The organism is Streptomyces sp. NPDC012474 (assembly GCF_042955185.1).
Classification (GTDB): domain Bacteria; phylum Actinomycetota; class Actinomycetes; order Streptomycetales; family Streptomycetaceae; genus Streptomyces; species Streptomyces cahuitamycinicus.
Window position 1 is genome coordinate 510,888 of record NZ_JBIBEP010000003.1, and the last position, 54,597, is coordinate 565,484.

General features: G+C 71.2%; 47 protein-coding genes. 24 read left to right on the top strand and 23 right to left on the bottom strand.

Annotated elements, in window-relative coordinates:
• Nucleotides 1-167 precede the first annotated feature (167 nt).
• Nucleotides 168-1,940, bottom strand: a complete 1,773-nt coding sequence (locus tag ACFY9S_RS10540) for a biotin carboxylase N-terminal domain-containing protein (RefSeq protein WP_391125376.1) — start codon at nt 1,938-1,940, stop codon at nt 168-170.
• Between the two features lie 337 nt (nt 1,941-2,277).
• Here ACFY9S_RS10540 and ACFY9S_RS10545 point away from each other — a divergent pair, with 337 nt between their 5' ends.
• Nucleotides 2,278-2,754: a hypothetical protein gene (locus tag ACFY9S_RS10545; protein ID WP_391125379.1), complete on the top strand. Its 477-nt coding sequence runs from the start codon at nt 2,278-2,280 to the stop codon at nt 2,752-2,754.
• Here the strand turns inward: ACFY9S_RS10545 and ACFY9S_RS10550 are convergent.
• The 4 genes from ACFY9S_RS10550 to ACFY9S_RS10565 all read right to left on the bottom strand — a co-directional run bounded on the left by ACFY9S_RS10550 (nt 2,723) and on the right by ACFY9S_RS10565 (nt 5,416).
• Entirely contained in the window at nt 2,723-3,343 is a 621-nt protein-coding gene (locus ACFY9S_RS10550; RefSeq protein ID WP_391125382.1) for a Maf family nucleotide pyrophosphatase, read from the bottom strand. The two genes, ACFY9S_RS10545 and ACFY9S_RS10550, sit on opposite strands and share 32 nt — an antisense overlap.
• 32 nt (nt 3,344-3,375) lie before the next feature.
• Nucleotides 3,376-3,504 (bottom strand): morphogenic membrane protein MmpB, encoded by a 129-nt coding sequence (mmpB, locus tag ACFY9S_RS10555; protein WP_281262782.1) that lies wholly within the window; start codon nt 3,502-3,504, stop codon nt 3,376-3,378.
• Nucleotides 3,505-3,579: 75 nt separating this feature from the next.
• The gene (locus ACFY9S_RS10560) at nt 3,580-3,789 is read right to left on the bottom strand and encodes an acyl-CoA carboxylase epsilon subunit (protein ID WP_102912725.1); all 210 of its coding nucleotides are present in this window, start codon (nt 3,787-3,789) and stop codon (nt 3,580-3,582) included.
• Between the two features lie 22 nt (nt 3,790-3,811).
• Nucleotides 3,812-5,416 (bottom strand): carboxyl transferase domain-containing protein, encoded by a 1,605-nt coding sequence (locus ACFY9S_RS10565; RefSeq protein ID WP_391125386.1) that lies wholly within the window; start codon nt 5,414-5,416, stop codon nt 3,812-3,814.
• A 110-nt stretch (nt 5,417-5,526) separates the two neighbouring features.
• Between ACFY9S_RS10565 and ACFY9S_RS10570 the strand changes: the two genes are divergently transcribed.
• Together ACFY9S_RS10570 and ACFY9S_RS10575 are read left to right on the top strand one after the other, a co-directional pair.
• Nucleotides 5,527-6,393: a biotin--[acetyl-CoA-carboxylase] ligase gene (locus ACFY9S_RS10570; RefSeq protein ID WP_391125389.1), complete on the top strand. Its 867-nt coding sequence runs from the start codon at nt 5,527-5,529 to the stop codon at nt 6,391-6,393.
• 735 nt (nt 6,394-7,128) lie between these two features.
• Nucleotides 7,129-8,235, top strand: coding sequence for an adenylate/guanylate cyclase domain-containing protein (locus ACFY9S_RS10575; protein WP_391125392.1), 1,107 nt, complete (start codon nt 7,129-7,131; stop codon nt 8,233-8,235).
• A 271-nt stretch (nt 8,236-8,506) separates the two neighbouring features.
• Here ACFY9S_RS10575 and ACFY9S_RS10580 read toward each other — a convergent pair whose 3' ends face one another.
• Nucleotides 8,507-9,250 (bottom strand): hypothetical protein, encoded by a 744-nt coding sequence (locus ACFY9S_RS10580; protein WP_391125395.1) that lies wholly within the window; start codon nt 9,248-9,250, stop codon nt 8,507-8,509.
• Between the two features lie 214 nt (nt 9,251-9,464).
• Between ACFY9S_RS10580 and ACFY9S_RS10585 the strand changes: the two genes are divergently transcribed.
• The 3 genes from ACFY9S_RS10585 to hutH all read left to right on the top strand — a co-directional run bounded on the left by ACFY9S_RS10585 (nt 9,465) and on the right by hutH (nt 13,204).
• Nucleotides 9,465-10,265 carry an enoyl-CoA hydratase-related protein gene (locus tag ACFY9S_RS10585; RefSeq protein ID WP_391125398.1) on the top strand — a complete coding sequence of 267 codons (801 nt, stop codon included), beginning with the start codon at nt 9,465-9,467 and terminating at the stop codon, nt 10,263-10,265.
• Between the two features lie 124 nt (nt 10,266-10,389).
• Nucleotides 10,390-11,541: a diguanylate cyclase domain-containing protein gene (locus ACFY9S_RS10590; protein WP_391125401.1), complete on the top strand. Its 1,152-nt coding sequence runs from the start codon at nt 10,390-10,392 to the stop codon at nt 11,539-11,541.
• A gap of 124 nt (nt 11,542-11,665) precedes the next feature.
• A complete protein-coding gene (hutH, locus tag ACFY9S_RS10595; protein ID WP_391125527.1) occupies nt 11,666-13,204 on the top strand; it encodes a histidine ammonia-lyase in 1,539 nt (512 codons plus the stop codon).
• 47 nt (nt 13,205-13,251) lie between these two features.
• On the opposite strand, the gene ACFY9S_RS10600 is transcribed toward hutH, so the two are convergent.
• Nucleotides 13,252-13,566, bottom strand: a complete 315-nt coding sequence (locus ACFY9S_RS10600) for a hypothetical protein (protein ID WP_180989382.1) — start codon at nt 13,564-13,566, stop codon at nt 13,252-13,254.
• Nucleotides 13,567-13,675: 109 nt separating this feature from the next.
• Between ACFY9S_RS10600 and ACFY9S_RS10605 the strand changes: the two genes are divergently transcribed.
• The 3 genes from ACFY9S_RS10605 (at nt 13,676) to ACFY9S_RS10615 (ending at nt 19,141) form a co-directional block, all read left to right on the top strand.
• Entirely contained in the window at nt 13,676-14,005 is a 330-nt protein-coding gene (locus ACFY9S_RS10605; protein ID WP_391125404.1) for a hypothetical protein, read from the top strand.
• Nucleotides 14,006-14,253: 248 nt separating this feature from the next.
• On the top strand, nt 14,254-15,519 hold the full coding sequence (locus ACFY9S_RS10610) for an Ig-like domain-containing protein (RefSeq protein ID WP_391125407.1): 1,266 nt from the start codon (nt 14,254-14,256) through the stop codon (nt 15,517-15,519).
• A 367-nt stretch (nt 15,520-15,886) separates the two neighbouring features.
• Nucleotides 15,887-19,141 (top strand): S8 family serine peptidase, encoded by a 3,255-nt coding sequence (locus ACFY9S_RS10615; protein ID WP_391125530.1) that lies wholly within the window; start codon nt 15,887-15,889, stop codon nt 19,139-19,141.
• Nucleotides 19,142-19,377: 236 nt separating this feature from the next.
• Here the strand turns inward: ACFY9S_RS10615 and ACFY9S_RS10620 are convergent, their stop codons facing one another.
• The gene (locus ACFY9S_RS10620; RefSeq protein ID WP_391125410.1) at nt 19,378-20,292 is read right to left on the bottom strand and encodes a helix-turn-helix domain-containing protein; all 915 of its coding nucleotides are present in this window, start codon (nt 20,290-20,292) and stop codon (nt 19,378-19,380) included.
• Nucleotides 20,293-20,472: 180 nt separating this feature from the next.
• Between ACFY9S_RS10620 and ACFY9S_RS10625 the strand changes: the two genes are divergently transcribed.
• From ACFY9S_RS10625 to ACFY9S_RS10635, 3 genes are all read left to right on the top strand, one after another.
• On the top strand, nt 20,473-21,513 hold the full coding sequence (locus ACFY9S_RS10625; RefSeq protein ID WP_391125413.1) for an alcohol dehydrogenase catalytic domain-containing protein: 1,041 nt from the start codon (nt 20,473-20,475) through the stop codon (nt 21,511-21,513).
• Between the two features lie 286 nt (nt 21,514-21,799).
• Nucleotides 21,800-22,183 carry a VOC family protein gene (locus tag ACFY9S_RS10630; protein WP_391125416.1) on the top strand — a complete coding sequence of 128 codons (384 nt, stop codon included), beginning with the start codon at nt 21,800-21,802 and terminating at the stop codon, nt 22,181-22,183.
• Between the two features lie 89 nt (nt 22,184-22,272).
• Nucleotides 22,273-23,034, top strand: a complete 762-nt coding sequence (locus ACFY9S_RS10635; protein WP_391125419.1) for an NAD(P)H-binding protein — start codon at nt 22,273-22,275, stop codon at nt 23,032-23,034.
• Here ACFY9S_RS10635 and ACFY9S_RS10640 read toward each other — a convergent pair.
• The 4 genes from ACFY9S_RS10640 to ACFY9S_RS10655 all read right to left on the bottom strand — a co-directional run bounded on the left by ACFY9S_RS10640 (nt 23,031) and on the right by ACFY9S_RS10655 (nt 27,155).
• Nucleotides 23,031-23,972, bottom strand: coding sequence for a DUF5829 family protein (locus ACFY9S_RS10640; RefSeq protein WP_391125533.1), 942 nt, complete (start codon nt 23,970-23,972; stop codon nt 23,031-23,033). The genes ACFY9S_RS10635 and ACFY9S_RS10640 overlap by 4 nt on opposite strands.
• An 83-nt stretch (nt 23,973-24,055) precedes the next feature.
• Nucleotides 24,056-24,769: a DUF4389 domain-containing protein gene (locus tag ACFY9S_RS10645; RefSeq protein ID WP_391125422.1), complete on the bottom strand. Its 714-nt coding sequence runs from the start codon at nt 24,767-24,769 to the stop codon at nt 24,056-24,058.
• A gap of 276 nt (nt 24,770-25,045) precedes the next feature.
• Nucleotides 25,046-26,161 (bottom strand): AI-2E family transporter, encoded by a 1,116-nt coding sequence (locus ACFY9S_RS10650; protein WP_391125425.1) that lies wholly within the window; start codon nt 26,159-26,161, stop codon nt 25,046-25,048.
• Nucleotides 26,162-26,525: 364 nt separating this feature from the next.
• On the bottom strand, nt 26,526-27,155 hold the full coding sequence (locus ACFY9S_RS10655; RefSeq protein ID WP_391125428.1) for a TetR family transcriptional regulator: 630 nt from the start codon (nt 27,153-27,155) through the stop codon (nt 26,526-26,528).
• A gap of 122 nt (nt 27,156-27,277) precedes the next feature.
• Here ACFY9S_RS10655 and ACFY9S_RS10660 point away from each other — a divergent pair, with 122 nt between their 5' ends.
• Nucleotides 27,278-28,270, top strand: coding sequence for an aldo/keto reductase (locus ACFY9S_RS10660; protein WP_391125431.1), 993 nt, complete (start codon nt 27,278-27,280; stop codon nt 28,268-28,270).
• Nucleotides 28,271-28,605: 335 nt separating this feature from the next.
• On the opposite strand, the gene msrA is transcribed toward ACFY9S_RS10660, so the two are convergent.
• On the bottom strand, nt 28,606-29,274 hold the full coding sequence (gene msrA, locus ACFY9S_RS10665; RefSeq protein ID WP_391125434.1) for a peptide-methionine (S)-S-oxide reductase MsrA: 669 nt from the start codon (nt 29,272-29,274) through the stop codon (nt 28,606-28,608).
• A gap of 82 nt (nt 29,275-29,356) precedes the next feature.
• Nucleotides 29,357-30,475 carry a hypothetical protein gene (locus tag ACFY9S_RS10670; protein WP_102910518.1) on the bottom strand — a complete coding sequence of 373 codons (1,119 nt, stop codon included), beginning with the start codon at nt 30,473-30,475 and terminating at the stop codon, nt 29,357-29,359.
• Nucleotides 30,476-30,593: 118 nt separating this feature from the next.
• On the opposite strand from ACFY9S_RS10670, the gene ACFY9S_RS10675 reads away from it, so the two are divergent.
• Nucleotides 30,594-31,748, top strand: a complete 1,155-nt coding sequence (locus tag ACFY9S_RS10675; RefSeq protein ID WP_391125437.1) for a cystathionine gamma-synthase — start codon at nt 30,594-30,596, stop codon at nt 31,746-31,748.
• A gap of 17 nt (nt 31,749-31,765) precedes the next feature.
• Here ACFY9S_RS10675 and ACFY9S_RS10680 read toward each other — a convergent pair whose 3' ends face one another.
• The 3 genes from ACFY9S_RS10680 to ACFY9S_RS10690 form a co-directional block, all read right to left on the bottom strand.
• A complete protein-coding gene (locus ACFY9S_RS10680) occupies nt 31,766-32,014 on the bottom strand; it encodes a hypothetical protein (RefSeq protein ID WP_391125440.1) in 249 nt (82 codons plus the stop codon).
• A 105-nt stretch (nt 32,015-32,119) separates the two neighbouring features.
• Nucleotides 32,120-32,623: a sigma factor-like helix-turn-helix DNA-binding protein gene (locus ACFY9S_RS10685; RefSeq protein ID WP_391125443.1), complete on the bottom strand. Its 504-nt coding sequence runs from the start codon at nt 32,621-32,623 to the stop codon at nt 32,120-32,122.
• A gap of 238 nt (nt 32,624-32,861) precedes the next feature.
• Complete coding sequence (locus tag ACFY9S_RS10690; RefSeq protein ID WP_391125536.1) at nt 32,862-33,368, bottom strand: MarR family transcriptional regulator; 507 nt, start codon at nt 33,366-33,368, stop codon at nt 32,862-32,864.
• A 163-nt stretch (nt 33,369-33,531) separates the two neighbouring features.
• Here ACFY9S_RS10690 and ilvA point away from each other — a divergent pair, with 163 nt between their 5' ends.
• From ilvA to ACFY9S_RS10705, 3 genes are all read left to right on the top strand, one after another.
• Nucleotides 33,532-34,761, top strand: a complete 1,230-nt coding sequence (ilvA, locus tag ACFY9S_RS10695; RefSeq protein ID WP_102910522.1) for a threonine ammonia-lyase — start codon at nt 33,532-33,534, stop codon at nt 34,759-34,761.
• Nucleotides 34,762-34,969: 208 nt separating this feature from the next.
• Nucleotides 34,970-35,947, top strand: a complete 978-nt coding sequence (locus ACFY9S_RS10700) for an ATP-binding cassette domain-containing protein (protein ID WP_391125447.1) — start codon at nt 34,970-34,972, stop codon at nt 35,945-35,947.
• Nucleotides 35,944-36,801: an ABC transporter permease gene (locus ACFY9S_RS10705; RefSeq protein ID WP_033311302.1), complete on the top strand. Its 858-nt coding sequence runs from the start codon at nt 35,944-35,946 to the stop codon at nt 36,799-36,801. The genes ACFY9S_RS10700 and ACFY9S_RS10705 overlap by 4 nt, the downstream gene beginning before the upstream one ends.
• A gap of 58 nt (nt 36,802-36,859) precedes the next feature.
• On the opposite strand, the gene greA is transcribed toward ACFY9S_RS10705, so the two are convergent.
• Nucleotides 36,860-37,357, bottom strand: coding sequence for a transcription elongation factor GreA (gene greA / locus ACFY9S_RS10710; protein ID WP_102908136.1), 498 nt, complete (start codon nt 37,355-37,357; stop codon nt 36,860-36,862).
• A gap of 178 nt (nt 37,358-37,535) precedes the next feature.
• Nucleotides 37,536-37,934, bottom strand: a complete 399-nt coding sequence (locus tag ACFY9S_RS10715; RefSeq protein WP_391125450.1) for a DUF4307 domain-containing protein — start codon at nt 37,932-37,934, stop codon at nt 37,536-37,538.
• A 147-nt stretch (nt 37,935-38,081) separates the two neighbouring features.
• Between ACFY9S_RS10715 and mca the strand changes: the two genes are divergently transcribed.
• Together mca and ACFY9S_RS10725 are read left to right on the top strand one after the other, a co-directional pair.
• Nucleotides 38,082-38,963, top strand: a complete 882-nt coding sequence (mca, locus tag ACFY9S_RS10720; protein WP_102908134.1) for a mycothiol conjugate amidase Mca — start codon at nt 38,082-38,084, stop codon at nt 38,961-38,963.
• Nucleotides 38,956-39,261, top strand: a complete 306-nt coding sequence (locus ACFY9S_RS10725) for a hypothetical protein (RefSeq protein ID WP_391125453.1) — start codon at nt 38,956-38,958, stop codon at nt 39,259-39,261. The genes mca and ACFY9S_RS10725 overlap by 8 nt, the downstream gene beginning before the upstream one ends.
• 97 nt (nt 39,262-39,358) lie before the next feature.
• Here ACFY9S_RS10725 and ACFY9S_RS10730 read toward each other — a convergent pair whose 3' ends face one another.
• On the bottom strand, nt 39,359-42,556 hold the full coding sequence (locus tag ACFY9S_RS10730; RefSeq protein WP_391125456.1) for a tetratricopeptide repeat protein: 3,198 nt from the start codon (nt 42,554-42,556) through the stop codon (nt 39,359-39,361).
• Nucleotides 42,557-42,726: 170 nt separating this feature from the next.
• Between ACFY9S_RS10730 and ACFY9S_RS10735 the strand changes: the two genes are divergently transcribed.
• The 5 genes from ACFY9S_RS10735 (at nt 42,727) to ACFY9S_RS10755 (ending at nt 51,431) form a co-directional block, all read left to right on the top strand.
• On the top strand, nt 42,727-44,760 hold the full coding sequence (locus tag ACFY9S_RS10735) for a DUF255 domain-containing protein (RefSeq protein WP_391125459.1): 2,034 nt from the start codon (nt 42,727-42,729) through the stop codon (nt 44,758-44,760).
• A 146-nt stretch (nt 44,761-44,906) separates the two neighbouring features.
• Complete coding sequence (locus ACFY9S_RS10740; protein ID WP_391125462.1) at nt 44,907-46,193, top strand: glycosyltransferase; 1,287 nt, start codon at nt 44,907-44,909, stop codon at nt 46,191-46,193.
• Nucleotides 46,190-47,839, top strand: coding sequence for a phospholipid carrier-dependent glycosyltransferase (locus ACFY9S_RS10745; RefSeq protein WP_391125465.1), 1,650 nt, complete (start codon nt 46,190-46,192; stop codon nt 47,837-47,839). Before ACFY9S_RS10740 ends, ACFY9S_RS10745 begins: the two co-directional genes overlap by 4 nt.
• Nucleotides 47,836-49,029 carry a glycosyltransferase gene (locus ACFY9S_RS10750; protein ID WP_391125468.1) on the top strand — a complete coding sequence of 398 codons (1,194 nt, stop codon included), beginning with the start codon at nt 47,836-47,838 and terminating at the stop codon, nt 49,027-49,029. The genes ACFY9S_RS10745 and ACFY9S_RS10750 overlap by 4 nt, the downstream gene beginning before the upstream one ends.
• Nucleotides 49,026-51,431, top strand: a complete 2,406-nt coding sequence (locus ACFY9S_RS10755; RefSeq protein ID WP_391125471.1) for a galactose oxidase-like domain-containing protein — start codon at nt 49,026-49,028, stop codon at nt 51,429-51,431. Before ACFY9S_RS10750 ends, ACFY9S_RS10755 begins: the two co-directional genes overlap by 4 nt.
• Nucleotides 51,432-51,464: 33 nt before the next feature.
• Here the strand turns inward: ACFY9S_RS10755 and ACFY9S_RS10760 are convergent, their stop codons facing one another.
• Genes ACFY9S_RS10760 through ACFY9S_RS10770 form a run of 3 tightly spaced genes read right to left on the bottom strand, consistent with a single transcriptional unit; the run spans nt 51,465 to nt 54,412 of the window.
• Nucleotides 51,465-52,196 carry a Mut7-C RNAse domain-containing protein gene (locus tag ACFY9S_RS10760; RefSeq protein ID WP_391125473.1) on the bottom strand — a complete coding sequence of 244 codons (732 nt, stop codon included), beginning with the start codon at nt 52,194-52,196 and terminating at the stop codon, nt 51,465-51,467.
• A 33-nt stretch (nt 52,197-52,229) separates the two neighbouring features.
• A complete protein-coding gene (locus tag ACFY9S_RS10765) occupies nt 52,230-52,865 on the bottom strand; it encodes a TetR family transcriptional regulator (RefSeq protein ID WP_391125476.1) in 636 nt (211 codons plus the stop codon).
• A complete protein-coding gene (locus ACFY9S_RS10770; RefSeq protein WP_391125479.1) occupies nt 52,862-54,412 on the bottom strand; it encodes a DHA2 family efflux MFS transporter permease subunit in 1,551 nt (516 codons plus the stop codon). The genes ACFY9S_RS10765 and ACFY9S_RS10770 overlap by 4 nt, the downstream gene beginning before the upstream one ends.
• Between the last annotated feature and the right edge of the window lie 185 nt (nt 54,413-54,597).

Here is a 54,597-nt window from a genome sequence, read left to right on the forward strand (position 1 = left end):
CCCGCCCGGGGCCCCCCCCCCCCCCGGGCGCCCCCCCGCCCCCCCGCCCCGGGGGGCGCCCCCCCGGGGGGGCCCCCCCCCGGGCCCCACGCCGGGGGCACTCGCTCACCTCGCCCGGCGCGGTCCCGACTCGGGGCCGCGCCGTAGGAGTTCGTTCGTCGTGCGGTTCAGTCCTTGATCTCGCAGATCGCCGCGCCCGACGTCACCGACGCGCCGATCTCGGCCGACAGGCCCTTGATCGTGCCCGACCGGTGGGCGTTCAGCGGCTGCTCCATCTTCATGGCCTCAAGGACGACGACCAGGTCGCCCTCCTTGACCTCCTGGCCCTCCTCGACGGCGACCTTGACGATGGTGCCCTGCATGGGGGAGGCGAGGGTGTCGCCGGAGGCCATCGGGCCCGACTTCTTCGCCGCGCGGCGCTTCGGCTTGGCGCCCGCCGCGAGACCCGTACGGGCCAGGGACATGCCCAGCGACACCGGCAGGGAGACCTCAAGGCGCTTGCCGCCGACCTCGACGACGACCGTCTCGCGGCCCGGCTCCTCGTCGGCGTCCGCATCGGCCGGCGCGGCGAAGGGCTTGATCTCGTTGACGAACTCCGTCTCGATCCAGCGGGTGTGGACGGTGAACGGGTCGGACGAGCCGGTCAGCTCCGGCGCGAAGGCCGGGTCCTTCACCACCGCGCGGTGGAACGGGATCGCCGTCGCCATGCCCTCGACCTGGAACTCCGCCAGCGCGCGGGCGGCCCGCTGCAGGGCCTCCTTGCGGGTGCGGCCGGTGACGATCAGCTTGGCCAGCAGGGAGTCCCACGCCGGGCCGATGACCGAGCCGGACTCCACGCCCGCGTCCAGACGCACACCCGGGCCGGACGGCGCGGCGAACGTCGTGACCGTGCCCGGGGCGGGCAGGAAGTTGCGGCCCGGGTCCTCGCCGTTGATGCGGAACTCGAAGGAGTGGCCGCGCAGCTCCGGGTCGCCGTAGCCGAGCTCCTCGCCGTCGGCGATGCGGAACATCTCGCGCACGAGGTCGATGCCGGCGACCTCCTCGGTGACCGGGTGCTCGACCTGGAGACGGGTGTTGACCTCCAGGAAGGAGATCGTGCCGTCCATGCCGACGAGGAACTCGACCGTGCCGGCGCCGACGTAGCCGGCCTCCTTCAGGATCGCCTTGGAGGCCGAGTACAGCTCCTGCACCTGCGCCTCGGACAGGAAGGGCGCCGGGGCCTCCTCCACCAGCTTCTGGTGGCGGCGCTGCAGCGAGCAGTCACGGGTGGAGACGACGACCACGTTGCCGTGGGTGTCGGCCAGGCACTGGGTCTCCACATGGCGCGGCTTGTCCAGGTACCGCTCGACGAAGCACTCGCCCCGGCCGAACGCGGCGACGGCCTCACGGACCGCCGAGTCGTACAGCTCCGGCACCTCTTCCAGGGTGCGGGCGACCTTCAGGCCACGGCCGCCGCCACCGAAGGCGGCCTTGATCGCGATCGGCAGGCCGTGCTCCTCGGCGAACGCGACGACCTCGTCGGCACCGGAGACCGGGTCGGGCGTGCCGGCCACCAGCGGGGCACCGGCGCGCTGCGCGATGTGCCGGGCGGCGACCTTGTCACCCAGGTCGCGGATGGCCTGCGGCGGCGGGCCGATCCAGATCAGGCCCGCGTCCAGGACCGCCTGCGCGAACTCGGCGTTCTCGGAGAGGAAGCCGTAGCCGGGGTGGATCGCGTCCGCGCCCGACTCGCGGGCGGCGTTGAGCACCTTCTCGATGTCGAGGTAGCTGGTGCCCGGCGTGTCACCGCCCAGGGCGAACGCCTCATCCGCGGCGCGGACATGCAGAGCGTCCCGATCCGGGTCGGCGTAGACGGCCACGCTCGCGATACCGGCATCCCGGCAGGCCCGGGCCACGCGGACAGCGATTTCGCCACGGTTGGCGATGAGCACCTTGCGCACGATTGAGGCTCCCTCCTTGAAACAAGCCGAGTTTAGGGACTGCCGACACGACACTTCGACCCGTCCCCAGTGGTGAGCTTGCCCACACGGAGCGTGATGCGAGGCTCGCTCGACCCGCGAAATCCCTTGTCGCACCGCGGTACGCAGTACTCCTCCGGGAAACCCTAGCCCGCTCCTGTGGCCAAGGTCTCTGTCATCACGTGCTGCGGGCCACTCGGTTTCTTTGTGGAGTCCCTACGAATGGCCCAATGATTCTTTGCCCGCGGCCGAACCCTTGTCCCGGGGTTTACCGGTTAGTAGCGTTCGCGGTGTCTCGAAGGGGAAGAGGGTGGGTCCGGTGATACGCAGGCCGGTGGCGTGGGTCGTTGCGGTGGTGCTGTTCGCCGAGGCGTTCGGAGTCGCCGCGCTCAACTGGTTCCTGGGCGTCGTCGTCGACCGGCAGGACATGTCTCTGGCCGGGCTGGACCCGCACATGATGTCGGTGTCGTCGAAGGCCGGCGGGATCGCCTTCGGCCTCTACTTCGCGCTGTGCGGCCTGGTCGCCCTGCTCGTGGCGCTGCGGGACCGGCCCCCGGCCGGCTTCGGACGCGTACTGCTGATCAGCGCGGCGGTCGTGCACGCGGTTCTGGGCGCGCTCACCTGGGGTCTCGTCGGCTGGACCGCGTTCCTGTTCATGGTGCTGGTCCTCGCCCTGATCGTGCTGCTGCTGATGACGTACGACCGTCCGGCCCAGCCCGCCGACGCCGTGCCCGGAGGCGGGAGGAGCGGCGACGGGTCCCCGGTCACCTCTCCGCCGGCGCCCACAACTCCGTGATGACAACGCCCAGTTCGGCCAGCAGTCGCCTCAGCAGGGGCAGGCTGATGCCGATGACGTTGCCGTGGTCGCCGTCGATGCCGTCGATGAACGGGGCCGAGCGGCCGTCCAGGGTGAACGCCCCGGCGACGTAGAGGGGTTCGCCCGACGCGACGTAGGCGGCGATCTCCTCGTCGGTGGGGTCGCCGAAGTGGACGACCGTGGACGCGGTGGCGGAGACGTAGCGGCCGGTGAGCGTGTCGTAGACGCAGTGGCCGGTCTGGAGGGTGCCGGCGCGGCCACGCATCGACTTCCAGCGGGCGGTGGCCTCTTCGGCGTCCGCGGGCTTGCCGAGGGCCTGGCCGTCCAGGTCGAGCACCGAGTCGCAGCCGATCACGAGCGCGCCCTTGACCTCCGGCCGGGCCGCCACGACGGACGCCTTCGCCTCGGCCAGGGCGAGCGCCAGCTCGGCGGGGGTGGGGGCGGTGACGGCGTCCTCGTCGACGCCGCTCACGATCACCTCGGGGGCGAGACCGGCTTGGCGGAGCAGTCCGAGCCGGGCGGGGGACTGGGAGGCCAGGACGAGTCGGCGGCGCGGCTGATCTGTCATGCGTTCAGCGTATCGGCGTCACCCGGCGCGTCTCACCTCACGCCGATCACGATCATCGCCAGCACCATGGCCAGGGCCAGGAGAACACTCAGCCGCCGCAGCATGACCTGCATGTCACGCAGTTCCTCGGGCGGCTCGTTCTCGGGGTCGGACCACAGCATGCCTTCCATGGTCGGACGGGGGGTGGGCCGGCGCCTGAGTACGCGTACTCAACTTGCCGGCCCCACCCTCGTGGGTCAGCCCGGCCAGTAGGTGCGGCCCCACGCGGCCGGCCCCGGCTGGGGCAGGCGGTGGGACGCGATGCGGGACGGGTCGGACCAGGAATCGCGGGACGTCGGCGCGCCGGGCGGGGCGGCTGCCGCCGCCGCGGCGCGGGCCCTGACCACCGCGAGGGCGGCGGCCAGCTCCTCCGGGGTCGGGTTGCCCCGTACGACCTTGATCGTCATGTGGGCCTCCTGGATCGCAGGACTAGAGGGGGATGTTGCCGTGCTTCTTCGGGGGCAGGGATTCGCGCTTGGTACGCAGTTGACGCAGGCCGCGTACGACGTGGCGGCGGGTCTCGGAGGGCATGATCACGGCGTCGATGTAGCCGCGTTCGGCCGCGACGTAGGGGTTGAGGAGGGCGTCCTCGTACTCCTGGATCAGCCGGGCGCGGACCGCCTCCAGGTCCTCCCCGCCCGTCTCGGCCTCGGCGATGGTGCGGCGGTGCAGGATGTTGACCGCGCCCTGGGCGCCCATGACGGCGATCTGGGCGGTTGGCCAGGCGAGGTTGAGGTCGGCGCCCAGGTGCTTGGAGCCCATCACGTCGTAGGCGCCGCCGAAGGCCTTGCGCGTGATGATCGTGATCAGCGGGACGGTCGCCTCGGCGTAGGCGAAGATCAGCTTGGCGCCGCGGCGGATGATGCCGTCGTGCTCCTGGCCGACACCGGGCAGGAAGCCCGGCACGTCGACGAAGGTGATGACGGGGACGTTGAAGGCGTCGCAGGTGCGCACGAAGCGGGCGGCCTTCTCGCTGGCCTTGATGTCCAGACACCCGGCGAGCTGCGTGGGCTGGTTGGCGATGATGCCGACCGGGTGGCCCTCGACGCGGCCGAAGCCGGTGACGATGTTCGGCGCGTACAGCGGCTGCGTCTCGAAGAACTCGGCGTCGTCCAGGACGTGCTCGATGACCGCGTGCATGTCGTAGGGCTGGTTGGCGCTGTCGGGGACGATCACGTCCAGCTCGCGGTCCTCGTCGCCGACCTCCAGGTCGGCTTCCTCGGGGAAGACCGGAGGCTCGGAGAGGTTGTTGGACGGCAGGTAGGACAGCAGCTGCTTGATGTACTCGATGGCGTCCTTCTCGTCGCCCGCCATGTGGTGGGCGACCCCGGAGGTCGCGTTGTGGGTGCGGGCACCGCCCAGCTCCTCCATGCCGACGTCCTCGCCGGTGACGGTCTTGATGACGTCGGGGCCGGTGATGAACATGTGCGAGGTCTGGTCGACCATGACCGTGAAGTCGGTGATGGCCGGGGAGTAGACCGCGCCGCCCGCGCAGGGCCCGACGACCAGGCTGATCTGCGGGATGACGCCGGAGGCGTGGGTGTTGCGGCGGAAGATCTCACCGTAGGCGCCCAGCGAGGCCACGCCCTCCTGGATGCGGGCCCCGCCGGAGTCGTTGATCCCGATGACCGGGCAGCCCGTCTTCAGGGCGAAGTCCATCACCTTGACGATCTTCTGCCCGTAGACCTCGCCCAGGGCCCCGCCGAAGACGGTGAAGTCCTGCGAGAACACCGCCACCGGACGGCCGTCGACGGTGCCGTACCCGGTGACGACACCATCGCCGTAGGGGCGGTTCTTCTCCAGCCCGAAGTTGGTGGAACGGTGCCGGGCGAACTCGTCCAGCTCGACGAAGGAACCCTCGTCGAGCAGGAGCCCGATCCGCTCACGGGCCGTCAACTTGCCCTTCGCGTGCTGCTTCTCCACGGCACGAGCGGAGCCGGCGTGCGTCGCTTCCTCGATGCGTCGCTGCAGATCCGCGAGCTTGCCCGCGGTCGTGTGAATGTCGGGCTGCTGCTGCTCTTCCGGCTCGGACATCGGGATGCTGCTCCCTGCCTGCTCAAAAGGGGGGACGGTTACTCATCCGTAGAGTAGTGGGGGGCCTCCACATCGGCAGTGCGGCGTTTACCACACCTAGGGTGGCTTGCATGACGCCGAGAGATGCATCAGAGCCGAACGGAAGCCGTTGGTCCGACCTGGACCGTCCGCCCCTCAACATCACCGCTCTGCGGCGGGGTCTGGTACGGCAGGGGGGACTGTGGTCGGAGGTGGACGTGGTGCAGCGCACCGGCTCCACGAACTCCGATCTGGTGGCCCGGGCGGCGAAGGGCGAGGTCACCGAGGGCGCGGTGCTGGTCGCCGAGGAGCAGACCGCGGGCCGCGGCCGCCTCGACCGCCAGTGGACGGCGCCGCCCCGCTCCGGCCTCTTCTTCTCCGTGCTGCTCACGCCGGGCGAGGTGCCGGTCGCGCGATGGGGGTGGCTGCCGCTGCTCACGGGGGTCGCGGTGGCGACGGGGCTGTCACGCGCGGCGGGCGTGGACACCGCCCTGAAGTGGCCGAACGACCTGCTGGTCACGGTGGGGGGAGCGGAACGCAAGGCCGGCGGGATCCTGGCCGAGCGGGCGGGCGACCTCGGGGTCGTCATCGGCGTCGGTATCAATGTCTCCCTCAAGGACGACGAGCTGCCCGTACCGACGGCGGGTTCGCTGGCGCTGGCCGGGGCGGTGAGCACGGACCGGGATCCGCTGCTGAGGGGGGTGCTGCGCTCGCTGGAGGACTGGTACGGCAAGTGGCGCGCCGCCGGAGGCGACCCGGGCCCCTGCGGGTTGCACGAGGCATATGCGGCGGGGTGCGCGACGCTGGGGCGGGTCGTGCGGGCGGAGCTGCCGGGGGACCGGGCGGTTGTCGGAGAGGCCGTTGCGGTGGATGGCGACGGGCGATTGGTGCTCGCGACGGAGGAGGGGGTGCAGGAGCCGGTCGGGGCCGGGGACATCGTGCACCTGAGGCCGGCGTGAGCCGAGGTGGGACGGGACCGCAACCCGGCGGGACGGGGCCCCGCTCTCCTTGGGCCGGGTGCCGCCCTGGGGGGTGCACCTCCCAGGCCCATGAGGCACTGGGGGAGGCACCACTGCCCGCAGCTGAGCGGGACAGCGGCCCGGCGCTGGGCGTCGGCCAGGTGTTCTCAGCCCGTCCGGCGATCGAGGACGAGGCCGTTCAGGCCGATCGCGGGCCCAGGGGCGGAGCCCCTTGGGAGCAGCGGCAGAGACACCGGGCCCCTGGACAACGCCGGGGACCTCACCGTTCCTGTGGACTGAGCGGAGTGAGTTCGTTCAGCCGCGCGCCCCGGACGGTTTTGGGCGAGCCGGTCCCCGGCGTACTCGACCCCGGGTGGCGACACGCATCCTGTGCGTGGTCCGGCCCGGGAGGCCAGTTCCCTTGCGACCTGGCCGGTTGGGTACGGCCGGAGGCGACGGGGAGGCCCTGAACCATCCTCTGGTGGAGCAGGGGCCCCGCACGCTGGCGCCGTACCCGGTGTCCCAGGTCGCACGATCACGTCAGCCCGATCAGCTCAGGGCACCGCAAGCCCGCAAGTGGACGAACACACGATCGAGCTAACTCGGCGTTGTGTGCACTCCTTGGTGAGCAGTTCCAACCCCTCGGCTGAACGTAACGGAGTGAGCTGGCGCACACCTGCCGTAGAGTTGAGGCCGGTCGATACATGACCGTGACAGATCGGAAGGGCAACACGCGTGACCGTCGACGACTCGGGTTCCGGCGAGGACGCGCAGGGCGCCGACTCCGGCGAGGATCCGCTCGCCCTGCGCCTCGAAGGGCTCATCCTGGGCGCCGAGCGCCGCTACACCCCGTTCCAGGCGGCCCGCAGCGCCGGTGTCTCCATGGAACTGGCCTCCCGCTTCTGGCGGGCCATGGGCTTCGCCGACATCGGCCAGGCCAAGGCCCTCACGGAGGCCGATGTGCTCGCCCTGCGGCGCCTCGCCGGTCTCGTCGAGGCGGGGCTGCTGAGCGAGGCGATGGCCGTACAGGTGGCCCGGTCGACCGGGCAGACCACCGCACGGCTCGCCGAGTGGCAGATCGACTCCTTCCTTGAGGGGCTGACCGAGCCGCCCGAGCCGGGCATGACGCGCACCGAGGTCACGTACCCGATCGTCGAGCTGCTCCTGCCCGAGCTGGAGGAGTTCCTGGTCTACGTCTGGCGCCGGCAGCTCGCGGCCTCGGCCGGACGGGTCGTGCAGGCGGCCGACGACGAGGAGATGGTCGACCGGCGCCTCGCTGTCGGCTTCGCCGACCTGGTCGGGTTCACGCGGCTCACCCGCCGCATGGAGGAGGAGGAGCTCGGCGAGCTGGTCGAGGCCTTCGAGACCACGGCCGCGGACCTGGTGGCCGCGAACGGCGGGCGGCTGATCAAGACCCTCGGCGACGAGGTGCTCTACGCCGCCGACGACGCGGGCACGGCCGCCGAGATCGCTCTGCGGCTGATCGAGACCATGGCGCACGACGAGACGATGCCGGAGCTGCGCGTCGGTATGGCGTTCGGCACGGTGACCACCCGTATGGGTGACGTGTTCGGTACGACCGTGAATCTGGCCTCCCGGCTCACCTCGATAGCTCCGAAGGACGCCGTCCTCGTCGACACGGCCTTCGCCGAGGAGCTGATCCGTACACAGGACGCCCCGGCCTCGGAAGCGGAGGCCGCCGAGGAGGCGGCGACGGCGGAGAAGGAGGGCGAGGAGCCCCCGGCGTACCGGTTCGGGCTGCAGCCGATGTGGCAGCGGCCGGTGCGTGGCCTGGGCGTCGTGGAGCCGTGGCTGCTCACGCGCCGGGACGGCCCGCCGTAGCCGGGAGTGTCGGCGAGGGGTGAGCAGCGGCGAGGGGTGTGCTGCTGCCGGTCGTCGGCGTCGGTGGGAGCGGGACGCCGTGGCCGGGGGGTTGGCGAGGGGCGTGCACCCGGTTGTCGGTGGGGCGGCACGTCGTAGCCGGGGCGTCGGCGAGAGACGTGCCGCTGCCGGTCGTCGGTGGGGCGGCGTGCCCTGATCGGTCCTCGGCGGGACAGTGCGCCGTAGCCGGGCGTCGGGGAGACGGGGTGCCATGACGGCTGTCGGAGAGGCGTCAGCGGCGGTCGATCGGCGAGTCCACGCACAGGCCGATGACCGGCACGCACAGGCCCGGGTCGTGCTGCTTCCTCGGTTCCTCGGGCTTGGGCGGCGGGGTCGTTGTTGTCCGGATCGGCGGTGCGGGCGGGGCCGGTGCCGGGTGCGTGGCGTCGCCGCCCGGGGGCGTCTGGGCGGGGGCCTTCGGCGCGTTCGGTGTGTCGGGGATGGCCGTGGGCGCCGGGGCGGAGGCCGCCGGGGTGCCGGTCGTGGCGGACGGGGACGGCCGCGCGCCCTTCGTGGCCGGCGACGGGGTGAGACCGCCCAGGGCCGTGGGCGACGAGGGGCTTGCGTCGGGGGCCGCCGGGAAGGTCGCGGCGGTGCCGGGACCGTCGTCCGTGGCGGTGCCGGCGGCGTCGTCCGTGGCGGTGGTGACCGGGTCCGGGCGGGGCCCGGCCTCGACGGCGCGGGCGTCGGGGCCCGGGCCGGAGGTCAGGCGCAGGAGGCTCAGGGCGCCCGCGGCGAGGGCCAGGCCGCCGGCGGCGAGCAGGACCTTGCGGGGGCGGGGCTTGCGGTGACGGCCCCGGGTGCGGGAGGTTTCGGCCGCAGCCGGCTCGCCCCACGAACCGCCGGTGGTCCGTGTCGTGGACCGGGGGCTGCTTCCGGCCGCGGCCGGCTCCCGGGGCGCGGGCGGCTCCCGTCGGCGGGGTGCCGTGCCGGCCCCGGTGGCCTGGTGCGGCTTCGTCGGCGTGTTCGTCGTCATCACGGTCCCTCCCCGATGCACCTGCGCCCCCTGTGCGCCGTGGGGGACGCACGCTATGCGCTCCCATGGGCGTTTGGGCCGGAGTTGCGGCGACGTCACTCGAACGGGTTGCCGGGGATGGTGAGGGCCGGAGGTGTCCGCCCTTTCGCGGGTGGGGTGCGGCTGCGATGATCGATGCGTCGACCTTGTTAACCCGCGTTAACCGGAGGGTGTCATGAGTGAGGAACGGTTCGGGGAGTTCGTGCTGGTGCGGCGGCATGAGCAGGGGCACGTCGCGGAGCTCGTCCTCGACCGGCCCAAGGCCATGAACGCGGTGTCGACGGAGATGGCGCGCTCCATCGCCGGGGCGTGTACGGCGCTCGGTGAGGACCGCGAGGTACGGGCCGTCGTCCTGACCTCGACGCACGAGCGGGCGTTCTGCGTCGGGGCCGATCTGAAGGAGCGGAACTCGTTCAGCGACGCGGATCTGCTGCGGCAGCGGCCGGTGACGCGGGGGGCGTACACCGGGGTGCTGGAGTTGCCGGTGCCGACGGTGGCGGCGGTGCACGGGTTCGCACTCGGAGGCGGGTTCGAGCTGGCGCTGGCGTGTGACGTGATCGTCGCGGACCGGACGGCGGTGGTGGGGCTGCCGGAGGTGTCGGTCGGGGTGATCCCCGGGGGCGGGGGGACGCAGTTGCTGCCGCGGCGGGTCGGAGCGGCCCGGGCGGCCGAGCTGATCTTCTCCGCGCGGCGGGTGGAGGCCGCGGAGGCGGGAGAGTGGGGGCTGGTCGATCACCTGGTGGAGGAGGGGCGGGACCGGGAGGCGGCGCTTGCGCTGGCGGCCCGGATCGCCGGGAACTCGCCGGTGGGGTTGCGGGCGGCCAAGCGGGCGTTGCGGCTCGGGCAGGGGCTGGATCTGCGGGCTGGGCTGGAGGTCGAGGACGCGGCGTGGCGGGCCACGGCGTTCTCGGGGGACCGGGCGGAGGGCGTCGCGGCGTTCAACGAGCGGCGCAAGCCGCAATGGCCGGGAGAGTGAAACGGGCGGCGCAAGCCGCAAGTGCCGGGAGAGCAAGGGGCCGGAGCACCGCCGGGTGATAACGGTCGTCCCCGTTCGCGTCGTAAACAGGTCAGTCTGGCTGGAAACTCCCTAGCCTGGAGTGATGGGTGAGGACAGACGGCTGGCGGCCGTCGTCGCGTTGGCTCAGGGGATGGCGGCCGCGCACGGGTCGCGGGAGGCGTGGCGTGCCGCGGCCGCCGGGGCGTGCCGGGCACTGGGCGGGAGTTTCGCCGCGCTGTCGGTGTGGGAGCGGGAGCTCGGGCGGCTGCGGGTCCTCGTGAACGTCGGCGAGCTGGCCGAGGGCGAGGAGGAGTTCCCGGAGGACGAGGCCTACCCGGTGCACCAGTTCGCGGAGATCACCGAGTTCCTGCACGAGCAGTGGGCCGGCGGCGGGGAGCCCGACGCCTGGGTGGAGACCGCCGAGGGGCCGGCCGCCGGACGGCGGTCCGGGTACTGCCATCAGCGGGTCGCCGCCCTGCGCCGCCGGGGCCGCGGCTGCTGCGTGGTCGCGCCCATCGTGCTGCACGGCCGGGCCTGGGGCGAACTGTATGTGGCCCGCCCGGCCGGTGAAGCCGTCTTCGGGCGGGGCGACGCCGACTTCGCCACGGTCCTCGCCTCCGTCGTGGCCGCCGGCATCGCCCAGACCGAGCGGCTGGAGGAGGCCCGGCGGCTGGCCTTCACCGACTCCCTCACCGGACTCGCCAACCGCCGTGCCGTGGACGTACGCCTGGAGCGGGCGATCGAGCGGCACCGCAGGGACGGGGCCGTCGTCAGTCTCGTCGTCTGCGATCTGAACGGGCTCAAGCGGGTCAACGACACCCATGGGCACGCCGCCGGCGACCGGCTCCTGGAGCGGTTCGGCTCGGTGCTGTCGCTGTGCGGGGCCATGCTGCCGGGGGCGCTGGCCGCACGGCTGGGCGGGGACGAGTTCTGTCTGCTCGCGGTCGGGCCGCCCGCGGACCAGGTCGTCAAGGCCGCCGGGGAACTGTGCCGCAGGGCCGCCGAGTTGGAACTCGGGGACGGGGTGGCCTGCGGGGTCGCCTCCACGGAGGACCCGATCGGGCCCGTGCGCTCGGCCCGGCGGCTCTTCCGGCTCGCCGACGCCGCCCAGTACCGGGCCAAGGCCGAGCGGGCGAGCCGGCCGGTCGTGGCAGGGCGGGCCGGGCCGGACGATCCCGTCGTGCGGCTCGCGGACGAGCCGTCCCAGGAGTCCGGCGGTGAGCGCCGGCGGTTCCGGGGCCGGCACGCGCCCTGACCCGGCCGGGGTGGTCGGCACGCGCCCTGACCCGGCCGGGCGGTGTGACGTATTCGGTAAGGGGTGAACGCCGCCCCCAGTGGTGACATCATCGAATTCACTGCGTACGCTCCTGAATATGGATATGCACACTGTGGTGGTGGGGACGTCCGGGGTGACCGCGTCCCACGTGCTCGCCGTGGCGCGCGGCGGCGCCCGCGTCGAGCTCTCCGAGGAGGCCGTGGCCGCTCTCGCCGCGGCCCGCGAGATCGTGGACGCGCTGGCGGCCAAGCCGGACCCCGTGTACGGCGTGAGCACCGGCTTCGGCGCCCTGGCGACCCGGCACATCAGCCCGGAGCTGCGCGCACAGCTCCAGCGCAACATCGTCCGCTCGCACGCCGCCGGCATGGGACCGGCCGTCGAGCGGGAAGTCGTGCGCGCCCTGATGTTCCTGCGGCTGAAGACCGTCTGCTCCGGACACACCGGTGTACGCCCCGAGGTCGCGCAGACCATGGCCGACCTCCTCAACGCCGGAATCACCCCGGTCGTGCACGAGTACGGCTCCCTCGGCTGCTCCGGCGACCTCGCGCCGCTGTCCCACTGCGCCCTCGCGCTCATGGGCGAGGGCGACGCCGAGGGCCCCGACGGTGTCGTACGCCCGGCCGCCGAACTCCTCGCCGCGCACGGCATCCAGCCGGTCGAACTGCGGGAGAAGGAAGGCCTCGCCCTCCTCAACGGCACCGACGGCATGCTCGGCATGCTGGTGATGGCCCTGGCCGACCTGGAGACGCTCTACCGGTCCGCCGACGTCACCGCCGCCCTGTCGCTGGAGGGCCTGCTCGGCACCGACAAGGTCCTCGCGCCCGAACTGCACGCCATCCGGCCGCACCCGGGGCAGGCCGCCAGCGCCGCCAACATGCTCGCCGTGCTGAAGGGTTCGGGGCTGACCGGGCACCACCAGGACGACGCGCCGCGCGTCCAGGACGCCTACTCGGTGCGCTGCGCCCCGCAGGTCGCCGGTGCCGGGCGGGACACCATGGCGCACGCCCGGCTGGTCGCCGACCGCGAGCTGGCCTCCGCGGTGGACAACCCGGTGGTGCTGCCCGACGGGCGTGTGGAGTCCAACGGCAACTTCCACGGTGCGCCCGTCGCCTACGTCCTGGACTTCCTCGCCATCGCCGCCGCCGACCTCGGGTCCATCGCCGAGCGGCGCACCGACCGGCTGCTCGACAAGAACCGCAGCCACGGCCTGCCGCCGTTCCTCGCCGACGACCCCGGCGTGGACTCGGGCCTGATGATCGCTCAGTACACGCAGGCCGCGCTGGTGAGCGAGCTCAAGCGGCTCGCCGTACCGGCGTCGGCCGACTCGATCCCGTCCTCCGCCATGCAGGAGGACCACGTCTCGATGGGCTGGTCGGCGGCGCGCAAACTGCGCACGGCCGTCGACAATCTCACCCGCGTGATCGCCATCGAGCTCTATGCCGCCACGCGCGCCGTCGAGCTGCGCGAGGGACTGACTCCGGGGCCCGCGTCGCGGGCGGTCATCGACGCCGTACGGGAGGCGGGAGTCCAGGGACCCGGACCGGACCGGTTCCTCGCACCCGACCTCGCCGCGGCGGACGCGTTCGTGCGTGACGGACGGCTGCTGGCCGCGGTCGAGAAGGTCACCGGGCCGCTCCAGTAGGGGCGGAGGGGCCCTGCCGAGCGGCGGGGCCCCGGGGTGAGACGCCGTCAGAACCCGAGGCGTTCCCGGCGCACCGAGTACACGACGAACCCTGCGCCCAGCGTGAGGCAGAAGGTCCCGCCGATCACGTACGGCGTGCTGTCGAAGCTGCCGGTGTCGGCTAGGCGGGCTCCGCCGACGGAGGCGTCCGCGGTCGTGGCGGCGATCCGCGCCTGCTCCGTGACCTGCGGCGACGGGCTCGCCGAGACCGCGTCTCTCACCGGGGAGTCCGATGTCGCGTTCGCGGACGGAACGAACCACAGGGCGCCCAGCAGGGACGCCGCGGCGGTGGCGGTCAGCAACGGTCGGCGAGCGGATGACACGGAATATCGATCCCCTTGTGGCGCTGGCGAATTGGCCGTGTGGGGCGATGTTAGTGAAAGTCGCGGGTCACGGGAAAGTCACGGGAGGACCTGGACGTACGCTCGCGCCATGAGCACTCCAGAGACATCACGTTTTGTACGGATTCGAGTGGAACTCGTTCTCGAAGTCGACGACGCCGACGCGGTCACCAAGTCCGCGCTGCGCCGGATCGCCGACGAGGCGGAGATGCCGGCGTCGGAACGGGCCCACGCCGAGAGCGCTGTGACGGAAGACACCGCGGAGGCCCTCGCCTATCTCGTCGACCCGTTCGACCTGGTCAGCCAGGTGCCGGGGGTGGAGCTCCAGCAGGCCTCCTGGAGCAGCGAGCGGGTCGACTACGACCCCGATTCGCCTGAGTGGGACCTCGACGAGGATGATGGCGACGACAGCGACGGCTGAGCGTCCGGGAAATTCGTGGCCCCGGGAGGCAACCGCCGCCCGGGGTCTTCTCGTCTCAAGCGGCGCACGGACCGCACTCGTATCGCCGGCACCGTCCGTCACGGACGTGGTGATCCCCACACCTTCGTGACATGGGGAACCGGACGAACCGGCCGTAGCGTTGAAAGTTCCGGACGAGGACTCACGAGTGGCGGCGGGGGCACTCAGTTCTGACGGGGACACTCGGGGTTTTGGGGAAATCGGCAACGATGGAGAAGCGTGTGATGACGGTCGGTAAGCGGCGCAAGGGCCTGACGGTCGCGTCCGCACTGCTCGGCGGAGTGCTGATGCTCTCGGCGTGTTCCGGAGGCGACGACAACGCCTCCGGGGGCGACGGCGGCGACAGCTCTCAGTCGAAGGTCGACGAGGCCGCGGCGAAGAAGACCTCCGAGGCCCAGATCAAGATCACGCCCGAGGACGGCTCCGACAACGCCTCCATCAACAACTCCGCAGCGGTGACCGTGAGCAAGGGCACGCTCACCGATGTGAAGATGACGACGTCGGAGGGTGCGGAGGTCAGCGGCGAGATATCCGCCGACAAGAGCAGCTGGAAGCCGACCGCCCAGCTGGAGCGGTCCACGACGTACAAGCTGTCGGCCGAGGCGAAGGACTCCGACGGACGCGTCGCCCACGAGAACGCCTCGTTCACCACGGTCTCCCCGGCCAACAGCTTCATCGGCAACTTCACCCCGGACGACGGCACCACCGTGGGCGTCGGCATGCCGGTCTCGATCAACTTCGACAAGGCGATCACCAACAAGGCCGCGGTCCAGAAGGGCATCAAGGTCAGCACGACCGGCGGCCAGGAAGTCGCCTGCCACTGGTTCAACGCCAACCGCATGGACTGCCGGCCCGAGGACTACTGGAAGGAAGGCTCCACCGTCACGCTGAAGCTCGCGCTCGACGGCGTCGAGGGAGCCAAGGGCGTCTTCGGCGTCCAGCAGAAGACGGTCACCTTCAAGATCGGCCGCAACCAGGTCTCGTACGTCGACGCGAAGACCAAGCAGATGAAGATCACGCAGGACGGCAAGGTCGTCCGCACGATCCCGATCTCCGCCGGCTCGCCCGAGAACAAGACCTACGAGGGCATCATGGTGATGTCCGAGAAGTTCAAGGAGACGCGCATGAACGGCGCGACCGTGGGCTTCACGGACGACGACGGCAAGGGCGAGTACGACATCAAGGACGTACCGCACGCCATCCGCCTCTCCAGCTCCGGCACCTTCATCCACGGCAACTACTGGGGCGCGAAGTCCATCTTCGGCAGCGTGAACACCAGCCACGGCTGCGTCGGCCTGCAGGACGCCAAGGGCGCCAACAACCCGAACACCCCGGGCGCGTGGTTCTTCAAGAACTCGGTACTCGGTGACGTGGTGGTCGTCGAGAACACCGGCGACAAGACCATCGCGCCGGACAACGGCCTCAACGGCTGGAACATGAGCTGGGCCGACTGGAAGGCCGGTTCGGCGGTCTGACGGTTCGCCGGCTTCGCTGACGAAAGGCCGCCACCCACCCCCGGAGAGGGGTGGGCGGCGGCCTTTCGTCTCTTATGTCGAGGAGAACGCGCGTGCGTAACCACGGCGCCCCGTAACGGAGTTCCGACGGCCGTGTAACAGTCGGCCGACGGATTTCTTACCTTCTTCTCATCTATTGAGCACCTGATCACCCCTCGGCATACTGCCTATTCCGGGGGGCGTACGGGCATGTGTACGAGACCACCCCCGGCCGGGTGAACGGGGAATTCGCCCGGTTCTTCTGCAAGGGGGAAACTTGCGCAGACAAGTGAAAAGGGCGTGCGCGGCCACGGTCGCCACAGCGGCGGCCGTGGCCCTGGCGGCGGGTATGACCAGCCCGGCGTCGGCCAACGGCGAGCGGGCGGCAGCGGCCGCCAAGCCGGCGTCCCTTACCGCCAAGCACCGCATCACACTGATCACCGGCGACCGCGTCGTCCTGGACGCCAAGGGCCGTGTCATCGGCCTGGAGCACGCCAAGGGCCGTGAGGACGTACCCGTCCAGATCCGCAAGGTCGACGGCCACACCCTCGTCATCCCGGCCGACGCGGCCCGCCTGGTCGCCACCGGCAAGCTCGACCAGCGGCTCTTCGACGTCACCGAGCTCAACAAGTCCACGACCCGGAAGGCCCAGAAGAAGGGCCTGAAGGTCATCGTCGGCTACCGGGGCGGCGCCGCGGCCACCAAGGCCGACGTGCGCGAGGCCGGCACCCTGCGCCACACGCTGAAGTCCGTGAACGCGGACGCGGTGCAGACGCCGCAGGCGGACACACCCGAACTCTGGGACGCGGTCACCAACGGTGAGAAGACCGCTTCCGGCATCGCGCACGTCTGGCTCGACGGCGTCCGCAAGGCCAGCCTCGACAAGTCCGTCCCCCAGATCGGCACCCCCAAGGCGTGGGCGGCCGGCTACGACGGCAAGGGCACCAAGATCGCCGTCCTGGACACCGGTGTCGACGCCACCCACGACGACCTCAAGGGTCAGGTGGTGGGCGCCAAGAACTTCACCACCTCACCCGACGCCACCGACAAGCTCGGCCACGGCACGCACGTCGCCTCCATCGCGGCCGGCACCGGCAAGAAGTCCGGCGGCAAGTACAAGGGTGTCGCGCCCGGCGCGAAGATCCTCAACGGCAAGGTCCTCGACGACGCCGGTTTCGGCAGCGACTCCGAGATCGTCGCCGGCATGGAGTGGGCCGTCGCCGAGGGCGCCGACGTCATCAACATGAGCCTGGGCGGCCTCGACACGCCCGCCATCGACCCGATGGAAGCGGCGGTGAACAGGCTCTCCGAGGAGAAGGGCGTCCTGTTCGCCATCGCGGCCGGCAACGAGGGCGACTTCGGCGAGCAGACCGTCGGATCCCCGGGCAGCGCCGCCGCGGCCCTGACCGTCGGCGCGGTCGACGACAAGGACAAACTGGCCGACTTCTCCAGCCGCGGCCCCGGCACGGACGGTGCCCTCAAGCCGGACGTGACCGCGCCCGGCGTGGACATCACCGCGGCCTCCGCCCCGGGCAACCAGATAGCCCAGGAGGTCGGCGAGAAGCCGGCCGGCTACATGACGATCTCCGGTACGTCGATGGCGACCCCGCATGTCGCGGGCGCGGCGGCGATCCTCAAGCAGCAGCACCCGGAGTGGAAGTACGCCGAGCTGAAGGGCACCCTCGCCGGCTCCACCAAGGGCGGCAAGTACACCCCGTTCCAGCAGGGTTCGGGCCGGATCCAGGTCGACAAGGCCATCAAGCAGTCCGTGATCGTCGAGTCGGCCTCGGTGAGCTTCGGGGTGCAGCAGTGGCCGCACACCGACGACAAGCCGGTCACCAAGGAGCTGACGTACCGCAACCTCGGTACGAAGGACGTCACGCTGAAGCTGGCGTCGACGGCCACCAACCCCAAGGGCCAGGCCGTCCCGTCCGGCTTCTTCAAGCTCGGCACCACCTCGGTGACGGTCCCGGCCGGCGGCAAGGCCTCCGTGCCGTTCACCGTCAACACCAAGCTCGGCGGCACGGTCGACGGCGCGTACTCGGCGTACGTGACGGCCACGGGCGGCGGCCAGACCGTCCGCACGGCGGCTGCGGTGCAGCGTGAGGTCGAGTCGTACGACGTGACGCTGAAGTTCCTCGACCGCGACGGCAAGGCGGCGAAGAACTACAGCACCGACCTGACCGGCATCGCCGGCCTGGGCAAGGACAAGGGGGCCATGCCGTACGACGAGGACGGCACGGTCACCGCCCGCCTCCCCAAGGGCACCTACATCCTCAACGCGAACATCTACGCCAGCGACGACCCGGAGAAGTTCGAGGGCGTCGACTGGCTGGCCCAGCCCAAGCTGAACCTCACCAAGAAGACGACGGTCACGCTGGACGCCCGCAAGGCCAAGCCGGTGGACATCACCGTCCCGGCCACGGGCGTCAAGTCGGAGTTCGCCTCGGCCGACTACACCGTGGAGGCCGGTGACAGCAGCCACGGCTTCGGCTGGTGGCTGGACTCCTTCGCCGACATCCGCACCGCCCACGTCGGTTCGCAGATCACCGACGGTTCGGTGACCCAGCAGTGGGACGGCCACTGGTCCAAGGGCGGCAAGGAGGAGTACAACACCGTCGCCGGCGGTCCGGTCAAGAAGCTCGCCACCGGTTACACCAAGCACTACAAGGCGAGCGAGCTCGCCACGGTGAAGGCCGGTCTCGGCGCCTCGGCGAGCGGCAAGAAGGGCTCGATCAACGCGGTGGGCTGGATGCCGTGGAGCAACAGCGCCTCCTCGATCGGCATCCCGCAGACCCTGCCCGGCACCCGCACCCTGCGTCTGTCCGCCCAGGGCGGCGTGAAGTGGCAGCTCGAATTCGCCCAGTCCGGCGGTGTGGACGCGGACGGGTTCCCGGTCGACGAGGCCGCCTACGACATGGGCATGCACAAGTTCGCCGCCGGCAAGAGCTACTCGAAGACCGTCAACACGGCAGTCTTCGGACCGCGCCTGAGCGGTGACTTCGGTGTCTTCCGCGAGGGCAACGCGCTCTACGGTTCCCTGCCGCTGTTCGCCGACGGCAAGGGCAATGTGGGCTACTCGACGTTCTCCGCGGTCGACACGACCCTGTACCGCAACGGCACCAAGGTCGGCAGCCACGACGACCCGCTGTTCGGCGACAAGCAGTTCAAGGTCCCGGCCGGTGACGCCGCGTACAAGCTGACGACGTCGGTCAAGCGCAGCGTCAAGGTCGCGGCGGCCTCCACCCGGGTCGACGCCAGCTGGACGTTCCGCTCGAAGAAGACCAGCGACATCACCAAGCTGCCCGCCTCCACGGCCCGTTTCCACGCGGCCACGGGTCTGGACAGCAAGGCCCCGGCCGGCAAGACCGTCAAGATCCCGGTCACCGTCGAGGGCGCGGCCAAGGGCAGCAACCTGAAGTCGCTGTCGGTGTACGCGTCGTACGACTACGGCAAGACCTGGAAGAAGCTCACCGTCAAGGACGGCAAGGTGAGCGTCAAGAACCCGGCGAAGGGGAAGGCCATCTCCTTCCACGCCAAGATCGCCGACAAGAAGGGCAACAAGTCGACGATCTCGATCTACAACGCGTACTACGGCAAGTAGACGCGTACTGCGGCAAGCAAGCGGTAGCGCAAGCGCGTTGACGACCCGCCGGGGCTCTGCTCCCGGCGGGTCCGCCGTATGGTCCTGAGCAACCGCGTCCTCGGGCAGGTCACCCTCGACGACGCCGCCCAGGCCGACGACGTATGACCGCCGCAGTGGCCGCCATGATCACCGCCGTCGTGGGCGTCCTGGGAGCGCGGAGGGCCCCGGCGTCGTCGACTGAGGCGAGGCCCTTGCTACTCCGACGGTGCCGATGCCCTGGTACCTGAGCGGGTCGCGTCCGCCCCCCAGCTCGCCAGCAGGCGCAGGGCCTCCGCCGACGGGGTGCCCGGCTCCGCGTGGTACGTGATCAGGGACTGCTCGACGTCGTCGACCAGGCGGAACGTCTCGAAGGACAAGGTCAGGTCGCCGGCCAGGGGATGGCGCATGCGCTTGACGCCGTAACTCTTCTCCTTGACGTTGTGGGCGGCCCACAGGCGGCGGAAGTCCTCGCTCTTCACGGACAGCTCGCCCACCAGGGCCGACAAGCGCGGGTCGTCCGGGTGGCAGCCCGCGTCCATGCGCAGGTAGCCGACGATGTCGGACGCCTTCTGGTCCCACTCCACGAACAGCTCGCGGTACTCGGGCCTGAGGAACACCATCCGCGCCCAGTTCCGCTCCGGCGCCGGCAGCTCCGCCCAGTCGCCGAAGACGGCCGCGGCCATCCGGTTCCAGGCCAGGATCTCCGAGCGGCGCCCGACGATGTACGCCGGCACGCCCTCGATCGAGTCCAGCAGATGCCGCAGCGCCGGCCGCACCTGCTGGCTGCGCGCCACCGGCTTCTTCTTGTTCTGCTTCGGCTTCGCCAGATGCATCAGGTGCGCATGCTCGGCATCGCTCAGCCGCAGGGCGCGCGCGATCGCGTCCAGCACCTCCGCGGAGACGTTGCGGCCGTTGCCCTGCTCCAGCCGCGTGTAGTACGCCACGGACACCCCGGCCAGCTGCGCCAGCTCCTCACGGCGCAGCCCGGGGACCCGGCGCCGCCCGAAGTCGGGCAGCCCCACGTCCTCGGGCTTCAGCCGGGCCCGCCGGGTGCGCAGGAACTCACTGAGGTCGGCGCGCCGGTCCAGGCCGCCACCGGCCGTCTGTGCGGGTTCGGGCTGTTCGTCCATGCCGTCCAGTATTCACGGTCGTACCCACACGAGCCTGACCCCGCCAGTGGTACGCACCGTGTGCGTACGCAAAACCGTGGTCTGGGTGAGCGCTCGCGGATCGGGCACGCTGGTGATCGTGCCCGGTCAGAAGATCCAGAAGGCAGCCGGGCACACAACCCCCGCTAGGAGAACCCCGGCATGACCACTGTTGCTGCGTACGCCGCTCCCGCTCCCAAGGCTCCGCTGGAGCGCACCACCATCGAGCGCCGCGCGGTCCGCGAGTTCGACGTCCTGATCGACATCAAGTTCGCCGGCATCTGCCACTCGGACATCCACCAGGCCCAGGAGGGCTGGGGCGAGGCGATCTTCCCGATGGTCCCGGGCCACGAGATAGCCGGTGTCGTCACCGAGGTCGGCCCGGGCGTCACGAAGTTCGCCGTCGGCGACCGCGTGGGCGTCGGCTGCATGGTCGACTCCTGCCGCGAGTGCGAGAACTGCGAGGCCGGACGCGAGCAGTACTGCGTCAAGGGCAACGTCCCCACCTACAACGGCATCGGCAAGGACGGCGAGCCCACCTACGGCGGCTACGCGCAGAAGGTCGTCGTCGACGAGAACTTCGTCCTCCGCATCCCCGACGGGCTGTCGCTCGACATCGCCGCGCCGCTGCTGTGCGCCGGCATCACCCTCTACTCCCCGCTCCGCCGCTTCGGCGCCGGCCCCGGCAAGAAGGTCGCGATCGTCGGCCTGGGCGGCCTCGGCCACATGGGCGTCAAGATCGCCAACGCCCTCGGCGCCGAGGTGACCGTGCTGTCGCAGTCCCTGCGCAAGCAGGAGGACGGCCTGCGCCTGGGCGCGGCCCACTACCACGCCACCAGCGACCCGAAGACCTTCGAGGAACTGGCCGGCACCTTCGACCTGATCGTGTCCACGGTGTCCGCCCCGCTGGACTTCAACGCCTACCTGTCACTGCTGAAGACCGAGGGCACGCTGGCGAACGTCGGCGCCCCCGAGGAGCCCGTCTCCCTCAACCTCTTCTCGGTGATCGGCGGCGGCAAGACCCTCGCCGGTTCCATGATCGGCGGCATCGCGGAGACCCAGGAGATGCTGGACTTCTGCGCCGAGCACGGCCTCGGCGCCGAGATCGAGCTGATCAGCGGTGACCAGATCAACGAGGCGTACGACCGGGTCCAGGCCAGCGACGTGCGCTACCGGTTCGTGATCGACACGGCGACGATCTGACACACGACCCGCTGGAAAGCACCCCTTGAGGGCCCCGGACGCGCCGCGTGCCGGGGCCCTCAGGGCGTTCGTCATGCACGACGGGGCGCGCTCGGGGCACACATGGAGCGCACGCGGGGTAGACCTGGGGCGCGCTCGGGGTACACGTGGGGCGCACGCGGGGTAGACCTGGGGCGCGCTCGGGGTACACGTGGGGCGAGCGCGGGGTACCCGTGGGGGAGTGCGCGGGACAGCCGTAGGGGAGGGCACCAGGGGGGTCCGCCAGGTACGTCAGGGGAGGCCCACCATGACCGTGCAGCTGAACCACACCATCGTCGCCGCCCACGACAAGCGCGCCTCGGCCCGGTTCCTCGCCGACCTCCTGGGGCTCGACGTGAGTCCGCCCTACGGCCCGTTCCTCCCGGTCGAGATCCCCAACGGCGTGACACTCGACTTCATGGACAGCCCCGGCGCCATCACGCCGCAGCACTACGCCTTCCTCGTCTCCGAGGACGAGTTCGACGAGATCTTCGGCCGTATCAAGGAAGCCGGCCTGACGTACTGGGCGGACCCGTTCCACAGCCGTCCCGGCGAGATCAACCACAACGACGGCGGCCGTGGGACCTACTTCGACGACCCCGACGGCCACCGTCTGGAGATCATCACAAGGCCCTACGGCAGCGGCGGCTGAGCCACCCACACCCTCGCGTGTCACATCGTCGAGCCGCCGCACGTCATACCGGCGAAAGGCGATCACACCGCGAAAACTGGGGAGCAGCCATGACATCACCGATCCTGGTCACCGGCGGCACGGGCACCCTGGGCGGCCACGTCGTCCCGCTGCTGCGCGCCTCCGGCCACGACGTGCGGATCCTCACCCGGCACGCCCGCCCCGCCACGGACGGCATCGCGTACGTCACCGGCGACCTGCTCAAGGGCGTGGGCGTCGAGGCCGCCGTGGACGGAGTGGAGACCGTGCTGCACCTGGCCGGAGGCCCCAAGGGCGACGACGAGGCGACCCGCACCCTGGTACGCGCCGCGTCCCGGGCCGGCGTACGCCACCTGCTCTACATCTCGGTCATCGGCGCCGACCGGGTCCCGCTGGCCTGGATGCGGACGAAACTGGAGTCGGAGCGGGCCGTCGCCGGCTCGGGCATCCCGTGGACGACCTTGCGCGCGGCCCAGTTCCACGACCTCGCGTTCACCATGGTCGAGAAGATGGCGAAGCTGCCGGTGTTCCCGGTCCCCGGCGGCCTCCGGCTCCAGCCGGTCGACTCGCGCGAGGTCGCCGCCCGCCTCGCGGAACTGACCCTCGGCGCCCCGTCCGGCCTGGTCCCGGACCTGACCGGGCCGGACGTCCACGACCTCGCCGCCCTGGCCCGCCCCTACCTCCACCTGCGCGGCAGGCGCCGCCCCATGCTGCCGGTGCGCATCCCCGGCAAGGCGCGGCGGGCATACCGGGAGGGGGCGAACCTGACGCTGGACGGGGCGCGGACGGGGAAGCGGACGTGGGAGGAGTTCCTGCGAGAGCGGCTGGTCTAGGACCCTCGGCCCGCCGTGCCGGGCGCGTCCTGCTCCGCGAAGGTCCACACCGCGCGCGGCCCCGGGCCGACCACCAGGGCCGAGTGGCCGATCCGCTCCACGTGCCGGTACGCCACCGGCTGGTTCAGTGACATCTCGACCTGCTTGAGCCCCACCTGCTCCAAGGGCACGGAGTCGAAACGGAGCGTGGTGCCGCCGCGGTTCGCGACGACGCCTCCGCCGGGAAGGGACCGGACGGCGAAACCGCCTGCCTTCAGCAGCGGCACCGTGTTGGCGAGGTCCCGTGCGGTCACCGCGAGCCGGATACCGGTCACGTCCCGCATCAGACGGTCGCGGTAGGTGTCGGGCAGGTAGCGCTCCCGGCCCACGTCACCGGGGTGGGAGGCGGGCTCGGTGTTGCCGCGCGGGTCGGCGAAGTACTCCGGCCGGTACTCCATCCCCCAGGCGCCGAAGAGGTCGTACTCGCCGGTGGTGAACACGGCGTCGAACCAGGGCACGGGGACGCCGTCGCCGAAGTCGCGGGTCTGCCGGAACTCGACCGGGTCGGTGATCCCGGCCTTCCGCAGCCGCTCGATCACCGTCGGCAGGTCACCGGCGCGCTCGGTGGACACGCCCATGCCGGTGGCGCCGAGGGTGCCGTCCTTGCCGGGCAGATCACCCACCCCGAACAACTCCAGGTAGGTCTCGCGCCCCATCAGATAGCGGCCGGTCCAGGTCTGCCCGTCCGCGCCGGTCGTGGTGCGGACCTGGAAGGCGGCGAAGTCCCGCAGATAGGAGGAGTGCTCGATGGCGTCCGCGGTCTCCCGGTCGAGCACACCGTAGGCGTGGTTGTAGAACAGCAGTTGCCGCCCGGTCGCCGTCCCGTCCTCCTCCGCCCGCGCCGTGCCCACTCCGCCCTGGACCGCCCCCGCGAGGGCCAGAGCGATGACCATGATCAGCTGTAACGCTCGTCTGAGAACCATGCGAGGGAGCGTAGGGCGGGAGGAGACGCTTCCGCTGTGGATTGCGCCCTTTGCGGGGGTCAGGTCTTGGTCAGCGGGGAGTCCGGTGGTGACGCGGGCGGTGACGCCGGTGACGACGCCGGTGGGGATTCCTGCCCGCCCATGTCGAGCCGGAACGGCGGGTACTGGTCCGTCAGCAGCGCGGCGTAGGCCGTCACTCGCGCCGTCCAGCGGGCGAGGCCGATCAGGAAGTCGAAGAGGTGCCGCGGGTAGCGGGCGGTGAACAGCAGGATGACCACGGCCACCAGGGAGAGATACGGCATCAGCCCGCCGCCCCGCCAGCCCTCTCCGTCGCCCCAGCCCCAGCCGCCACCGGCGATGATCGCGACGGCGATGTACTGGGGGATCGCCAGCAGCCACCACTTCACCAGCACCAGTCCGCGCGACAGCCGCTCGGGGTAGGCGACGTCGAAGCGCGCCGGATAGTCGGGCACGTCGGCGAGGGTGAACGGCGGATACCGGTCGGTGCCGAGCGCGGTGTGCGCGTAGTAGGTGACCCGCCAGTTCCAGCGCAGCACACCGACGCTGAAGTCGAAGAGGGGGCGGGGGTAGCGCGCGGTGAACAGGACGGCGAAGAACGCGATCACGGTCACGACGACGAACGCGATCCACAGGAAGAACAGCACGATGTAGTGCGGGATGGCGAGCAGCCACTTCACCAGCCACAGCCATCGGGACAGCCGGGGATCGACAGACGCTTCCAGACGTACGGGTGACGCGGTGGCAGAAACCATGGGCGGCACTCCTCTCGCCTGCAGACTCGCAAGCGTGGAGCGGCCCCGCGACCTGGACGGGGCCGTTCGCGCGTCCGGGTATCCCCCTGTCCGGCTATCGGCTTCCGGCCACCGGGTCCGGCTTTCGGGTCCGGCTTTCGGGTCCGGTCACCGGAACCGGCTTTCGGCTCCGGCTCCCGGTTCCGATGCCGGTCCCGGTTCCGACTGCCGGTTCCGAATGCCGGTCCCGGCTCCGACTGCCGGCTCCCGGCTTCGCGCTCCCCGGCTACCGGTTCGTCAGGACGGGGCGGCGGCTCCGGGGTCCGGCTCGCCGGTGCCCGCTTCCTCCGCCGGGTCGACGAGCTGCTCCCGTACGTAGTTCCAGACCACGGCGATCAGCGCGGCGATCGGCACGGCGAGCAGGCTGCCGACGATGCCGGCCAGGCTGCCACCCAGGGTCACCGCCAGCAGCACGACGGCCGCGTGCAGGCCGAGGCCGCGGCTCTGGATCATGGGCTGGAAGACGTTGCCCTCCAGCTGCTGCACCACGACGATGATCGCCAGCACGATCAGCGCGTCCGTCAGCCCGTTGGAGACCAGGGCGATGAGCACCGCGACGAACCCGGCGAACAGGGCGCCGATGATCGGCACGAACGCGGAGACGAAGGTCAGCACGGCCAGCGGAAGCACCAGCGGAACGCCCAGGATCCACAGGCCCAGGCCGATCAGCACGGCGTCGAGCAGGCCGACGGCCGCCTGCGACCGCACGAAGGACCCCAGGGTGGCCCAGCCACGCGCGAACACGACCGGGACGTCGGTGGCGAGCCGGCCGGGCAGCTGACGGGACAGCCACGGCAGGAACCGCGGACCGTCCTTGAGGAAGAAGAACATCAGGAACAGCGCGAGGACGGCGGTGACAACACCGTTGACCACGGTGCTCACTCCGGTGACGACAGCACCCACCATGCTGCCGACGCCCTCCTGGGCGCGCGAGACCGCACTGTCGAAGGCCTGGTTGATCTGCGCGTCCCCGATGTTCAGCGGCGGCCCGGCGGCCCACTCGCGCAGCCGCTGGATGCCCTCCACGACACCGTCGGTCAACTCCCCGGACTGGGACGCCACCGGTACGGCGATCAGCGCGACCACACCGGCTGCGACCAGCAGGAACAGCACGGTCACGACCGAGGCGGCCAGCGCGGGCGGCCAGCCCCGCCGACGCAGGAACCGGGCCACGGGCCAGGTCAGTGTGGTCAGCAGCAGCCCGACCACGAGCGGCCACACCACCGACCACATCCGGCCCAGCAGCCACAGGGCCACGGTCAGCCCGGCCAACACCAGCAGAAACTCACCGGACACCCGCGCGGATATCCGCAGCGCGGCACGGGATCTGTCGGAACTCAGAGGCGCAGTCACGCAGGCACCCTATTGGCTGCGAGCGCGCCCGCAGCAGCCCCGTCCCTCGGAAGCGGGCCGTCAACGGACGGTGACCTGTTGAAGATGCGCCGTGCGGCAGCGGAACCGTAAGTGGTCGGCTCTGGAAGTCCTTCGGGGAGACCCCGGGGCGGCGCGTCTGTCGAGTGTCGCCGAACTCCTGGCTGGCACAGCCGTTGACGAGGGCTGCTACCGCCATCCGGATGGCCACCGCCATCACCGACCGTCTGGCTGGCCGCGGGCTCGACGTCATCACTCCCCCGCCAGCGGACCGCGCGTCCACCAGGTCATTTTCAACGGACGCACCCGGAGGTGTGCGTCAAACCAAACGGTTTGGGCGTTGGCCTCAGTCCGGGCGAGGGAACATGCGCTCGACGGCGGTCACCAGTGCGGCGCGACGGGCGGTGATAGAGGGGTCCACGGCCTGGTCTGCGGCAGCGGCGGCGATTTCGGGCTGACCTGCCCAGGTCATGGCGATCTGGTTGATCAGGGCGAGGACGTCGACCGGGTCCCAGGCCGGGTCGAGCAGCCCGATGCGCTGAGCGTCGCGGAGTTTGTCGAGCTTGCCGGCGATCGTGGCCTGGAGGGGGCTGGTGGTGTTGTCTGCGGACTCGGCCAGTTCCAGGCGGCCCCACGTGATCAGGCGGTAGTGGTCCGGACGAGCCGCGAAGTGGTCGAAGAGGATGCCGGCATAGCCGGGCAGGTCGGCTGGATCCAGCTGAGTCGCCTCGATGAGTGCGGTCGTCTCGCGTTCGGCGACGTGCGCGTAAAGGGCTTCCTTGCTGCGGAAGTATGCGTAGACACGTTCCTTGCTCGTCCTGGCCTGCTTGGCGATGCGGTCCACGCGGGCGCCGGCGATCCCGTGCCGGGCGAACTCCTCCTTGGCTGCGGCGACGATCCGCTGGCGCGTGGAGTCGGTGGACTCGCCCGAGGTGGCGGCGTCCGGGGTCTGGCCAGGGCTGTTGGAGCGAGACATGAGCCCAGGATAGGCGACCGAACCGTTCGGTTTTGCGCGGCACTCCAGAAAGACGTAGGGTCATACCGAACAGTTTGGTTTGGTCAGCCATGGGCTGCCGACATGACACGAGGAGCGATCTCATGCAGCACCGCACCCTGGGACAGCAGGGACTGCGCGTCTCCGCGCTCGGACTGGGCGTGATGGGGATGTCCCTGGCCTACGGCCCCTCGAACGACGAGGACGGCATCTCCACCATTCACCGCGCCCACGAACTCGGAGTCGACTTCTTCGACACCGCCGAGCTGTACGGCCAAGGCACCGGCAGCAACGAGACGCTGCTCGGCAACGCAGTCAACGACTTCCGCGACGAGGTCGTCCTGGCCACCAAGTTCGGCTTCGACATGGCCGGCAAGACGTTGGGGAGCGGCGTCAACAGCCGCCCGGAGAACATCCGCGAGGTCGCCGAAAACAGCCTGCGCTACCTCCAGACCGACCGCATCGACCTCTTCTACCAGCACATCTCCGACCCCGACGTACCGGCCGAGGAGGTCGCCGGCACTGTCGGTGACCTGATCACCGAAGGCAAAGTGCAGTACTTCGGCCTGAGTAACGTCGGCCCGCAGTACATCCGCCGCGCCCACGCCGTCACCCCGGTCACAGCCCTTCAGTACGAGTACTCGATCTTCGAACGCGAGGTAGAGGACGAGATCCTGCCGGTCCTGCGGGAGTTGGGGATCGGCCTGGTGCCGTACTCGCCGCTCGGCCGCGGCTTCCTCTCCGGTGTGGTCAAGCCCGCCGACGAGTACCCCGAGGACGACATGCGCCGCTGGGACGAGCGCTGGCAGGGCGAGAACTACGCCTACAACCTGAACGCCGCCGAGCAGCTCCGAAAGCTCGCCGCCACCAAGGGCATCACCCCCGCCCAGCTCGCCCTGGCATGGCTGCTCGCCCAGGGCGAGGACGTCGTCCCGATCCCGGGCACCCGCAGCGCCACACGTCTGGAGGAGAACGTCGGCGCCACCGACGTAGAACTCACCGAGGCCGACCTGGCCCGTATCCGGGAGGTCCTCCCCCAGGGCTCCGCAGGCAGCCGCTACCCGGCCTCGGTGATGGCCGGTTTCCGCACCGACTGACAGCCCGTACTCCAAGTTCGGAGGTCCCGGGCAAGCGGCGGCGAGCAGCGGCAGCGTGTCCTCCCGGGCGGGGCTATGACCGGGAGGACACGCCGACGCGCGCACCAGCCGCAGCCGCCCTGCTCCTTCTGGTCATCCTCGCGGTCAACCACTGACGGAAGAACCGGCGGGGTTCCGGCGATGCGACAAGCCGGCCCTCCCAGAATGCGGGCGGAAAAAACCACTTCTACGGATTGGCCTGCTCGACCGGCACATCGCCGATCACCCGGAAGAGTCCTCCGTCGCGCTGGCAGCTTGATCAACCCCGAAGGACTTCCGGAGCCGACCACTAAGGGTCACCCACCGGCCTTGGCCACACCGATCGGGCACGACACGCCCGTGCCGCCGATGCCGCAGTAGCCCGCCGGGTTCTTGTCCAGGTACTGCTGGTGGTACCCCTCCGCCGGGTAGAAGGGGCGGCCCTGCGTCGGGACGATCTCCGTGGTGATGTCGCCGTAGCCGGAGGACGTGAGGACCTGCTGGTACGACGTGCGGGAGGCCCGGGCGGTCGCCGTCTGCCCGGGGGTGTGGGTGTAGATCGCCGAGCGGTACTGCGTGCCCACGTCGTTGCCCTGGCGGAAGCCCTGCGTGGGGTCGTGGGACTCCCAGAACGTCTTGAGGAGGCGCTCGTACGAGATCAGCGCCGGGTCGAAGACCACACGCACGACTTCCGTGTGGCCGGTCAGGCCCGAGCAGACCTCCTCATACGTGGGGTGCTCGGTGTGACCGCCCTGGTAGCCGACGAGGGTCGTCCACACACCGGCCGGGAGCTGCCAGAACTTGCGCTCCGCGCCCCAGAAGCAGCCCAGGCCGAAGTCCGCGGTCTCCAGGCCCTCGGGGTAGGGGCCGAGCAGCGGGTTGCCCAGGACGGTGTGGCGGTCGGGGACCGTGAACGCCGGCTCCGGGCGGCCGGGCAGCGCCTGCTCGGGCGTCGGCAGGGCGGGCGTGCGGCTGTGCGGGAACATGCGGTCTCCAATCGCGGGGCGACGCCCTCTGCAACGTGCCGGGGCCTCCCGGAATTCCGGTCGGGAACCGCGCGGGCGGGCGTCAGTGCGGCAGGCTCGCGGGGCTGCCGCCGTTCGCCTCGTAGCCCGCCACCGCCAGCGCCCGGTACACCGCGAACTCCGCCGCGGGGTCGGCGGACAGCGTCCAGGGCAGGGCGCCGACATGGCCGTCGATGCGGACCAGCTGGCTCATGGCCTCGGACCAGCGCTCGCTGCGGACCAGGAAGAACACCAGCATGTGCCGTACGTGTGCCAGCATCGGGTCGTCCGGGCGGGCCGAGTGCACCGCGTGCAGCGCGCCGTGGACCGCCTTCGTGACGACCTCGCTCTGCCAGAAGCTCGCGACGAGGGTCACCTCGGGGAGGTGCTCGAACACTGCGAAGAGGGGCATCGCCGAGAGGAGGGACCCTCGGGGCGCCCGGGCCGCCGCGGCCTCGGCGAACGAGTAGGCCTCCGCTCGGGAGCCGTGCCACTTCTCGCACCAGAAGTGCAGCGCGGCCAGGTGCGCCCCCATGTGGGCCGGGGCGCGGTCCAGGATCTTCAGCCAGATCTGCTCGAAGTCCTTCTGGGAGTAGCCGAGGCCACGGGCCACCGACAGCTCCACGATGTACGGGATCGGGTCGCCGGGGGCGAGCAGCGCCGCCTCACCGCACGCCGTCCTGGCCTCCTCCATGATGATCCGGAACTCGTCCGTCCCCGGTGTCGCCGTACGCCAGGCCTGCTGCACCAGGAACTCGGCGTGCACCGCTGCGCCGCCCGCGTCCTTGGGGGCCTCGGACCGCCACACGCGCAGCCACTGCCCGCCCGGCGTCTCGCTCACCCCGCCGGGCCGCCGCGAGAGCTCCAGCGAGGCCGCGCCGGCGAAGGCCTGAACGCGCTGCCAGCGCCGCTCGCCCTCCGTCTCGGTGCCAGCCAGGAGCTGCTGTGCGGCGCGGTAGTCCTGCGTGCGCTGCACCACGTCCAGGACGTCCAGCAGGTCCTGGTCGGGGCCGGGCATGCGGATGTCGAGCTCCTCCTCCAGGACGAAGCCGTAGTTCGCCGGGTCGGCCGCGTCCGGGTGGTCGGGCGAGACCAGCCCTATCGCACCGCGCCTGCGCCGCAGGAAGGGGAGCAGCACGAAGCCCAGCATGACCAGCGCGATCAGGACCCAGAGAATCTCCATACGACAAGCGAACCAGACCGCGCCGACAATTGGCCAACCTGCTCCCCGAACCTGTGGAAAACCCCGCGTCGCCCGGACCACCGGCACTCTTCGCCGCGGCGCACTACCCTCGGTGCTCATGAGCGACAGGCACATCAGTCAGCACTTCGAGACGCTCGCGATCCACGCGGGCAACACCGCCGACCCCCTGACGGGCGCGGTCGTCCCGCCGATCTACCAGGTCTCGACCTACAAGCAGGACGGCGTCGGCGGCCTGCGCGGCGGCTACGAGTACAGCCGCAGCGCCAATCCCACCAGGACAGCGCTGGAGGAGAACCTCGCCGCCCTGGAGGGCGGCCGCCGCGGTCTCGCGTTCGCGTCCGGGCTGGCGGCCGAGGACTGCCTGCTGCGTACGCTGCTCAGCCCGGGCGACCACGTGGTGATCCCGAACGACGCGTACGGCGGCACGTTCCGTCTGTTCGCCAAGGTTGTCGCCCGCTGGGGCGTGGAGTGGTCGGTCGCCGACACGAGCGACCCGGCCGCGGTGCGGGCCGCCGTCACCCCGAAGACCAAGGTCGTCTGGGTGGAGACGCCTTCCAATCCGCTCCTGGGCATCACCGACATCGCCGCCGTCGCCCAGGTCGCCCGGGACGCGGGCGCCCGCCTCGTCGTCGACAACACCTTCGCCACGCCCTACCTCCAGCAGCCGCTGGCGCTGGGCGCGGACATCGTCGTGCACTCGCTGACCAAGTACATGGGCGGTCACTCCGACGTCGTGGGCGGTGCCCTGGTCACCGCTGACGCGGGCCTGGGCGAGGAGCTGGCCTTCCACCAGAACGCGATGGGCGCGGTGGCCGGGCCCTTCGACTCCTGGCTGGTGCTGCGCGGCACCAAGACCCTGTCCGTGCGCATGGACCGGCACAGCGAGAACGCGGCCAAGGTCGCCGACATGCTCACCCGGCACGCGCGCGTGAGCAGCGTGCTGTACCCGGGGCTGCCGGAGCACCCGGGTCACGAGGTCGCCGCCAAGCAGATGAAGTCGTTCGGCGGCATGGTCTCCTTCCGTGTCGAGGGCGGTGAGGAGGCGGCCGTCGAGGTCTGCAACCGCGCCCGGATCTTCACGCTGGGGGAGTCCCTGGGCGGCGTAGAGTCGCTGATCGAGCACCCCGGCCGCATGACGCACGCGTCCGTGGCCGGCTCGGCCCTGGAGGTCCCCGGCGACCTGGTGCGTCTGTCCGTGGGCATCGAGAACGCCGAGGACCTGCTGGAGGACCTTCAGCAGGCGCTCGGCTAGCCGGGCCCCTCACGGGGTCACCAGCCGGTGAGGGGTGGAGTCGTCTCGGACGGCGGTTCCACCCACGGGCGGGCCGTCAGCGCCCACACGATGAACGCCAGGGTCGCCGCGAGCAGCAGCAGCCACAGAGCGCGGCGGACGAGTGTCCGGCGCCGCAGCATGCGGCCGCCGCGGCGCACCGCCTCCGTGTGGATCTCGGGCGGCACGGGGCGTGGCGCCTGCTCCAGGAGCCGTCGTACGGCCGCCTCGCGGTCGGTCCCGCTCATGTGGCCCTCCGGTCGCGGGGCGGGGTCATGAGGGCACCGCGTTGGTGGGCGTCACCGCGGGTGCCGTCGGTGCCGCTCATGTGGTCCTCCGGTCGGGGCGCGGGTTCATGAGGGCACCGCCTTGGTGGCCGTCACCGCGGGTGCCGGTGCCCGCGGCCGGTGCAGCAGCGTCGATATGGCCCGGTGGCAGATCGCCCGTACACGCTCCGGGGACAGGCCGAGCAGGGCCGCCGTCTGCTCCTCGGCGACGCCTTCGTGGAGCCGGAGGACCAGGACGAGCCGTTCCTGCGGGGTCAGCGTGGCCAAGGGACTCGCCGGGTCGGGGCGGGAGCGGCCGAGCCCGCCGTGGTGATGCCACGCCCCGCGCGCGAAGCGGACGGCGAGGTGCGAGCGGGTGCGGTCGTAGGGGTCCTCGCCGCGCAGCCGGTCCCAGCTCGCGTACGTGCGGGCCAGTGACAGCGTCAGCAGGCGCCGCGCGCGGGGGTTGTCGTCCGGGGCCTCAGCGGTGAGCAGCGTTGCGGCGTGCAGCAGCCGCCCGGCCGCGCCCGCGACGAACGCCTCGAACTCCCGGGTGCGACGGGCTGCCCGGGACGCCTGCCGCTCCAGCACCGCGCCTCCCGCCTGACGGCGAACCCTGAGGATGCGGACACCCGGCTGTGCGCGTCGGGGCCCGGTCTCATATCAGGCCAGGGACGGCCCCGAGGTCAAGAGCCGCGCACGGCCCGGACGGTGCCACGCGCGCGTGGGGCCGGGCGGGTCGAGCACGACACCGCCCGCCGTGGAGCGGACCGCGGACGGCTCGGCGGCCCCGGCCGTCGTACGCGCCGCGTCCGCGCGGGCAGGGCGTTCAGGACGCCGGCTCCGCCTCCGGCCCCGGCACCCCGTGCGCCGCCATCCGGGAGGAAAGGGCGCTGTTGAAGCGGGTGAGGAGATCGCAGAACGCCTCACGCTCCTCGGGCTCCCAGTCGTGGGTCAGCTCGGCCATCAACTGCCGTCGGGAGGAGCGCACTTCCTCCAGGCGGGCCTGGCCGCGCGGGGACAGCTGCAGCACCACCGCGCGGCCGTCCTCGGGGTGCGAGGTGCGCTTGACCAGGCCCGTGTCGACGAGCGGTGCCACCTGCCGGGTGACCGTCGACGAGTCGATCCCCATGCTCGCGGCGAGCGCCTTGACGCCCATCGGGCCTTCCTTGTCGAGACGGTTGAGCAGCAGGTACGCGGCGCGGTCCATGGAGTTGCGCACCTGCCCGACTCCGCCGAGCCGGGTCTGTTCGGCACGGCGGGCGAACAGCGCCACCTCGTGCTGCAGCGTGTCGAGAAGACCGGTGTCACCGACGGTCGTCATGTCCATCGACATTTCAGGTGTTGTGGGCATGGCCGGGGGCTCACTTCGTGGAGGGCTGGCAGATTGGGGGACAGGGTACGCGGCCGGAAGGCGGGCCGTACCGGCGCTGCGCAAAGCGGGTCTCGGAGGTTGGTCACAACGGTCGTTCCCGCCTGTGAACTGCGATGCTGGAGTCATGAGCTACAGCACGGCTGACTCCTTTCGGCCCGTCACCCTCGACGACGTGCGCGGCGCGCAGAAGATGCTCTCGGGTGTGGCGCGGGTGACCGCGATGGAGGGCAGCAGGCACCTGTCCCAGATGGTCGGTGCGCCGGTCCACCTCAAGTGCGAGAACCTCCAGCGGACGGGCTCGTTCAAGCTGCGCGGCGCGTACGTGCGGATCGCCGGTCTGCTGCCGGAGGAGCGCGCCGCCGGTGTCGTCGCCGCGAGCGCCGGCAACCACGCGCAGGGCGTCGCGCTGGCCTCCGCCCTGCTCGGCGTGCGCTCCACGGTGTTCATGCCGAAGGGTGCCCCGCTGCCCAAGGTCAGTGCCACCCGTGAATACGGGGCCGAGGTGCGGCTGCACGGTCAGGTCGTCGACGAGACGCTGGCCGCGGCGCAGGAGTACGCGGCCGGGACGGGCGCGGTGTTCATCCACCCCTTCGACCATCCCGACATCATCGCGGGCCAGGGCACGGTGGGTCTGGAGATCCTGGAGCAGTGCCCGGAGGTGCGCACGATCCTGGTCGGCATCGGCGGGGGCGGGCTGGCCGCCGGGATCGCGGTGGCGGTGAAGTCCCTGCGGCCGGACGTGCGGGTGGTGGGCGTGCAGGCGGCGGGCGCGGCGGCTTACCCGCCCTCGCTGGCGGCGGGCCGGCCGGTGTCGGTCGAGAACCCGGCGACGATGGCCGACGGCATCAAGGTCGGACGGCCGGGCGACGTGCCGTTCGGGATCGTCGGCGAGCTGGTCGACGAGGTGCGCACGGTCAGCGAGGACGAGCTGTCCGCCGCGCTGCTGCTGTGCCTGGAGCGGGCCAAGCTGGTGGTGGAGCCGGCCGGGGCGAGCCCGGTCGCGGCGCTGCTGAGCGAGCCCGGCGCCTTCGAGGGCCCGGTCGTCGCGGTGCTGTCCGGCGGAAACGTCGACCCGGTGCTGATGGAGCGGGTGCTGCGGCACGGCATGGCCGCGCAGGGCCGCTACCTGGCGGTCAGGCTGCGGCTGACGGATCGGCCCGGTGCTCTTGCCACTCTTCTGGGCGCGTTGTCAGTGGTCGACGCTAACGTCCTCGATGTGAGCCATGTGCGAACCGACCCACGGCTCGGGCTCACGGAGGCGGAGGTCGAGCTGCACCTGGAGACGAAGGGTCCGGCGCACTGCGCCGAGGTGGGCCAGGCGCTGCGCGAGGCGGGCTACACGGTCATCGGCTGACTGCAGGGTCACCGGCCGACTGCAGGGTCACCGGCCGACTGCACGGTCACCGGCCGGCCCGGCTCCCGAGGCGGTCCAAGATCCTTTCGTCTGACGGAGCGCAACGCGGAAAAACTCATTGTGAGACGCGATACATCGCGTTATGGTGTGTCGGTGAGAAGCCTCACCGGACGTCTGTCCGGTCATCCCCGAAGACGTGGAGACTCATATGCCAGGCGCCATCTACGCCGAAGGTCTGGTCAAGACCTTCGGTGACGTAAAGGCCTTGGACGGCGTCGACCTCGACGTGCCCGAGGGCACGGTCCTCGGTCTGCTCGGGCCGAACGGCGCGGGCAAGACCACCACCGTCCGCTGCCTGACCACCCTGCTGCGCCCCGACAGCGGCCGGGCGGTCGTCGCGGGAATCGACGTGCTCAAGCAGCCCGACGCGGTCCGCCGCTCCATCGGCCTGTCCGGCCAGTTCGCGGCCGTCGACGAATACCTCACCGGCCGGGAGAACCTCCAGATGGTCGGCCAGCTCTACCAGATGCGGGCGAAGGCAGCGAAGGAGCGCGCGGCCGAACTGCTGGAGCAGTTCCACCTCGCGGACGCCGCCGACCGCCCCACCAAGACCTACTCGGGCGGCATGCGCCGCCGCCTCGACCTCGCGGCGGCCCTGGTCGTCTCGCCGCCCGTGATGTTCATGGACGAGCCGACGACCGGCCTCGACCCCCGCAACCGCCAGCAGCTGTGGGAGGTCATCAAGCAACTGGTCTCCGGAGGCACGACGCTGCTGCTCACCACGCAGTACCTGGAGGAGGCCGACCACCTGGCGCACGACATCGCGGTGGTCGACCACGGCAAGGTCATCGCCCAGGGCACCTCCGACCAGCTCAAGGCCCGCACCGGCGGCGAGCGCGTCGAGGTCGTGGTGCACGAACGCGAGCACATCCAGGGCGCCGCAGAGGTCCTTGCCGGCTTCGGCAAGGGCGAGACGACGGTCGAGGAGCACATGCGCAAGCTCACCGCCCCCGTGACCGGCGGCGCCAAGCTCCTCGCCGAGGTCATCCGCGAGCTGGACACCCGGGGCATCGAGATCGACGACATCGGCCTGCGCCGGCCGACCCTCGACGACGTCTTCCTCTCCCTCACGGGACACGTGGCCGAGGCCGAGAACCAGGAGAATGACAAGGAGGCCACCCAGTGAGCGCCGTCACCGACACCGTGCGGGTCGCGCCGGCCGCGAACCCGGTCAGCCAGTCGATCCGCGACTCGATGGTCGTCGCCAAGCGCAACCTGATCCGCATGTCCCGGATCCCCGAGATGATCATCTACGGGCTGATCCAGCCGATCATGTTCGTGGTGCTGTTCACCTACGTCTTCGGCGGCTCCATGCAGATCGGCAACAGCACCAGCGCCGCCGACTACAAGAACTTCCTGATGGCGGGCATCTTCGCGCAGACCGTCACGTTCGCCACCGCCAGCTCCGGCGCAGGTATCGCCGACGACATGCACAAGGGCCTCATCGACCGCTTCCGCTCCCTGCCCATGGCGCGCGGTGCGGTACTCACCGGGCGCACCCTCGCCGACTCCGTGCAGACGGCCCTGACCCTGGTGGTCCTCGCCGTGGTCGCCCTCCTGGTCGGCTGGCGCGTCGGCTCCGACGGCAGCACCAACGCCGCCAAGGTCCTCGCGGCCTTCGGCCTGCTGCTCCTGCTCGGCTACGCGTTCACCTGGATCGGTGCCCTGATCGGCATGTCCGTCCGGACCCCCGAGGCGGCCACCTCCAGCGGACTGATCTGGCTCTTCCCGGTCACGTTCATCTCGAACGCGTTCGTGGACACCAGCCACATGACCCCGTGGCTGCGCCACATCGCCGAGTGGAACCCCTTCAGTGCCACGGTCCAGGCCTGCCGGGTCCTCTTCGCCAACCCCGGCCAGTCGACATCGGACGCCTGGCCCATGCAGCACCCCGTGTGGGCCTCGCTGATCTACTCGATCCTGATCCTGGTGGTCTTCCGGACCCTGGCGGTGCGCAAGTACCGCTCGGCGACGGCATGACAAAGCCCCCGGTGCCGCCATGGCGCCGGGGGCAGTTCAGGGCTCCGATCGCGGCGGATCAGCTCTCGTACGGCTGGGCCTTCAGGATCTTCACCAGGGCCTTCTTGCCGTTCGGCAGCTCGTACTCCGCGTCCTCGCCGACCTTGTGGCCGATCACGCCGGTGCCCAGCGGGGACTGCGGAGAGTACGTCTCGATGTCGGAGCTCGCGTACTCGCGGGAGGCGAGCAGGAACGTCAGGGTGTCGTCCTCGTCACCGTCGAACGCGATCGTGACGACCATGCCGGGTGCCACCGCACCGTCCGCCGCGGGCGCCTCGCCCACCTTGGCGTTCTCGAGAAGCTGGGTGAGCTGGCGCACACGGAGCTCCTGCTTGCCCTGCTCCTCCTTGGCCGCGTGGTACCCGCCGTTCTCACGCAGGTCGCCCTCTTCACGCGCAGCGGCGATCTTCGCGGAGATCTCCGCCCGCGCGGGACCAGTAAGGTGCTCAAGCTCGGCCTTGAGCTTGTTGTACGCCTCCTGGGTCAGCCAGGTGACGTTCTCGCTGGTCTGGGTCACAGGTGCTCCTCGTAGGTACTGGGATACAAAGCATCGCCCTACCCAGAAGAATGTTCCTTCACGGAAGGGCGAAACCACGAGCCTAACAATTCAGGGGCCCAAGGGGGAGGACATAAGCCACCAGATTCACGTCAAGGCAGGTCAGGCGCTACGTATTCCAGGTGATGCCCGATTGGCGTCAGCCGGTGTGGCAGCCCAGCAGCTCGGCCGTGGTCCCCGGGGAGGTCGTACGGAGCGTGACGACCTTGTCGATGCGGGTCCCGTCCCCGTCGAAGCGGAAGTCGGCCCGGCCCACCTCGGATCCGTCCTCGGCCTGCGAGCGCACGGTGCAGTAGCCCTTCGCACCGGCGTCCTTGCGGACCTCCAGATGCACCTGCACGGATCTCTTGCCCGGCTCGAAGCTGATCACCTCGGCGCTGATCTCGCTCTTGGCGACGTAGTGGTACCCGAACCAGCCGACGAGCCCCAGCAGCGCCACCGCGAGGACGGTGCCCACGACCTTGAGCTTGCGGTCGGCGCGCTCGTCCGAGGAACGGCCGTAGCGGCCCTCGGGCAGTCGCGTGCTCGCCGTACTCATGATCGTCCTCCTGGCAGGGCCGGGACGAAGGTCCCGGAAGGGGCTCCAGGGCCGGGCCCCGGAATTATTCGCCCCCCGGTTCGGTCACTATAGAAGCCGCTGATTGCGCCGACGCACACAGGGCGCCGACTTACTGAGGATTGAGTCTTGACTGACCAGTTGCGACTGATGGCCGTTCACGCCCACCCCGACGACGAGTCGAGCAAGGGCGCTGCGACCATGGCGAAGTACGTGTCCGAGGGGGTGGACGTGCTGGTCGTGACCTGCACGGGCGGGGAACGCGGCTCCATCCTCAATCCCAAGCTCCAGGGCGACGCGTACATCGAGGAGCACATCCACGAGGTACGCAAGAAGGAGATGGACGAGGCCCGGGAGATCCTGGGCGTCAAGCAGGAATGGCTCGGCTTCGTCGACTCGGGCCTGCCCGAGGGCGACCCGCTGCCGCCCCTGCCGGAGGGCTGCTTCGCCCTGGAGGACGTGGACCACGCGGCCGGGGAGCTGGTGCGCAAGATCCGCGCCTTCCGCCCCCAGGTGATCACCACCTACGACGAGAACGGCGGCTACCCGCACCCCGACCACATCATGACCCACAAGATCTCCATGGTGGCGTTCGAGTCGGCAGCGGACACCGAGAAGTACCCGGAAGCGGAGTACGGCCCCGCCTACCAGCCGCAGAAGCTCTACTACAACCAGGGCTTCAACCGCCCGCGCACCGAGGCCCTGCACCAGGCGATGCTCGACCGGGGCATGGAGTCCCCCTACGGGGACTGGCTCAAGCGCTGGGAGGAGTTCGGGATGAAGCAGCGCACGCTCACCACGCACATCCCGTGCGCCGAGTTCTACGAGATCCGCGACAAGGCCCTGATCGCCCACGCCACGCAGATCGACCCGGACGGCGGCTGGTTCAAGGTTCCGATGGAGATCCAGAAGGAGGTCTGGCCGACGGAGGAGTACGAGCTGGCGAAGGCCCTCGTCGATACGTCCCTCCCCGAGGACGACCTCTTCGCGGGCATCCGCGACAATGCCTGATATGAGCGCAAGCGCAAGCCTGGCAATGACGCACCTCGTCACCTTCGCCAAGGAGGTCGACGAGGACAAGGTCACCCCCGGCGTCCTCGGCTTCATCGTCTTCGCGGCGATGGCCCTGGCGGTGTGGGCCCTGATGAAGTCGATGAGTCGGCACATGAACCGGGTGGACTTCACCCAGGTCCCGGACCCGAAGGCCGACCAGCCGGAGCAGTCCCCGGCGGACGGGAACGCGGACGCCGCGGACGCGGACGCCGCGGACGCGGAGCCCTCGAGCCAGGGCGCCAAGAAGCAAGGCTGACGTCCCCCAGGGGGACACCACCCGTCGGTGGCCGGCACCACTCGCCGCCGACGGGTGCGTGGCGAGCCCGGAGGGGCCACCTCCCGGACCCCGGCGCCTACGCCTTCGACTCGACCGCCACCCCCATCACCTCACGCGCGTGCCGGTTCGGGACCATGCCGAGGCGCCAGGCCTGCCAGCCGGCCTCCAGGGTCACGCCCCGCTCCAGCAGCAGCTGGTACGCGTCGAGGTAGTCGTCCAGCTTCCGGTCGCGCAGTCCGTGGCTCGCGCGCGACAGTTGCGCCAGCTCCTCCTGGGCCACCGCCGTACCCACCTCCATGCCGCCCGGGGCCGCGTAGGGCAGGAGCGTGCAGCGCAGGAAGCGGGCCCAGTCCTCGCCCCGGCGGTCGCCGTAGGACGCGAAGAGCTCCACCGCCTCGTCGCACAGGGCCAGAGCCTGCTGGGTGCGTGCGTTGCCCGCGTCCACGACCACCAGCTCCAGGCACGTCCAGGCCTCGCCGTGGGCGACACCGATGCGCTGGAAGTCGGCGCGGGCGTCGACCAGGAGCTGGCGGGCGAAGCCGGAGTTGCGCAGCGAGCCCGTCTGGGCCGCGCGTTGGTCGCGGGTCACGCGGGCCGAGTGGTGGCGGGCGCAGGCCAGGCCGTAGACGTCCCGCATGCGGGAGAACATCGTGCGGGCGCGTTCCAGCTCGCGGACCGCCTGATCGAGATCGCCCGTCTCCTCCAGGGCCTGGCCCAGGTAGTACAGGGTCCAGGCCTCGCCGCGCGCGTCCTCGTTGTCGCGGTGCCGGGCCGCCGCCCCGCGCAGCTCCTCCACCGCCGGGGACGCGTCCCCGGCGACCAGCAGCGCACGGGCCAGCTGCGTCAGGGCCCACGCCTCACCACGGGCGTCGCGGGTCCGCCCGTACAGCTCCAGGGCCGCCCGCAGCTCCGCCTCGGCCCGGGGGACGTCGCCCATGCGCAGCCCCAGCTGACCGAGCTGGAAGTGCGCCCACGCCTGGCCGTGCACGGACTCGCCCGCGCGGTGCAGCACCAGGGACTCGGTCAGCAGATCCAGCGCCTCCGCCACCCGGGCCCGGTCCCGCTCCACCGCCGCCAGGGCGTGCATCGTCCACGCCCGGTCCGTGGCCAGCGCGGGGGAGGCCTGCAGCGCCAGGGCCTCGCGGAGCTTCGCCGACGCCTCCGTCAGATTGCCCTGGTGGTGCAGCGTGATGCCGAGGGAGCACAGCGCGCGGGCGGCACCCGCGTCGTGGTGGGCCTCCCGGTAGAGGTCCACGACCGACGCGAGGGTCGTACGGGCCTTGTCGAGTTCGCCGAGCTGCCGCGCCGCGATGCCCGTACGCCACTGCACCGAGCGGACCAGCAGCCCTTCGTCCACCGCCTGCGCCAGCTCGCTGATCTCACCCAGCCGGTACAGGTCGCCCCGCAGCAGGCAGTAGTCGCACAGGGCGCCCAGCAGGTTCAGCACCGCCGCCTGGTCCACACCCTCGGCATGCCGCAGCGCCGCCGTGATGAAGCTCGACTCGTCGTCCAGCCAGCGCAGCGCCTCGTCGAGGGAGGGGAAGCCGTAGGGGCTGAAACGGTTCGTCCGGGTCGACATGTTGCCGTCGACCATCCGCAGCACCGAGTCGGCCAGCTCGGCGTAGTTCACGATCAGCCGCTCCTGCGCCGCCGTGCGCTCGGCCGGCTCCTCCTCGTCGAGCAGACGGGCCTGGGCGAAGGAACGCACCAGATCGTGCAGCCGGTAGCGGTCGCCCCGGACGTGGTCGATCAGCCCGGCCCGGGTCAGGACCTGCAGATGACGCTTCGCCTCAGCCTCGTCCGTCGCCAGCAGCGCGGCGGCCGCGGCGGCACCCAGCGAGGCCCGCCCGGCCAGGGCCAGTCGGCGCAGCAACCGCCGTACGGTCTCCGGCTGGTCGGTGTAGCGCAGCCACAGGGCGCGTTCGACCGGCTCGACCGGGCCGTACGCGTCGAGGTCCGTCGCCAGCGCGCGTGGCGAGCGCGGGCCGAGGCACGAGCCCGCGATCCGCAGCGCCAGCGGCAGCCCGCCGCACAGCTCCCGGACCCGGTCCGCGGACTCCGCGTCGTACGGCCCGGAACGGTCCTGCGCGGCCGCGCCCAGCAGCTCCTCCGCACCCGCCGCGTCCAGCGGCGTCACCGCCAGCTGGTGCACCCGCGCGGGCAGGCCTTCCAGCTCCAGCGGGCCCCGGGCGGTCACCAGAACCAGGCTGTCGGACCGCTCCGGGATGAGGGCGCGGATCTGCTCCGCGTCCGCGGCGTCGTCTAGGACGACCGTGACCGGCAGGCCCGTCAGATGCTGGTGATACAGCTCGCTCAGCCGTTTGACCTGCTGGTCCGGGGAGGAACGCTCGCGGAACAGCAGCTGCTCGCGGGGCGCGCCGAGCCGGTTCAGCAGATGCAGCAGCGCGTCACGGGTGGGCAGCGGGGACTCGCCCGGCCCGTCCGCGCGCAGGTCGACGACACAGGCGCCGCGGAAGTAGTCCCTCAGGTCGTGCGTCGCGTGCACCGCGAGCGTCGTACGGCCGCTGCCGGGCGTGCCGTGCAGCACCACCACCGTCGGCTGCGTCTGAGTGCTCGCCCGGGCCGACTGCACCCACTGCCGGATCTGCGCCAGCTCGTGCCGCCGCCCCGCGAACGGCTCCGCCGGTTCGGGGAGCTGCCCGAAGGACTGCTCCAGCACGTTGCGACCGCGCGCCGCCGCGCTCTTGTCCGCACCCCGCAGCCGGGGACCGGACTTCTTCGGCCCGGTCGAGGCCGCGAGCACCCGCTGCTGATCGAGGAACGGCCGGATGCCCCGCACCTCCAGCGCCGTCAGCCACTGCAACCGCAGCTGCTCCGGGCCGCCCGGCTGGCTCACGGCGCCGGCACGGCGGTGCGCGGCCGGCACATGCGACCCGACCACCTTCACCACCGTCGCGGCGGCACCCACGACACCGACCGTCACACCAGCCCCGAGAGCCGTCCCGGTCCCCGTGCCCAGTGCCATGTCGGCGACGACGGCCGCGACCGCCGCCACCCCGGCCACCAGCAGCGGAGTCCCGGCCCCCTCCCGGGCGTAACGCTGCCCGAACGTCAGCTGACCGGCCGCCGCCTCGTCCAGGGCGCGCGTGTAGGCCTCGTACTCCTCACCCGCGCTCCGCGCCATCGTGTCGAGCGCCCCGCGCGCCCGCGCGAGCAGCACCTTCCCGTCGCTGCGCCCGCCGGAGCGGCGCACCTCCTCCTCCACGGCCCGCGCCAACAGCCGCTCGGCCTCCGCCCGATGAGCGTCCCGCATGTCACGTCCCCCTCCGGCGGCAACTCCTTTGCCTACGAGTGTCCTTGGTGGGAGGCGTACGCGCGAGGGGGCGACGATCAACGGATGCGGCCCGGTGACCCACGGGCCGCTCGCTCGCGCGAGGGGCTGCGTTCCGCGGCCCGGCGGCCATCCTGAGGCAGGATGGAAGCATGCCGAACCGACTGGCTCATGAGACGTCCCCGTACCTGCTCCAGCACGCCGACAACCCCGTCGACTGGTGGCCCTGGTCGGAAGAGGCTTTCGAGGAGGCGCGGAAGCGGAACGTGCCCGTCCTGCTCAGCATCGGATACAGCAGCTGTCACTGGTGCCACGTCATGGCTCATGAGTCCTTCGAGGACCAGGAGACCGCCGAGTACCTCAACGCGCACTACGTCAATGTGAAGGTCGACCGCGAAGAACGCCCCGACGTGGACGCCGTCTACATGGAGGCCGTGCAGGCGGCGACCGGGCAGGGCGGCTGGCCCATGACCGTCTTCCTCACCCCGGACGCCGAGCCCTTCTACTTCGGTACGTACTTCCCGCCCGCTCCCCGCCAGGGCATGCCGTCCTTCCGGCAGGTGCTCCAGGGCGTGCACCAGGCGTGGGACGAGCGACGGGACGAGGTGACCGAGGTCGCCGGGAAGATCGTCCGGGATCTGGCCGGGCGGGAGATCTCCTACGGCGACGCGCAGACCCCCGGTGAGGAGGAGCTCGCACAGGCGTTGCTCGGGCTGACCCGGGAGTACGACCCGCAGCGCGGCGGATTCGGCGGGGCGCCGAAGTTCCCGCCGTCGATGGTGCTGGAGTTCCTGCTGCGCCACCATGCCCGCACGGGCGCCGAGGGAGCCCTGCAGATGGCGCAGGACACCTGCGAGCGCATGGCCCGGGGCGGGATCTACGACCAGCTCGGGGGCGGCTTCGCCCGCTACTCGGTCGACCGTGACTGGGTCGTGCCGCACTTCGAGAAGATGCTGTACGACAACGCCCTGCTGTGCCGGGTGTACGCCCATCTCTGGCGTGCCACCGGCTCGGAGCTCGCGCGGCGCGTCGCCCTGGAGACCGCCGACTTCATGGTGCGCGAACTGCGCACGAACGAGGGCGGGTTCGCCTCCGCGCTGGACGCCGACAGCGACGACGGCACCGGCAGGCACGTCGAGGGCGCGTACTACGTGTGGACGCCGGAACAGTTGCGGGAGGTCCTCGGCGAGCAGGACGCGGACTTCGCCGTGCGGCACTTCGGGGTGACCGAGGAGGGCACGTTCGAGGAGGGCGCGTCGGTCCTCCAACTGCCCGTGCGGGACGGGCTGGCCGACGCGGATAAGGTCGCCTCGGTCCGGGAGCGGCTGCTGGCGGCGCGGTCGGAGCGGCCGGCGCCCGGCCGGGACGACAAGGTCGTCGCCGCCTGGAACGGCCTCGCTGTCGCCGCGCTCGCCGAGACGGGCGCCTACTTCGACCGGCCCGATCTCGTCGAGGCCGCCGTCGCCGCGGCCGACCTGCTCGTCCGGCTGCACCTGGACGAGCAGGCCCGGCTCACCCGCACCAGCAAGGACGGCCACGCCGGTGCCAACGCGGGTGTCCTGGAGGACTACGCCGATGTGGCGGAGGGTTTCCTCGCGCTCGCGTCCGTCACCGGGGAGGGCGTCTGGCTGGAGTTCGCCGGCTTCCTCGTCGACCACGTCCTGGCCCGCTTCACCGACCCGGAGTCGGGTTCGCTGTACGACACCGCGGCCGACGCCGAGCGGTTGATCCGCCGTCCGCAGGACCCGACCGACAACGCCGCGCCGTCCGGCTGGAGCGCGGCGGCCGGTGCCCTGCTCGGGTACGCCGCGCACACCGGTTCGGAGCCGCACCGCACGGCCGCGGAGAAGGCCCTCGGTGTCGTCAAGGCGCTCGGGCCGCGCGTGCCCCGCTTCATCGGCTGGGGGCTGGCCGTCGCGGAGGCCGTGCTGGACGGGCCGCGGGAAGTGGCGGTCGTGGGGCCGTCGCTCGACGACGAGGGCACAAGGTCCTTGCACCGCACGGCACTTCTGGGTACCGCGCCGGGCGCCGTCGTCGCCGTCGGCACCCCGGAGAGCGATGAGTTCCCGCTGCTCAGCGACCGTCCGCTGGTCGGCGGTGAACCGGCGGCCTATGTCTGCCGTAACTTCACATGTGACGCGCCTACAACGGAAGTTGAACGGTTGCGTGCGGTGCTGAGCGACTGAAGTCGGGAATCAACGGAAACACGCTCTTTATCTGAACAGCCCCCAGGCTTCACAGTTCCCCCCTAATCTCTGCACAGTGACGTGACGGGAGGGGCCGCACCGGCACACCGTCACGACCGGGGGCTCTGGGATCTGGGGGGATCTGTTTGCTGACGTCTGTCTTCATCGCTGCCGTTTCACTGGCCCTGTTCTGGATGGCGGCGTTCACACTGTGGTGGCAGATGCATGCCTGGCGCACGCCGGAAGTGCTCGCCTCCACCCGGTTCAGCAGTCCGGACGGGGACGAGCACGTCTCCTTCTCGCTGCTGCTGCCCGCGCGGCACGAACAGGCGGTGCTGGACCACACGGTCCAGCGGCTGCTGGAGTCGGGCCACACCGACTTCGAGATCATCGTGATCGTCGGGCACGACGACCCGGAGACCACCGCGGTGGCCGAGCGGGCCGCCGCGCGTGACCCACGGGTCCGGGTCGTCGTCGACCGCCACGAGAAGAAGAACAAGCCGAAGGCCATGAACACGGCGCTGCCGCACTGCCGCGGCGACGTCGTCGGCGTGTTCGACGCGGAGGACCAGGTCCACCCCGAGCTCCTCGCGCACGTCGACCACGCCTTCCGCACCACCGGCGCGGACGTCGTGCAGGGCGGGGTACAGCTGATCAACTTCCACTCCAGCTGGTACAGCCTGCGCAACTGTCTGGAGTACTTCTTCTGGTTCCGCTCGCGGCTCCACCTGCACGCGCAGAAAGGTTTCATTCCGCTTGGCGGCAACACCGTCTTCGTCCGCACGGACGTCCTCCGGGAAGCCGACGGCTGGGACCCGGACTGCCTCGCCGAGGACTGCGACCTCGGAGTACGCCTGTCCAGCGTCGGCAAGAAGGTCGTCGTCGCCTACGACTCCGACATGGTGACCCGGGAGGAGACCCCCGGCTCGCTGATGTCCCTGCTGAAGCAGCGCACCCGCTGGAACCAGGGGTTCCTGCAGGTGTACCGGAAGAAGGACTGGAAGCAACTGCCCACCCTCGGGCAGCGGTTGCTCGCCCGCTACACCCTGATGACGCCGTTCATGCAGGCCTTCACCGGCGTCATCATCCCGCTGAACGTCGCGATCGCGCTGTTCCTCGACGTGCCCGTCGGCATCGCCTTCATCACCTTCCTGCCGGCTGTCACCGCGCTGGTCACGTTCGTCTTCGAGATCGTCGGACTGCACGACTTCGGCAGGCAGTACGGGCTGCGCGTCCGCTTCGGGCACTACCTGAAGCTGATCGTGGGCGGCCCCTTCTACCAGGTCCTGCTCGCCGGGGCGGCCGTGCGGGCCGTGTGGCGTGAGCAGCGCGGGCGCAACGACTGGGAGCTGACGACCCATGTCGGAGCGCATCTCGACGCGGCCACGCCCCGTCAGGACGTTCCCGTGACCCGAGAGGACGTTCCCGCGTGACCTCCACCCTTCCCGCGGTGACCGCTTCGAAGGTCCCCGCGCAGCGCCGGCCTGCGCCCCGGACCGGCACGCACCGCAGACCCGAGCCGCCGAGCCGGCTGCGCTCCTCCCGGTCGGACCTGCTCCTGTGCGGTGTCCTCCTCGTGGCGATCCTCGTCGTGCAGGGCTGGAACATCGGCGACTACCCGGCCCTCAGCGACGACGAGGGCACCTATCTCGCCCAGGCCTGGTCGGTCCAGCAGGGCAACGGCCTGGCCCACTACACCTACTGGTACGACCATCCGCCGCTCGGCTGGATCCAGATCGCCGTGCTGACCTGGATCCCGGCGCTGATCAGCCCCGAGTCGATGACGGTGGGCACCATGCGCGCCGCGATGCTGCTGATCAGCGGCATCAGCGCGGTCCTCGTCTACGTGCTGGGCCGCCGCCTCGCCCTGCCCCGCTGGGCCGCAGCACTCGGCATGGTGTTCTTCGGCCTCTCACCGCTGTCGGTCGTCCTCCAGCGGGAGATCTTCCTCGACAACCTCGCGGTGATGTGGACGCTGCTGGCCTTCACCCTGGCCGCCTCCCCGAACCGCCACCTGTGGCACCACTTCGGCGCGGGCATCGCGGCCGCGACGGCCGTCCTCACCAAGGAGACGATGCTCGTCGTCCTGCCCGCCCTGTTCCTCACCATGTGGCGCCACAGCCACCGGGACACCCGCAAGTTCGCCATCACCGGAGCCGTCACGGCCTGCGCCCTGATCGGCTTCTCGTACCCGCTGTTCGCCCTGCTCAAGGGCGAGCTACTGCCCGGCGCCGGGCACGTCTCCCTCTGGGACGGCGTCAAGTACCAGATGACCAGACCCGGTTCGGGCTTCATCCTGGACCAGGGCTCCGGCTCCTGGGGCGTGCTCCAGTCGTGGCTCTACTACGACAAGGTCCTGCCCCTCGGCGGTCTCGCGGGCGCCCTGCTCCTGCTCCTCACCTGGCGCTGGTCGGTCACCGCCCGGGCCCTGGCCGGACCGGCCCTGGCCGTGGCGATCTTCGCCGCGCTGGCCCTGCGCCCGAACGGCTACCTGCCCGCGATGTACGTCATCCAGGCCCTGCCGTTCCTCGGGCTGGTCCTCGCCGGAGGTACCGCGTCCGTCGCCCACGCGGTGCTGAGCCGCTGGCGCTCCGAGGCGGAGAAACGCTACGTCAGTGTGGGCCGGTACGCGCTCGCCGCCGTGCTCGCCCTGGCCGCCGGCGCCTACGTCGTGCCCCGCTGGTACGACGGCGCGCACACGGCCGTCACCACCGACGCCAACGCCCCCTACAGGGCCGCCTCCAAGTGGCTGGCCACGGAGGTCGAGCACCCGGAGCGCACCCGGGTGCTGGTGGACGACGCCCTCTTCCTGGACCTGGTGCACCAGGGCTACCGGCCCGGGCTCGGCGTCATCTGGTTCTACAAGGCCGACCTCGACCCGGCGGTGACGAAGACGATGCCGCGCGGCTGGAAGGACCTCGACTACGTCGTCGCCTCGCCGACCGTGCGACGGGATGCGGCCGACCTGCCCAATGTCAAGGCCGCCATGGAGCACTCGGACCCGGTCGCCACCTTCGGCACCGGCGACGACCGCATCGAGATCCGCCAGATCCAGACCACCGCCGGAGGCGCGCGATGAGCCAGGAGTCCACCGCCCCCGGAGAGGTCGTCGAGACCGCCGAGGTCCCCGAACCGGGCGCCGTCACCATCGTCGTACCGACGTTCAACGAGTCGGCGAACGTACGGCAGTTGCTGCGCCAGATCACCGCGGCCGTCCCGGCCCGGCTGCCCTGTGAGGTCGTCTTCGTGGACGACTCCACCGACGACACGCCCGACGTCATCGAGAAGGCGGCGCGGGACTGCCCGTTCCCGGTGACCGTGCTGCACCGCCAGGAGCCGGTGGGCGGGCTCGGCGGCGCGGTCGTCGAGGGGATGAAGGCGGCCACCTCCGACTGGATCGTCGTCATGGACGGCGACTGCCAGCACCCGCCGGCCCTCGTGCCCGACCTGGTCGCCACCGGCGAGCGGGCCAACGCCGGGCTGGTCGTCGCCTCCCGGTACATCAAGGGCGGCAGCCGGGCCGGACTCGCGGGCAGCTACCGCGTGGCCGTCTCGCGCGGGGCCACCTGGCTGACCAAGGCGCTGTTCCCGCGCCGGCTGCACGGCATCAGCGACCCGATGAGCGGCTTCTTCGCGATCCGCCGCAGCGCGGTCACGGCCGAGGTCCTCCAGCCGCTCGGCTACAAGATCCTCCTCGAACTCGCCGTCCGCAGCCGCCCCCGCACGGTCTCCGAGGTGCCGTTCGTCTTCCAGGACCGGTTCGCCGGGGAGTCCAAGTCCACCGCGCAGGAAGGCTTCCGCTTCCTGCGCCACCTGGCCGGGCTGCGCGCCGCCTCGCCGGTCGCGCGCATGGTCGGCTTCGGCCTGATCGGGCTGACCGGCTTCGTGCCGAACCTGCTGGGCCTGTGGGCGCTGACCGGCGCCGGCCTGCACTACGTACCGGCGGAGATCCTCGCCAACCAGCTCGGCGTCGCCTGGAACTTCGTGCTCATCGAGCACCTGCTGTTCCGCGAGCGGCGCCGGCACCGGCGCTGGTGGGACCGGGCGGGACGGTTCGCACTGCTCGCCAACGCCGATCTGGTGCTGCGCATCCCGCTGATCGCCCTGTTCGTGCACCAGCTCGACCTGGGCGTGCTGTCGGCCACCGCGCTCGCGCTGGTGACGACGTTCGTCCTGCGCTTCGCGGCCACCGAAGCGCTGGTCTACCTGCCGCGCCGGACCGGTGAGAAGCCCGGGAGCGAAAGCCGCACCGCGAGGAGAGCCGCGTGAAACTTCGTCGCAGAACGACCGCACTCCTGTCCGTGGCGGGCCTCACCTCGAGCCTGCTCCTGACCGCACCCCAGTCCGCCTCCGCCGCCAACCTCATCAAGAACCCCGGGTTCGAGACCGCCGGCACCGGCGACATGCCGTACTGCTGGGAGAAGTCCGGCTGGGGCGACAACGACTTCTCCTTCACCACCACGGCCGACGCGCACACCGGTTCCAAGGCCATGAAGGTCGAGCTGACCCGGCGCGTGGAGGGCGACCGCAAGGCGCTGATCACCGAGTCCGCCGCGTGCGCGCCGGTGGTGACGCCGGGCAAGCAGTACGACCTCGGCCTCTGGTACAAGACGACGACCCCGGACGCCGCGATCACCCTGTTCCGGCACGACCCCACGGCCGGCTGGCAGTACTGGACCGACCTCAAGACGCTGGACCTGGCCGGCGACTGGACCGAGGCGACGGTCCGCACGCCCGAGGTCCCGGCCGGCACCGACCGCATCTCCTGGGGCGTCTCCGTCTACGGCACCGGCTCCGCCACCACCGACGACTACACCATGGACCAGGTCCCCGACCCGGTCCTGCCCCCGGAGTGCACCGGCACCGCCGAGCAGTGCGCGAACGGCGAGTGGGACGTGCTGCCCACGCAGAACCCGGTGCGCTCCATGCACTCCGTCGTCCTGCACAACGGCAAGGTGCTGCTGATCGCGGGCTCCGGCAACGACGAGTCGATGTTCGAGGCCGGCACCTTCACCTCGGCGGTGTACGACCCGGCGAACGGCTCCTACAAGGTCATCCCCACGCCGAAGGACATGTTCTGCGCCGGCCACGTCCAGCTCCAGGACGGCCGGGTGCTGGTGATGTCCGGCAACAAGGGCTACCCGACGGCGGACGGCCGCGTCGGCTACCAGGGCTACAAGGACAGCTACGTCTTCGACCCGGAGACCGAGACCTACTCCAAGACCAACGACATGAACGACGGCCACTGGTACCCGTCGGCGACGATCCTCGGCAACGGCGACGTCATCTCCTTCGGCGGCCTGCGCGAGGACTCCACCGGCTCGGTCACCGCCGAGCTGTTCTCCGAGGCCGAGCAGCAGTGGCAGCCGTTGTGGAAGGTCAACCAGACCTGGTCGTACTGGGGCCTGTACCCGTCGATGATCCTGATGCAGGACGGCCGCCTCTTCTACTCGGGCAGCCATGTCTTCGGCAACAACATCCCCGGCACCGGCTCGGCGATCTACGACTACGGCGCCAACACCACCACCCAGGTGCCGGGCCTGCGCGACAAGGACGAGCGCGACCAGTCGGCCAGCGTGCTGCTGCCCCCGGCGCAGGACCAGAAGGTCCTCACCCTCGGCGGCGGCAACATCGACTCCAACCCGGAGGCGAACCGCCTGACCGACATCATCGACCTCAAGCAGCCCAATCCGTCCTACGTGGCCGGGCCGCCGATCCCGCAGGGCACGGTCGACCTCGGCAACGGGCCCGTCCCGCAGACCGGGAACCAGGGCAAGATGTACGTCTCCGCGGTGCTCCTGCCCGACGGCAAGGTCCTGGAGACGGGCGGCGCGCTGCACAACCGCGCCAACCCGGTCTACGAGACGTCGATCTTCGACCCGGCGTCGGAGACCTTCGACCCGGTGGCCGTCGACCCCGAGGCACGCGGTTACCACTCCTCGGCGTTCCTGCTGCCCGACGGCCGCGTGATGACCACCGGCGACAACCCGGGCAACGGCACGTGGAACCACGACGTGTCGGTCTACAGCCCGCCCTACCTGTTCAAGGGTCCGCGCCCGCAGATCACCTCCGTCATCGACACCGAGTGGAACTACGGCGACACCCAGCGGATCACCGTCGACCGGCCCGTGGCCAAGGCCCAGCTGATCCGCCCGGCCGCCGTCACGCACTCCTCGGACCCGAACCAGCGGTTCGTGGACCTGCCGCTGTCCGTCGACGGCGACAACGTCGACCTGAACGTGACGAGCAACCCCAATCTGGCCCCGCCCGGCTGGTACATGCTCTTCGCGGTCGACGCGAACGGGGTGCCGTCGGTGGCCAAGTGGGTGCACCTCCAGGGCCCGCAGGCCCTCAAGGCGACGGACGCCTCGGCCCACGTCCACGACTTCGCGGACGCGCCCGAGGGCAAGGTCGTGAAGCCCGGCAAGAAGCGCACGTCGCAGAAGGTCGGCCCGACGGTCTCCGGCTGCGACCGCCACTACGGCTCGATCAACGTCTGCGTTCCGACGGACTTCCCGGCGGAGGTGAAGAGGACCGCGGCGGCACGCTGCGAGTGGCTCAAGGCGCACGACTACGGCCGCCTGAAGGTCAACGGCAAGGACGACCCGCTGGGCCTGGACCGCGACAGGGACGGCATCGCCTGCGGCAAGGGTGACGTGAAGCGGGGTTAGGGGTCCTTGAAAGGACCCCTGAGGCGGCTTCCCCTAGCCCCGGCTGCGGGACTCCGCCAGGGCGCGCGCCACGATGGCTTCCAGCTGCTCGTGGTGCGCGCCCTTCCAGTACGCCCGGCCGCACGCCGAGCACCGCGCGAACACGTCGTACGACCGGTGCGTGCCCTGCTGCAACTGGTCCGCGACCTCCTCCTTGGAAGCCTGGTGGAGCAGCCCGTTGCAGGCGGTGCACCGCGTCCAGGGAAGCAACTCGGGCGCGAACCGGTCCAGTACGTCCCGCAGCTGCTCCTCCGGGCGGGTGCTGTACACGAACGCCCCCGCCCACAGCTCGCGCCGCCGCAGCAGCCCCCGGTCGCGGCTCAGCATGACCCGCCGCTCCGCCGCCGAACGAGTGGCCAGCGCCGGGTCGCCGATGTCGGTCGACTCGTAGGCCGTGTCCACGCCGAGCAGCCGCAGCCGGCGGGCCAGCGTGCCGAGATGCACGTCGAGAAGGAAGCGCAGGGGAGCGCCCGGAACCCGCTGGGGGCGCGCGACGGTCCGTACGGTCACGGACTCCCCGGCCGCCGGGACGTGCGAGACGGGCACCTCGCGGCCGTCGACGAGCAGTGCGCCGACCTCGGTCAGCGGCACGCCCAGCGACTCGATGACATGGCCGAGCCCGGCGGCGCCGTCGGTGGCGGCCCGCACGGTGCCGTCCCGGCGGGCCCGGGGGACGAACACATGCAGCTCGGGGGCGAACTCGACGTGGATCTCGGGACCGTTCACCAGGTCAGGATGCCACGGCGACGGGCACCGGCCTCAGGGTTTCGCCCTCGGCAGGCCGAGCTCCAGGACGTCCAGGGCGCGGTCGACGAGGTCCCGGATGTCGTCCCGGTGGCCGGTTTCCGCCCAGTACTGGGAGACCTCCATCAGCCCGCCCATCACCGACATGGCGAAGACCCGTAGCTCCAGGCTGTCGGGATCGAGCCCGGAGCGTTCGGCGAGGGCCTCGCGGAGCAGCCGGCCGGTCACCGCCATGCTCTCCATCATGCGGGCGCGCACGGCCGGTACCTCGACCCCGAGCCGGGTCCGCAGCCGCATCACCTCGGGCTCCTCGGCGAGGCTCAGGTCGAGCGCCGTGCGCATCACGTGCCGCAGGACGTCCGCCCACGACTCGTCCTGCGGCCGGGCCCGCAACTCCGCCATGATCACCGGGTCCCACTCGTCGGTGACGACGATGTCCTCCTTGGCCGGGAAGTACCGGAAGACGGTCGACGGCGACACCTCGGCGCGGTCCGCGATCTGCTCGATCGTCGTGGCGTCGTAGCCCTGCTCCTCGATCAGCGCGTACGTCGCGGTGCGGATGGCCTGGCGGGTCTTGATCTTCTTCCGCTCCCGGAGTCCCAGCGGGGGCCGGTCGGCGGGGGTGGTGCGTGGGGCCGTCATGAAGGTCATTGTCGGGCATCGGCCTCGGGCCCGGCCATGGTCGGGGTGCCGTGCCCGACGTCCGGGGCGGTCCGGGTGCCGGGCAGGAACGTCCCGGCGAGCAGCGCGGCGAGCAGGGCCGCGACACCGCACACGAGCAGCACGACGCCCATGCCGTGGACGTAGGCACTGTTCGCGGAGGTTGCCAGGCCGGCCGCGCCGGTGTGCTCGGCGACGAGGTGCGCGGCCACCACAGACTCCTCGGCGGTGCCGGCGGCCCGGGCGGGCAGTCCGGTGACGTCGAGGCGGTCGCGGTAGACGCCCGCGAGCAGGCTGCCGAGCAGGGCGATGCCGATCGCGCCGCCGACCTGGCGCAGGGTCATCAGGAGCCCCGATCCGCTGCCTGCCCGGTCGGCGGGCAGCGCCGCCAGCGCCCCGTCGATCGCCGGGACCACCGCGAAGCCGAAGCCGAGACCGGTGACGGTCAGCCACAGCGCGGTGAAGCCGTAGCCGGAGTCGGGCGACGTACGGCTGCCGAGTAACGCGGCGAACGCCAGAACCACCAGACCGCAGGTGATCACCGCGCGGGGGCCGAACCGCGCGACGACCGGCTGGGCGCCGCGCGCCGCGACCATCAGGCCGCCCATCATCGGCAGCAGCCGCAGCCCGGTGCCGAGGGCGTCGTGGCCGAGGACGGTCTGGAGGTAGGGCGGCAGCAGGAACAGCAGGCCCGCCAGGACGAAGGTGACCAGAGTCGCCGTGAGGGCGTTCACGAGGAAGCCGCGGTGGCCGAGGAGTTCCATGTCGAGCATGGGCCGTGCCGCCCGCCGCTCGCGCAGCACCAGCCCGGCGAGCAGGACGGCGGCTCCGGTGAGGAGCCCGGCCACCAGGGGGTCGCCCCAGCCGCGGGTGGGCGCCTCGATGATGGCGCAGACCAGGGTGCCGAGACCGGTCGCCGTCAGGGCCGTGGCGATGATGTCGACCTTGGGGGAGGACGGGTCGCGCGTCTCGGGGAGCAGGAGCAGGCAGGCCGCGAGGCCGATGGCGACCATCGGGACGTTGATCAGGAAGACGGAGCCCCACCAGAAGTGGTCGAGCAGCCAGCCGCCCAGGACCGGGCCGAGCGGCATGCCCAGCGCGGAGGCGGCCGACATGACGCCGATCGCCTTGGAGCGCTCGTCCGGCCCGAACAGCGCGGGCAGCACGGACAGCGCGAGCGGCATGACCAGGGCGCCGCCGACGCCCATCACGGCCCGGGCGGCGACGACCCAGGTCACGTCGGGGGCCAGGGCCCCCATGACCGAGCCGGCCAGGAAGATCCCGAGTCCGGTGACCAGCATCAGCCGCCGCCCGAACCGGTCTCCGAGCAGCCCGGCCGGGAGCATCAGTGCGGCGAAGACGACGACGTACGCGTCCGCCATCCACTGTTGCTCACCGGTGCTCGCGCCGAGTTCCTCGGCCATGGTGGGCAGCGCGACGTTGAGGATCGTCATGTCGAAGCCGAGCGTGAGCATGCTCGCGACCAGGGCCGTCAGGGCCCACCAGCGGCGAGGATCGGGCGTAATGACAGTAGCCATGAAATTGAGAGTAGCTGTCAAAAGAGGGTAACTGTCAATATCTGGCGTCCCCCGGGCGGGGGGGGGGGGGGGGGGGGGGGGGGGGGGGGGGGGGGGGGGGGGGGGGGGGGGGGGGGGGGGGGGGGCGGGGGGCGCGGGGCGGGGGGGGGGGCGGGCGCGCGCGGGGCCCGCGCGGCGGCCCGGCG

Excerpts from the sequence above, each read along its gene's own strand:
- ACFY9S_RS10550 (WP_391125382.1), bottom strand. The coding sequence starts at position 3,343 with ATGACAGATCAGCCGCGCCGCCGACTCGTCCTGGCCTCCCAGTCCCCC.
- mmpB (WP_281262782.1), bottom strand. The coding sequence starts at position 3,504 with ATGCTGTGGTCCGACCCCGAGAACGAGCCGCCCGAGGAACTGCGTGAC.
- ACFY9S_RS10560 (WP_102912725.1), bottom strand. The coding sequence starts at position 3,789 with ATGACGATCAAGGTCGTACGGGGCAACCCGACCCCGGAGGAGCTGGCC.
- ACFY9S_RS10565 (WP_391125386.1), bottom strand. The coding sequence starts at position 5,416 with ATGTCCGAGCCGGAAGAGCAGCAGCAGCCCGACATTCACACGACCGCG.
- ACFY9S_RS10570 (WP_391125389.1), top strand. The coding sequence starts at position 5,527 with ATGACGCCGAGAGATGCATCAGAGCCGAACGGAAGCCGTTGGTCCGAC.
- ACFY9S_RS10580 (WP_391125395.1), bottom strand. The coding sequence starts at position 9,250 with ATGACGACGAACACGCCGACGAAGCCGCACCAGGCCACCGGGGCCGGC.
- ACFY9S_RS10585 (WP_391125398.1), top strand. The coding sequence starts at position 9,465 with ATGAGTGAGGAACGGTTCGGGGAGTTCGTGCTGGTGCGGCGGCATGAG.
- ACFY9S_RS10590 (WP_391125401.1), top strand. The coding sequence starts at position 10,390 with ATGGGTGAGGACAGACGGCTGGCGGCCGTCGTCGCGTTGGCTCAGGGG.
- hutH (WP_391125527.1), top strand. The coding sequence starts at position 11,666 with ATGCACACTGTGGTGGTGGGGACGTCCGGGGTGACCGCGTCCCACGTG.
- ACFY9S_RS10605 (WP_391125404.1), top strand. The coding sequence starts at position 13,676 with ATGAGCACTCCAGAGACATCACGTTTTGTACGGATTCGAGTGGAACTC.
- ACFY9S_RS10610 (WP_391125407.1), top strand. The coding sequence starts at position 14,254 with ATGGAGAAGCGTGTGATGACGGTCGGTAAGCGGCGCAAGGGCCTGACG.
- ACFY9S_RS10615 (WP_391125530.1), top strand. The coding sequence starts at position 15,887 with ATGACCAGCCCGGCGTCGGCCAACGGCGAGCGGGCGGCAGCGGCCGCC.
- ACFY9S_RS10620 (WP_391125410.1), bottom strand. The coding sequence starts at position 20,292 with ATGGACGAACAGCCCGAACCCGCACAGACGGCCGGTGGCGGCCTGGAC.
- ACFY9S_RS10625 (WP_391125413.1), top strand. The coding sequence starts at position 20,473 with ATGACCACTGTTGCTGCGTACGCCGCTCCCGCTCCCAAGGCTCCGCTG.
- ACFY9S_RS10630 (WP_391125416.1), top strand. The coding sequence starts at position 21,800 with ATGACCGTGCAGCTGAACCACACCATCGTCGCCGCCCACGACAAGCGC.
- ACFY9S_RS10635 (WP_391125419.1), top strand. The coding sequence starts at position 22,273 with ATGACATCACCGATCCTGGTCACCGGCGGCACGGGCACCCTGGGCGGC.
- ACFY9S_RS10645 (WP_391125422.1), bottom strand. The coding sequence starts at position 24,769 with ATGGTTTCTGCCACCGCGTCACCCGTACGTCTGGAAGCGTCTGTCGAT.
- ACFY9S_RS10655 (WP_391125428.1), bottom strand. The coding sequence starts at position 27,155 with ATGTCTCGCTCCAACAGCCCTGGCCAGACCCCGGACGCCGCCACCTCG.
- ACFY9S_RS10660 (WP_391125431.1), top strand. The coding sequence starts at position 27,278 with ATGCAGCACCGCACCCTGGGACAGCAGGGACTGCGCGTCTCCGCGCTC.
- msrA (WP_391125434.1), bottom strand. The coding sequence starts at position 29,274 with ATGTTCCCGCACAGCCGCACGCCCGCCCTGCCGACGCCCGAGCAGGCG.
- ACFY9S_RS10670 (WP_102910518.1), bottom strand. The coding sequence starts at position 30,475 with ATGGAGATTCTCTGGGTCCTGATCGCGCTGGTCATGCTGGGCTTCGTG.
- ACFY9S_RS10675 (WP_391125437.1), top strand. The coding sequence starts at position 30,594 with ATGAGCGACAGGCACATCAGTCAGCACTTCGAGACGCTCGCGATCCAC.
- ACFY9S_RS10680 (WP_391125440.1), bottom strand. The coding sequence starts at position 32,014 with ATGAGCGGGACCGACCGCGAGGCGGCCGTACGACGGCTCCTGGAGCAG.
- ACFY9S_RS10690 (WP_391125536.1), bottom strand. The coding sequence starts at position 33,368 with ATGTCGATGGACATGACGACCGTCGGTGACACCGGTCTTCTCGACACG.
- ilvA (WP_102910522.1), top strand. The coding sequence starts at position 33,532 with ATGAGCTACAGCACGGCTGACTCCTTTCGGCCCGTCACCCTCGACGAC.
- ACFY9S_RS10700 (WP_391125447.1), top strand. The coding sequence starts at position 34,970 with ATGCCAGGCGCCATCTACGCCGAAGGTCTGGTCAAGACCTTCGGTGAC.
- ACFY9S_RS10715 (WP_391125450.1), bottom strand. The coding sequence starts at position 37,934 with ATGAGTACGGCGAGCACGCGACTGCCCGAGGGCCGCTACGGCCGTTCC.
- ACFY9S_RS10725 (WP_391125453.1), top strand. The coding sequence starts at position 38,956 with ATGCCTGATATGAGCGCAAGCGCAAGCCTGGCAATGACGCACCTCGTC.
- ACFY9S_RS10730 (WP_391125456.1), bottom strand. The coding sequence starts at position 42,556 with ATGCGGGACGCTCATCGGGCGGAGGCCGAGCGGCTGTTGGCGCGGGCC.
- ACFY9S_RS10735 (WP_391125459.1), top strand. The coding sequence starts at position 42,727 with ATGCCGAACCGACTGGCTCATGAGACGTCCCCGTACCTGCTCCAGCAC.
- ACFY9S_RS10750 (WP_391125468.1), top strand. The coding sequence starts at position 47,836 with ATGAGCCAGGAGTCCACCGCCCCCGGAGAGGTCGTCGAGACCGCCGAG.
- ACFY9S_RS10765 (WP_391125476.1), bottom strand. The coding sequence starts at position 52,865 with ATGACCTTCATGACGGCCCCACGCACCACCCCCGCCGACCGGCCCCCG.
- ACFY9S_RS10770 (WP_391125479.1), bottom strand. The coding sequence starts at position 54,412 with ATGGCTACTGTCATTACGCCCGATCCTCGCCGCTGGTGGGCCCTGACG.